The organism is Tsukamurella spumae, assembly GCF_012396015.1.
GTDB classification, from domain to species: domain Bacteria; phylum Actinomycetota; class Actinomycetes; order Mycobacteriales; family Mycobacteriaceae; genus Tsukamurella; species Tsukamurella spumae.
Map to the genome: position 1 here is coordinate 57672 of NZ_JAAXOQ010000014.1, position 53015 is coordinate 110686.

49 protein-coding genes, 1 tRNA gene and 1 pseudogene (1 of these 51 only partly in view) are annotated in these 53015 nt (G+C 71.3%); 25 read left to right on the forward strand and 26 right to left on the reverse strand.

From position 1 onward, the window contains the following. The 3 genes in view from HF999_RS12000 to HF999_RS12010 are tightly spaced (at most 39 nt apart) and all read left to right on the forward strand, a layout consistent with a single transcriptional unit that may run on beyond the window. A protein-coding gene (locus HF999_RS12000; protein ID WP_168546099.1) for an S-(hydroxymethyl)mycothiol dehydrogenase crosses the window boundary here: on the forward strand, window positions 1–13 show its 3' end. 1073 nt of this gene lie to the left of the window's left edge; the window shows 13 of its 1086 coding nt (coding positions 1074–1086); its start codon lies off the left edge, out of view; it ends in the stop codon at window positions 11–13. Then, window positions 10–636 carry an MBL fold metallo-hydrolase gene (locus HF999_RS12005; protein ID WP_168546100.1) on the forward strand — a complete coding sequence of 209 codons (627 nt, stop codon included), beginning with the start codon at window positions 10–12 and terminating at the stop codon, window positions 634–636. Before HF999_RS12000 ends, HF999_RS12005 begins: the two co-directional genes overlap by 4 nt. 39 nt (window positions 637–675) lie before the next feature. Continuing rightward, on the forward strand, window positions 676–1431 hold the full coding sequence (locus HF999_RS12010; protein ID WP_168546101.1) for a hypothetical protein: 756 nt from the start codon (window positions 676–678) through the stop codon (window positions 1429–1431). Window positions 1432–1451: 20 nt separating this feature from the next. On the opposite strand, the gene HF999_RS12015 is transcribed toward HF999_RS12010, so the two are convergent. Beyond that, window positions 1452–2633, reverse strand: a complete 1182-nt coding sequence (locus tag HF999_RS12015; RefSeq protein WP_312854119.1) for a condensation domain-containing protein — start codon at window positions 2631–2633, stop codon at window positions 1452–1454. Here HF999_RS12015 and HF999_RS23000 point away from each other — a divergent pair. Then, on the forward strand, window positions 2595–2753 hold the full coding sequence (locus HF999_RS23000; protein ID WP_312854121.1) for a hypothetical protein: 159 nt from the start codon (window positions 2595–2597) through the stop codon (window positions 2751–2753). The two genes, HF999_RS12015 and HF999_RS23000, sit on opposite strands and share 39 nt — an antisense overlap. A gap of 309 nt (window positions 2754–3062) precedes the next feature. Here HF999_RS23000 and HF999_RS12020 read toward each other — a convergent pair whose 3' ends face one another. Next, entirely contained in the window at window positions 3063–4769 is a 1707-nt protein-coding gene (locus HF999_RS12020; RefSeq protein ID WP_168546103.1) for an MmpA family trehalose lipid delivery protein, read from the reverse strand. Window positions 4770–4798: 29 nt separating this feature from the next. Here HF999_RS12020 and HF999_RS12025 point away from each other — a divergent pair, with 29 nt between their 5' ends. After that, a complete protein-coding gene (locus HF999_RS12025; RefSeq protein WP_168546104.1) occupies window positions 4799–6013 on the forward strand; it encodes a polysaccharide biosynthesis protein in 1215 nt (404 codons plus the stop codon). Here the strand turns inward: HF999_RS12025 and pgfA are convergent. Further along, window positions 5940–7310, reverse strand: coding sequence for a cell envelope lipid trafficking protein PgfA (pgfA, locus tag HF999_RS12030; RefSeq protein ID WP_168546105.1), 1371 nt, complete (start codon window positions 7308–7310; stop codon window positions 5940–5942). The two genes, HF999_RS12025 and pgfA, sit on opposite strands and share 74 nt — an antisense overlap. A 172-nt stretch (window positions 7311–7482) precedes the next feature. Between pgfA and HF999_RS12035 the strand changes: the two genes are divergently transcribed. After that, a complete protein-coding gene (locus HF999_RS12035; RefSeq protein ID WP_168546106.1) occupies window positions 7483–8688 on the forward strand; it encodes an acyltransferase family protein in 1206 nt (401 codons plus the stop codon). 112 nt (window positions 8689–8800) lie between these two features. On the opposite strand, the gene HF999_RS12040 is transcribed toward HF999_RS12035, so the two are convergent. The 4 genes from HF999_RS12040 to HF999_RS12055 form a co-directional block, all read right to left on the reverse strand. After that, window positions 8801–13072 carry an alpha-(1->3)-arabinofuranosyltransferase domain-containing protein gene (locus HF999_RS12040; protein ID WP_312854115.1) on the reverse strand — a complete coding sequence of 1424 codons (4272 nt, stop codon included), beginning with the start codon at window positions 13070–13072 and terminating at the stop codon, window positions 8801–8803. After that, window positions 13059–13259, reverse strand: a complete 201-nt coding sequence (locus HF999_RS12045; RefSeq protein ID WP_168546107.1) for a DUF2613 family protein — start codon at window positions 13257–13259, stop codon at window positions 13059–13061. The genes HF999_RS12040 and HF999_RS12045 overlap by 14 nt, the downstream gene beginning before the upstream one ends. Before the next feature lie 17 nt (window positions 13260–13276). Next, window positions 13277–13771: a universal stress protein gene (locus HF999_RS12050; protein ID WP_168546108.1), complete on the reverse strand. Its 495-nt coding sequence runs from the start codon at window positions 13769–13771 to the stop codon at window positions 13277–13279. Window positions 13772–13855: 84 nt separating this feature from the next. Then, a complete protein-coding gene (locus HF999_RS12055; protein ID WP_168546109.1) occupies window positions 13856–14782 on the reverse strand; it encodes a cytochrome c oxidase assembly protein in 927 nt (308 codons plus the stop codon). A gap of 76 nt (window positions 14783–14858) precedes the next feature. Between HF999_RS12055 and HF999_RS12060 the strand changes: the two genes are divergently transcribed. The 3 genes from HF999_RS12060 to HF999_RS12070 all read left to right on the forward strand — a co-directional run bounded on the left by HF999_RS12060 (window position 14859) and on the right by HF999_RS12070 (window position 17469). Further along, window positions 14859–15608, forward strand: coding sequence for a hypothetical protein (locus tag HF999_RS12060; protein WP_168546110.1), 750 nt, complete (start codon window positions 14859–14861; stop codon window positions 15606–15608). Window positions 15609–15633: 25 nt separating this feature from the next. Then, window positions 15634–16794 (forward strand): glycoside hydrolase family 3 N-terminal domain-containing protein, encoded by a 1161-nt coding sequence (locus HF999_RS12065; RefSeq protein ID WP_168546111.1) that lies wholly within the window; start codon window positions 15634–15636, stop codon window positions 16792–16794. Window positions 16795–16872: 78 nt separating this feature from the next. After that, window positions 16873–17469 (forward strand): TetR/AcrR family transcriptional regulator, encoded by a 597-nt coding sequence (locus HF999_RS12070; RefSeq protein WP_168546112.1) that lies wholly within the window; start codon window positions 16873–16875, stop codon window positions 17467–17469. A gap of 145 nt (window positions 17470–17614) precedes the next feature. Here the strand turns inward: HF999_RS12070 and HF999_RS12075 are convergent, their stop codons facing one another. Together HF999_RS12075 and HF999_RS12080 are read right to left on the reverse strand one after the other, a co-directional pair. Next, window positions 17615–18505: a MaoC family dehydratase gene (locus HF999_RS12075; protein WP_168546113.1), complete on the reverse strand. Its 891-nt coding sequence runs from the start codon at window positions 18503–18505 to the stop codon at window positions 17615–17617. Window position 18506: 1 nt separating this feature from the next. After that, window positions 18507–19865, reverse strand: a complete 1359-nt coding sequence (locus HF999_RS12080; protein WP_168546114.1) for a 3-oxoacyl-ACP reductase — start codon at window positions 19863–19865, stop codon at window positions 18507–18509. A gap of 105 nt (window positions 19866–19970) precedes the next feature. Between HF999_RS12080 and HF999_RS12085 the strand changes: the two genes are divergently transcribed. Genes HF999_RS12085 through HF999_RS12095 form a run of 3 tightly spaced genes read left to right on the forward strand, consistent with a single transcriptional unit; the run spans window position 19971 to window position 22207 of the window. After that, the gene (locus HF999_RS12085) at window positions 19971–21254 is read left to right on the forward strand and encodes an acetyl-CoA C-acetyltransferase (RefSeq protein ID WP_168546115.1); all 1284 of its coding nucleotides are present in this window, start codon (window positions 19971–19973) and stop codon (window positions 21252–21254) included. Between the two features lie 33 nt (window positions 21255–21287). Then, window positions 21288–21710 (forward strand): CoA-binding protein, encoded by a 423-nt coding sequence (locus HF999_RS12090; RefSeq protein WP_168546116.1) that lies wholly within the window; start codon window positions 21288–21290, stop codon window positions 21708–21710. After that, window positions 21707–22207 (forward strand): hypothetical protein, encoded by a 501-nt coding sequence (locus tag HF999_RS12095; RefSeq protein WP_168546117.1) that lies wholly within the window; start codon window positions 21707–21709, stop codon window positions 22205–22207. Before HF999_RS12090 ends, HF999_RS12095 begins: the two co-directional genes overlap by 4 nt. A 224-nt stretch (window positions 22208–22431) precedes the next feature. Here HF999_RS12095 and HF999_RS12100 read toward each other — a convergent pair whose 3' ends face one another. The 6 genes from HF999_RS12100 to HF999_RS12125 all read right to left on the reverse strand — a co-directional run bounded on the left by HF999_RS12100 (window position 22432) and on the right by HF999_RS12125 (window position 29647). Further along, window positions 22432–23526 (reverse strand): acyltransferase family protein, encoded by a 1095-nt coding sequence (locus tag HF999_RS12100; RefSeq protein ID WP_312854120.1) that lies wholly within the window; start codon window positions 23524–23526, stop codon window positions 22432–22434. A 7-nt stretch (window positions 23527–23533) separates the two neighbouring features. Beyond that, window positions 23534–25492 (reverse strand): YhgE/Pip domain-containing protein, encoded by a 1959-nt coding sequence (locus tag HF999_RS12105; protein ID WP_168546150.1) that lies wholly within the window; start codon window positions 25490–25492, stop codon window positions 23534–23536. A gap of 35 nt (window positions 25493–25527) precedes the next feature. Beyond that, window positions 25528–26196 (reverse strand): hypothetical protein, encoded by a 669-nt coding sequence (locus HF999_RS12110; protein ID WP_168546119.1) that lies wholly within the window; start codon window positions 26194–26196, stop codon window positions 25528–25530. A 136-nt stretch (window positions 26197–26332) separates the two neighbouring features. Next, the gene (locus HF999_RS12115; protein WP_168546120.1) at window positions 26333–28165 is read right to left on the reverse strand and encodes an acyl-CoA dehydrogenase; all 1833 of its coding nucleotides are present in this window, start codon (window positions 28163–28165) and stop codon (window positions 26333–26335) included. Between the two features lie 112 nt (window positions 28166–28277). Continuing rightward, on the reverse strand, window positions 28278–28880 hold the full coding sequence (locus tag HF999_RS12120; protein ID WP_168546121.1) for a class I SAM-dependent methyltransferase: 603 nt from the start codon (window positions 28878–28880) through the stop codon (window positions 28278–28280). After that, on the reverse strand, window positions 28877–29647 hold the full coding sequence (locus tag HF999_RS12125) for a deoxyribonuclease IV (RefSeq protein ID WP_168546122.1): 771 nt from the start codon (window positions 29645–29647) through the stop codon (window positions 28877–28879). The genes HF999_RS12120 and HF999_RS12125 overlap by 4 nt, the downstream gene beginning before the upstream one ends. 277 nt (window positions 29648–29924) lie before the next feature. Between HF999_RS12125 and HF999_RS12130 the strand changes: the two genes are divergently transcribed. Next, window positions 29925–31127: an alpha/beta hydrolase gene (locus HF999_RS12130; RefSeq protein ID WP_168546123.1), complete on the forward strand. Its 1203-nt coding sequence runs from the start codon at window positions 29925–29927 to the stop codon at window positions 31125–31127. Between the two features lie 204 nt (window positions 31128–31331). Here HF999_RS12130 and HF999_RS12135 read toward each other — a convergent pair whose 3' ends face one another. Beyond that, window positions 31332–32882 (reverse strand): MFS transporter, encoded by a 1551-nt coding sequence (locus HF999_RS12135; protein ID WP_168546124.1) that lies wholly within the window; start codon window positions 32880–32882, stop codon window positions 31332–31334. A gap of 89 nt (window positions 32883–32971) precedes the next feature. On the opposite strand from HF999_RS12135, the gene HF999_RS12140 reads away from it, so the two are divergent. The 4 genes from HF999_RS12140 (at window position 32972) to HF999_RS12155 (ending at window position 37796) form a co-directional block, all read left to right on the forward strand. Next, entirely contained in the window at window positions 32972–33529 is a 558-nt protein-coding gene (locus tag HF999_RS12140) for a TetR/AcrR family transcriptional regulator (protein ID WP_210733744.1), read from the forward strand. Window positions 33530–33583: 54 nt separating this feature from the next. Beyond that, the gene (locus HF999_RS12145; RefSeq protein WP_168546126.1) at window positions 33584–34354 is read left to right on the forward strand and encodes an SDR family oxidoreductase; all 771 of its coding nucleotides are present in this window, start codon (window positions 33584–33586) and stop codon (window positions 34352–34354) included. A gap of 44 nt (window positions 34355–34398) precedes the next feature. Beyond that, window positions 34399–36039 (forward strand): long-chain fatty acid--CoA ligase, encoded by a 1641-nt coding sequence (locus tag HF999_RS12150; protein ID WP_312854116.1) that lies wholly within the window; start codon window positions 34399–34401, stop codon window positions 36037–36039. Window positions 36040–36197: 158 nt separating this feature from the next. Further along, entirely contained in the window at window positions 36198–37796 is a 1599-nt protein-coding gene (locus HF999_RS12155) for a molybdopterin-dependent oxidoreductase (RefSeq protein WP_168546127.1), read from the forward strand. A 16-nt stretch (window positions 37797–37812) separates the two neighbouring features. Here HF999_RS12155 and glsA read toward each other — a convergent pair whose 3' ends face one another. Next, window positions 37813–39072, reverse strand: a complete 1260-nt coding sequence (gene glsA, locus HF999_RS12160; protein WP_168546128.1) for a glutaminase A — start codon at window positions 39070–39072, stop codon at window positions 37813–37815. A 169-nt stretch (window positions 39073–39241) separates the two neighbouring features. On the opposite strand from glsA, the gene HF999_RS12165 reads away from it, so the two are divergent. From HF999_RS12165 to HF999_RS12175, 3 genes are all read left to right on the forward strand, one after another. After that, window positions 39242–40627: an aspartate aminotransferase family protein gene (locus tag HF999_RS12165; RefSeq protein ID WP_168546129.1), complete on the forward strand. Its 1386-nt coding sequence runs from the start codon at window positions 39242–39244 to the stop codon at window positions 40625–40627. A gap of 29 nt (window positions 40628–40656) precedes the next feature. Next, the gene (locus HF999_RS12170; protein WP_168546130.1) at window positions 40657–41148 is read left to right on the forward strand and encodes an SRPBCC family protein; all 492 of its coding nucleotides are present in this window, start codon (window positions 40657–40659) and stop codon (window positions 41146–41148) included. A gap of 72 nt (window positions 41149–41220) precedes the next feature. Further along, window positions 41221–41547 (forward strand): SHOCT domain-containing protein, encoded by a 327-nt coding sequence (locus HF999_RS12175; RefSeq protein ID WP_168546131.1) that lies wholly within the window; start codon window positions 41221–41223, stop codon window positions 41545–41547. Between the two features lie 30 nt (window positions 41548–41577). Here HF999_RS12175 and HF999_RS12180 read toward each other — a convergent pair whose 3' ends face one another. After that, window positions 41578–42363 (reverse strand): S-methyl-5'-thioadenosine phosphorylase, encoded by a 786-nt coding sequence (locus HF999_RS12180; RefSeq protein ID WP_168546132.1) that lies wholly within the window; start codon window positions 42361–42363, stop codon window positions 41578–41580. Continuing rightward, window positions 42360–42683, reverse strand: coding sequence for a hypothetical protein (locus tag HF999_RS12185; protein WP_168546133.1), 324 nt, complete (start codon window positions 42681–42683; stop codon window positions 42360–42362). The genes HF999_RS12180 and HF999_RS12185 overlap by 4 nt, the downstream gene beginning before the upstream one ends. A 77-nt stretch (window positions 42684–42760) precedes the next feature. On the opposite strand from HF999_RS12185, the gene HF999_RS12190 reads away from it, so the two are divergent. The 3 genes from HF999_RS12190 to HF999_RS12200 all read left to right on the forward strand — a co-directional run bounded on the left by HF999_RS12190 (window position 42761) and on the right by HF999_RS12200 (window position 44712). Continuing rightward, a complete protein-coding gene (locus tag HF999_RS12190) occupies window positions 42761–43132 on the forward strand; it encodes a PLD nuclease N-terminal domain-containing protein (RefSeq protein WP_168546134.1) in 372 nt (123 codons plus the stop codon). A gap of 44 nt (window positions 43133–43176) precedes the next feature. Beyond that, the gene (locus HF999_RS12195) at window positions 43177–44025 is read left to right on the forward strand and encodes a hypothetical protein (RefSeq protein ID WP_168546135.1); all 849 of its coding nucleotides are present in this window, start codon (window positions 43177–43179) and stop codon (window positions 44023–44025) included. A 99-nt stretch (window positions 44026–44124) separates the two neighbouring features. After that, complete coding sequence (locus tag HF999_RS12200; protein ID WP_168546136.1) at window positions 44125–44712, forward strand: cysteine hydrolase family protein; 588 nt, start codon at window positions 44125–44127, stop codon at window positions 44710–44712. Here the strand turns inward: HF999_RS12200 and HF999_RS12205 are convergent. Together HF999_RS12205 and HF999_RS12210 are read right to left on the reverse strand one after the other, a co-directional pair. Beyond that, window positions 44701–44774, reverse strand: a tRNA-Gly gene (locus HF999_RS12205). The two genes, HF999_RS12200 and HF999_RS12205, sit on opposite strands and share 12 nt — an antisense overlap. Window positions 44775–44851: 77 nt before the next feature. Next, window positions 44852–46213 carry an amino acid permease gene (locus HF999_RS12210; protein WP_312854117.1) on the reverse strand — a complete coding sequence of 454 codons (1362 nt, stop codon included), beginning with the start codon at window positions 46211–46213 and terminating at the stop codon, window positions 44852–44854. Between the two features lie 67 nt (window positions 46214–46280). Between HF999_RS12210 and dcd the strand changes: the two genes are divergently transcribed. Beyond that, window positions 46281–46847, forward strand: a complete 567-nt coding sequence (gene dcd / locus HF999_RS12215; RefSeq protein WP_168546138.1) for a dCTP deaminase — start codon at window positions 46281–46283, stop codon at window positions 46845–46847. A 58-nt stretch (window positions 46848–46905) separates the two neighbouring features. Here the strand turns inward: dcd and HF999_RS22830 are convergent, their stop codons facing one another. Genes HF999_RS22830 through HF999_RS12230 form a run of 3 tightly spaced genes read right to left on the reverse strand, consistent with a single transcriptional unit; the run spans window position 46906 to window position 51030 of the window. After that, a complete protein-coding gene (locus tag HF999_RS22830) occupies window positions 46906–48753 on the reverse strand; it encodes a YibE/F family protein (RefSeq protein WP_312854118.1) in 1848 nt (615 codons plus the stop codon). Between the two features lie 9 nt (window positions 48754–48762). After that, window positions 48763–50019 (reverse strand): pyridoxal phosphate-dependent aminotransferase, encoded by a 1257-nt coding sequence (locus tag HF999_RS12225; protein WP_168546139.1) that lies wholly within the window; start codon window positions 50017–50019, stop codon window positions 48763–48765. A 3-nt stretch (window positions 50020–50022) separates the two neighbouring features. After that, a complete protein-coding gene (locus HF999_RS12230; RefSeq protein ID WP_168546140.1) occupies window positions 50023–51030 on the reverse strand; it encodes an ABC transporter permease in 1008 nt (335 codons plus the stop codon). 99 nt (window positions 51031–51129) lie between these two features. On the opposite strand from HF999_RS12230, the gene HF999_RS12235 reads away from it, so the two are divergent. Further along, on the forward strand, window positions 51130–51711 hold the full coding sequence (locus HF999_RS12235; RefSeq protein WP_168546141.1) for a TetR/AcrR family transcriptional regulator: 582 nt from the start codon (window positions 51130–51132) through the stop codon (window positions 51709–51711). Window positions 51712–51732: 21 nt separating this feature from the next. Here the strand turns inward: HF999_RS12235 and HF999_RS12240 are convergent, their stop codons facing one another. Next, window positions 51733–52383, reverse strand: a complete 651-nt coding sequence (locus tag HF999_RS12240; RefSeq protein WP_168546142.1) for a hypothetical protein — start codon at window positions 52381–52383, stop codon at window positions 51733–51735. A 46-nt stretch (window positions 52384–52429) separates the two neighbouring features. Continuing rightward, window positions 52430–53015 (reverse strand): annotated as a pseudogene (locus tag HF999_RS12245) (Fe-S oxidoreductase); the annotation flags it as partial.

Consider the following 53015-nt stretch of genomic DNA (forward strand, 5'->3'; position numbering starts at 1 on the left):
GGTGGTGCTGTGACGCTGCGGGTCGAACGCGTCGTCACCTCCGGAACGTTCAGCCTCGACGGCGGGAACTGGGACGTCGACAACAACGTGTGGCTCGTCGGCGACGACAGCGAGGTCGTGGTGATCGATGCCGCGCACTCGGCGGACCCGATCGTGGCCGCGGTCGGCGGCCGGACGGTGCGCGGGATCGTCTGCACGCATGGGCACAACGACCACGTGACCGTCGCGCCGGAGCTCTCGGAGCGGCTCGACGCGCCGATCCTGCTGCATCCCGGCGACGACGTGCTGTGGGACATGACCCACCCCGCCGTCGGACACGAGGACCTCGCGGACGATACCCGGATCGCGGTGGGCGGCGCCGAGATCCGGGTCATCCATGCGCCGGGGCACTCGCCCGGGTCGGTGTGCCTGTACCTGCCCGAGGCGGGGCAGCTGTTCAGCGGCGACACCCTGTTCGCGGGTGGCCCGGGTGCCACCGGGCGGTCCTTCAGCGACTTCTCGGTGATCATCGAGTCGATCCGCGACCGCCTGTTCGCGCTGCCGCCGGAGACGGTCGTGAACACCGGCCACGGCGACGGCACCACGCTGGGTGCCGAGTCCCCGCAGCTCGAGGAGTGGATCCGGCGCGGGCACTGATCCGCCGCCATAACCGAACCCGGGTTGTATCGTCTTTGCATGACCAGAGTGGTGATGGGCCCGCGGGCGAGCGGATGGTGGATCGCCTACCTGCTCGTCTTCGGCGCCGGCGTGCTCGGAGCGCTGTGGGTCCGCCGGTGGGACGCGGCGGCGCTCGCCCTGGCCATGGTGCTGGTCGGCCTCGTGACGATCGCGCGGTCGCTGCATCAACAACTCGCGATGCACCTCCTGGCCTGCGGTTTCGCCGGGGCGTCCACCGTGCTGGCGGCCACCGGCGGGCGACTGCTCCAGGCCTGCCTCGGCGCGCTCGTGGTGCTGGTCCTCGTGGCGATCGTCCCGTTCGCGCGCCGCGAGGGTTCGGGCGGGCGGATCCGGACCGAGGAGCTCGTCGGGCTGACGGTGCCGCAGGCCGAGCGGCTCCTCGGCTTCCCGCGGGGCCGTGAGCCGCGCGGCCTCGCCCTGCCCGTCGTCGTGCCCGTGCCCTTCGGTCCGCGTCCCGACGGTGCGGACCCCGCCTCCCGTGCACTCCTGGTGGTCACGTCCGTCGCCGTCGACCCCGCGGCCTCCTGGATCGCCTTCGGTGTCGCACCGCTCGGCGCGGTGCCGCCGCTCGACCGTCGCGGCCGGGCCGCGCTCCAGGCGGAGCTGGTCGCCCGCGTCGGGGGTTTCCCGGCCGACCTCCGACTGGACCGGCGGCCCGCCGAACTCGTCCAGTCGGGTGGTCCTGCCGAGCTCCTGCAGTCGGGGGGCCGTGCCGAACCGCTCTGGGTGCGGCCGGCCGCCACGCAGCGGTGAGGGCTACGCAGCGGTGAGCGCTACGCGGCGGTGAGGGCGGCGCCGCGCTCGGCGACCTCGACGATGCGGTCGCGGAGCAGCCGGAAGACCGTGTCGACGGAGCGGGCGGCCTGCATGGTGTCGGGGTACATCGCGTTGAAGTCGAGCCCCGACTCGTCCCGGTTGAGCCACAGGAACACCTCGCGCGAGGGCGTGGCATTGGCGAACACCGAGAAGTCGTGCCGCCGAGCCAGTTCCGCACCGGGGACCCGCGTGACATCGATGTAGGAGAGCATCGGCGAGCTGAAGCCGTGCTCCACGGGGAAGCCGGGGTCGTCGGCGAGCAGGTCGATGACGGGGAACACCGGCGTGCGCTCGAGCCTCTTGGCCACCGCGACCGCCTCGTGCGCGCTGCGGGCCACCTCGTCGAAGTCGCCGCGCGCCGAGAACTGCACGGGGACCAGGGTGACGTACCAGCCGACGGCCATCGCGTCGCCCGCTCCGGACCGGTCGGCGCGGGGGATGAGCATGGTGAACAGCTCGTCGCCGGTCAGATTGTGGTGCACCAGTCCGAGGGCCGCCAGCAGAGCGCTGCTCATGTTCGCGCCCGCGCGCTTGGCCGCCGCGGCGAACCGGGCGGTTCGATCGGCGTCGATGAACGAGCCGTGCGCGGCGAGCCGGCCCGGCGCCGCCTCGCCCTCCGCCAGCCCCAGGGGCAGTGGGAAGCGCGGCATCCCGCCGGCCCGGCGGAGCGTCTCGCGCCACTGCACGACGTCCGGATCGGCCGGCGTGAGAGCCGCCGCCGACGTGCGCTGCTCCCGCGTGAACTCGCTGTAGGGCCGCACGGGCGCCGCGGTGAACGGGAGCCCGCTACGGGCGGCGGTGTAGCGGGTGAGGAGTTCGAAGAAGCCCACGGCCTGGGAGACGCCGTCGGTGAACATGTGATCCGAGCAGACCACCACCTGGAAGCGCGGCGCGCGGGAGCTCGCGCGGGCCTGCTCGACGCCGGTCACGGCGAAGGCGAAGGCGGCCCAGTCGTGCAGCTCCGGTACGGAGGCGAGCAGATGATCCTTCACCGTGACGTCCGGATGGGAATTCGACGATGCGGTGATCGCGAGGTCGATCTGCTCCGGAGTCAGGGTGCGGCCCCGAGGATCGGGCTGTGTCGATACCGGAAAAGCGGTGTGGAAGACATCGTGGGCACGGACGAAATCCGTGAACACGGCGGCGATCAACTGTTCGTCGAATACATCGTGAATCGTGAATGTGGTGAACACGAGCCGGCGTGTGCAGGCCTCGCCGTCGATACCACTGCGGAGGTGGTCGGCCTGGATGAAGGATGAGCTCACGCCCAGCTCAGGGGCGGTTCTCATGGCCTCCTTGGTGGTCACGTCGGGAGCCCACACGGCCCACTCTCCCGCCGGGCATTGCCACTGTTCTGAGAAACCCGAGATCATGCGCACCATGATCCCGAAGTGGATAGCTGCACAAAAGACCCACGGACAGTGATATAGCCGACAGCGTTCCGGACTTCTCATTTCGCCCCGAATAACGCATCATGCGCTGCGCTAATTACGTGTTGAAATAACGGACGTGCGGCTACAACTGGTATCGCAAATTCACGAACGACGTACAGGAATGTCCGGGCGCGCTCAGTCGTCGCCATCCGAGGCGATGTGCGGGGGGCGGGCGGCGGACCGTCGGACCCGGACGGCCGCCGCGGCGCCGCCCAGCAGGACCGCGGCCCACAGCAGATGCGCGGCCCACGCTCCGGCGCGTTCCGCCGGCGACGCGCCCGCCGTCGCGATCTCGCCCGGCACGCGATAGAGGCGCAGCTCGGGCGTGTCGACGACGAGTGCCAGGCCCGGCAGGGGCACCGTCGGGAAGAGCGCTCCGCCGTCGCCGGACACCGCCTCCACGAGCACCCAGCCGACGCCCAGCTGCGCCAGCCGACCGGCGAGGGCGTCGCCGCCGGCGGCGAGCGCGTCCTCGGCGTCGGCCGCGACGCCCGGCACGCGGTCCACCGACCGGTTGCCCACCCGCAGTTCACCCGTCTGCAGCACGGGCGCGCGCAGCATCCGTGGCGCCGGGTCGAGCACCGGTGCGGCGGGCCCGTAGGTGTAGGTCCGGAACATCCGCGGCGGCAGCACCGTGACAGCCCCGCGGTCGGCCGGTACGGCGTCCGCGACGGTGCGCCACGACGCCGGGTAGGTCACCGGCGCGAGCGCCCCGCCGACCCCCCACGCGAGCCCCGGCAGGACCGCGACCGGCAGCGCGACGGCCACGACCGCCCCCGCGGCTCGGGCCGTGGCCGGCAGCGCGGACACCAGGGCCGCGGCGCAGGTCGCGAAGAGGGGCACCGCGAGCGCCACCCACTTCTGTCCGTCGCGCAGCAGCCCGCTGCCGGGGATCGCCCGCACCGCGGCCTCCAGCACGGACATTCCCGGCCCGGTCGCCGCGAGCGCGGGCAGGACCACCGCACACAGCGCGAGCAGGGCGATCCGGCCCAGCGGCGGCGAGAACAGCCGCGCGCGGAGCACGATCAGCCCGCCCACCAGCACCGCGAGGGCGAGGACGGTCCAGAGCCACGGCGCACCGTCGGGTACGGACTGGCGGTTCCAGATGCCCCCGAGCCCGAGCAGCGAGCCCAGCGTGCCCAGTCCGGGCTCGGCCCGTGCGGCGAAGACGGCGACGCTCGCGGGATCGGCACGGACGCCGTCGCCCGACACCAGCGAGGGGTACACCCACGGCGCCGCCGCGCACACGAACAGGCCCAGCTGCCACGCCCAGCGCCGCGGCGCCGTCACGAGGCCGGTGATCAGCGCGAGCACGGCGCCCGTCGGCGTGAGGCCGCCCGCGGCGAGGCAGGCGGCGAAGGCGCCGAGCTGGCGCCGGCCGGTCGGCTGCAGTCCGGCGACGACCATCCATCCGATCGCGGCGTACCCGGCCAACAGACTCCAGTGCCCCTGCAGCAGGCGCTCGGCGACGAACGGATTCCACAGGCCCACCGTCGCTCCGGCCAGGCCCGCACCGAGGCCGGCGTCGCGGCCCACGGCGCTCAACACCGCCAGCGCGCAGCGACCGAAGCCCCACCCCGCCGCGACGAGCGCGAGGAACAGCAGGGCCGTGACCAGGAGGCCACCGTCGACGACCTGCGAGCCGAGCGCCAGCAACCAGTCCTGCGGGGTCGCCCGGGCGGCGTTGCCGCCGAGGCCGAGCGCGGCATCGGTGAGGTACGAGCGCGGTGCGGAGACGGCGTCGCGGAGCAGGAGATACCGCCCGCCCAGGGCGAGCGGGCCCAGGATCACGAAGGCGAGCGCGGCCGACCAGGCGGCGAGGGCAGCGTCGCGCGATCTCATCTCCGCCACCCTACTGACAGAATGTGCGGGTGAGCGGTTTGGCGTGGGTGACGGTCGGGAGCATGCTGGCCAACCTGTGCTCGTACCTCGTCCACCTGCCCGCGAGCCGCTGGCTCGGGCCGGCGGGCTACGGCGAGTTCGCCGCGCTGCTGCAGCTCGTGCTCGTGCTCGCGGTGCCGGCGCTGGCCCTGCAGACGGTGGTCGCGCGCCAGGTGGTGCGCGGCGCGGGTGCCGCGCAGATGCGCCGACTCGGGTACGTGATCGCGGTCGGCGCGGCGCTGCTCGCCGTGGTCGCGGTGCCGCTCGCGGCGGCGGGCCTGCACACCCGGGCGATCACGGCCGCCGCCGCACTCGCCGCCGCGCCCGCGCTGGTGCTGCTCGCCGTCGAGCAGGGGCTGCTGCAGGGGGAGCGGCGATTCGGTCGGCTGGCCGTGCTGCTGGCCGTCGCGGGCTTGGGAAAACTGGCGTTCAGCATTCCGGGGCTGGTGGTCGGGCCGGGCCCCGCACTGCTCGGCACCACGGTGGGCGCCCTCGCCGCGGCCGCGCTCGGCCGGGTGCTCGCCGGCTCGCCGCCCGGGTCCGACGGTGCGCCGCCCCTCGATCCCGTCGCCGGGGTGCGGGCGGTGCTGGGCGCCAGCTCGGTACAGCTGGTGCTCGCGGTGTTCGCCTCGCTGGACCTGCTGCTGGCCCGGCCCGTGCTGGGGGCCGCCGCCGGCGGCACCTACGCGCTGGGCGCGGTGGCCGCGAAGGTCGCGTTCTGGCTGCCGCAGGCGGTCGGGGTCGTGTTCTTCCCGCAGCTCGCCACTCCCGAACGGGCCCGGGGCGCGCTGCGCACCCTGCTCGCCCTGCTGACCGGGCTCGGGCTGGTGTGCGTGGCGGGGGCCGCGGTCTGCGCGCCGCTCGCCACGCTGCTCGCCGGCGAGGAGTACCGGCCGGTGCAGGGGCTGCTGTGGCTGTTCGCCGCGCAGGGGGCGCTCAACGCGCTGCTGCAGGGGCTGCTGCTGTACGCGATCGCGATCGAGCGCACCCGCATGGCCGGCTACGCGTGGGTGGTGCTCGCGGTCGAAGCGGCCGTCCTGCTGACCTGGCCGCGCACGCCCGCGGAAATGATCACCGCCGCGGCGCTGTGTGCGCTCGCGGCGGTGATGGTGATCGGTGCTGTCGTGGCGATCAGCGCTGGTCGTCCCGGTTCCGGAAATCGATCGCCTCGGTCCGGGACTCGTCCGGCCGCGGCTGAGCGCTGAAGGCCTCCGTGGCGGGGTCCCCGTCGGAGCCCAGCGGCGTCGTCGGATCGTCGCCGCCGTACCGCGCGGTGGGATCGTCGTCGAGCGGGGCGCTCGGGGCGGCACCGTCGTAGCTCCCGCCGCGGGTGCGCCCGCCCGCCGCAGGAGCGGCACGCCGGCCCAGGAGCAACGCGAACGCGCCGAGCCCCAGGGCGATCACGCCGAGCACGCCGCCGGCGACCGGCACCACGTACTTCGCGATCGCGATCCGGTTCTGGGCCGACTTCGCGGCCTCCGCCTGCGAGCGGACCGTCGCATCGACCCAGCGCTGCTGGGCGTTGAAGACCTCGAGGTGGAAGTCGCGGACCGGCTTGGCGGTGTTCGGCGAGACCTGCGCCGGAGTGCGGAACTGCTGCGTGTAGTGCAGCGACTGGTCGACGATGATGCCCGACTTCGGGTCCACCCACAGGTCGACCGCGGTCTTGGCCCAGCGGTTGAGGGTGATGTCCTCCTTGGCGTCCACGCCCGGTCCCTCGATGCCCCACCAGCCGGCGGTCTTGGTGAGCACCGTGCCGAGGGTCGCGTCGCTGCTGTCGCGAATGGTGGAGAGGTCGACCCAGTCCTGGGTGCCCTGGAAGTGCAGCGTGTTGGTTCCGCTGACCTCCTTCTCCTCGACGAACTTGAGGCCGACGTTCTTGCGGGTGACGAGGTCGAAGAACGAGTACCCGCCGTCCTGCTTCGTGCCGGCCGGGAAGCGGTACTGCAGCCCCTCACGGCCGGTGATCTTGACCGCCGGGGCGCTCTCGCCGGGAGAGTACGTGGCCTCTGAGATCTTGTCGGTGGGCTTGCCCGTCTCACGGTCCAACGACACGCGGTCGAGCCACGCCTGCACCAGGCCGTCGTCGCAGGGGCGCTCGTTCTTGGCGGCGCCGGTCAGCTCGGGGTGCCGGGGCTCGCCCTTGGTCTTGATCGAGGGGACCACCATCGACATGCCGGACTGGACCGTCATCGTCGTCTTGTCCGACGGCGAGGTCACCAGGGTGCGGGTCTGCGTGGTCACCGAGACGTCGTTGACGACCGCCTTCGGCTTGTTGAACGAGCACAGGTCGAGCTGGCGCGCGGGGAACTGCGCGTCGGCCTGCGAGTCCGCGGGCTTCTCCGACCTCGCCACCGTGGTGATGTCGAGGTTCAGCGGGATCGTGGTCAGCTTGCCGGCCACGTAGACCGGTCCGGCGATCGCGGACGTGATCAGGAGTGCGCCCACGAAGATCAGGATCGGACCGATTACGCGCGCCAGCCTGCTACGGCCTACCGCCATCGAAGTGTCTCCTCACATCTTCTACGGGGCGCATGCGTTCTCGCACGCGCCGGTTCGCTACGTGGGCACGCACCGGCGCACCCGTCTACAAGTACCCGAGCCTACAGGTGCGTGCGGCGTGACACCGGTCGCGCGCGGGGCGGGCCGCGGTCGCGGGTAGATTCTGTGGACGATGAGCGCAGCCGGTACCAGCGATTTCGTGACTGCAAGGCCAGCAGGCGCGGCCGGCTTCGTGCCCGCGCTCGAAGGAATGCGGGCGGTTGCGGCGATCGCCGTCATGCTCACCCACACCGCCTTCCAGACCGGTCAGGTCGGGCATTCGGTGATGGGCCGGGTCTGGGGCCGGTTCGACATGGCGGTCGCGCTGTTCTTCGCGTTGTCGGGTTTCCTGCTGTGGCGGGCGCACGCGCGGGCCGCGTGGTCCGACGGTGCCGGGCCTGCGACGGGGCGGTACTACCGGTCGCGGATCGTGCGGATCATGCCGGCGTATCTGGTGGTCGCGGTGGTGGCGCTGGCACTCCTGCCGCGGGCGCACCCGCCGTCCGGCTCGACCTGGCTCGCGAACCTCTCGCTCACACAGGTCTTCGTGCCCTATGCGCTCACCGACGGGCTCACCCAGATGTGGTCGCTGTCGGTGGAGATGCTGTTCTACCTGCTGCTGCCGCTCGCCGCGCTGGCACTGGCGCGGGTGCGCGGGGCGCGGGCGCGGTGGCGCGTGCCGGCCCTGCTGGTCGCCGCCGCGGCGTCGCTGTCCTGGGTGTGGGTCGGTGCCGCACTGGCATTGCCCCCGGGGGTGAACCATCACAATTGGCTGCCCTCCTACGTGCCGTGGTTCGTCGCGGGCATGCTCCTCGCGGAGATGGTGTCGGCGCCCTCCGCCCGCTACGCCGGGGTGCGGCGGCTGGCGCGGCGCCGGATCTGTTGGCCCGCAGCCCTGGTCGTGTTCGTGGTGATCTGCACGCCGCTGGGCGGACCGGTGACGCTGGACAGCCCGGAGTCCTGGCAGTTCGCGGTCCGGATGGGTCTGGGCGGTGCGCTGGCCTTCCTGCTTCTGGCGCCGCTCGTGCTCGCGCCCGCGGGGGCGCCGTCGCGGTGGCTGGCGTCGGGGCCGATGCTGGCGCTGGGGCGCTGGTCGTACGGCATCTTCATCTGGCACCTCGTGGTGCTGACCGCGATCTTCCCGCTGTTCGCGATCATCCCGTTCAACGGGGCCTTCGTGAAGGTGACGGTGTTGACCCTGGTCTTCTCGGTGGCGGTGGCGGCGTTGAGTTACGCCTGGGTGGAGGAGCCGGCTCGGCGGTGGCTCGCGCGACACGAGGCCCGACGGTCCGCCGTCAGGGCCGGGTCCGAGGGTGCGGTCGAGTCCGCTGGGGTGTAGCTCCGGGCTCGGGCTCGGGCGCAGGCTCGGGGGCGGGGCCGGGGGCCGGGGCCGAGGGTGGTCGTCGCTCCGAAAGGGTATGCGCGCGGCGCATACCCTTTCCGAGCGATCACTACTCCTCGGCGGAGCGGGGCTCGACGGTCGACCACGCCATCAGCAGCACACCCACGAGCGCCAGGCCCTGAGGCCAGGGGCCGTGGCCGACGTAGCCGGCGTCGGCGTGCCAGGGGCCCGTCGCCAGCACCAACATTGCAGCGAGCACGAAACCCGCCGCGCCGAACACCCGCAGGGCGGCGCGGCGCTCGGCGGACACGTGCAGCGCGGAGAGGACCCAGGTCGCCGCGCCGGTCGCGACCCAGATCGCGAGCCCGGGCCAGCCGCTCAGCACGAACGCCGCCGCGCCCACACCGACCGCCGCGAGCAACCCCGGGCGCCAGGCGCGCACGGCGGCACGGGCACCGGGCCGCGAACCCGGCACCAGCGCCAGCGCGGCGAGGATCACGAGCAGGACCAACCCGCCGAACAGCCCGATCCGGTACGGCGCGTTCAGCGAGAACCGCAGTGTCACAGCGCCGTCGGTCCCCGCGGGAACCACCCACCCCTGCTGCCAACCGTTGACGGTCACGGCGCGCAGCGGCTTCCCGTCCGGTCCGGTCGCGGCCCAACCCGGGTTCCGGCTCTCGGGCACGACGAGGACCTGGTCGGCGGTCGCGCCGCTGACGGTCACGACGCGACGGTCGGGGGTCCAGCTCTGCACCTTCACACTCTCGTCCCGCTGCACGCGGCCGGAAGTGTCGTCCGCGGACACCGACGCGGGCGTGTCCAGGCTCAGCGTCTCCACGCTGAACGCGAGCCCGGGCGTCGCAACGATCTGCGTCCGCCCCGCGGGAAGGGGGAGTGGGGTGGAATCGCAGGCCACGGCTCGGACCGGCGCACCGTCGCGCAGTTCCCGCGCACTCGCCTCGAGCCGGAACCGGACCTCCCGGTCGCCGACCCGCACCGTCGGGCCCGTCTCGCACGGCACCGTGATCGGGCGGTCCGCGGGGGCGGGCTCGGATCCGGGCACGGGCGCACCGTCGGGCCCGACGGCCTGGACCTCGGCCAGTCCCGGCGCCATCTTCTCGGGGAAGCCGAGGGCGTTGATGTTGAGCCGTTCATCCCAGTCCAGCAGGGAGATTGAGATCGAATCGGTCACGGCGGGATCGACTTTCACCGTGACGGAATCGCCCGCCGGCACCTCGCGCACCTGCCGGCCGGTACCCAGGTCGATCCCCACCCGCGTGGGCCGGGCGGGCGCCTCGCCGCGGGGCATCGTCAGCGTCAGGCCTGCGACCAGCTGCGCCGCCGGCAGCCGCAGGCGCAGGATCGGCTTCGGCGAGGTGGGCTGCGTGACCGACTGCGGCGCGGTCCAGGAGGTGTTCGGGTCGCCGTCCGTCACCGCCGCGGAACTGCCCCGACCGTCGCCGACCGCCGACTCCGCATAGGCCGACGGCGCCGCCGGATTCGCGAGCAGCGTCGACAGCGCCTGGCCGGGCCGGGCGCGCACCGTCATCGCGGGCAGCACGGCCGGGGCGCCGGGACCGTCGACGGTGCGCCGCAGCGGGCCGGGCTCCTCGGATCCGATCGCGATGTCGGCGCACTGCACCGGGCCCGGCGCGCCCTTCTCCCCGGGCGTGACGACGCAACCCGAGCGGCCCATCGTGTCCTGCCCGAAGACCCAGCGCTCCGCAGGGCCGGACCGCGGCAGGACCACGTCGTGACGGGTGGGGATCGCGCGAGCGGTCCGGGCGTCGGTCAGTTGCGCCTCGGAGATCGCGAACTGGTTGCCCCAGGTGTGATCGGTGGTGTCGGCGGCGGTGATCCGTACCCAGCGCGTCGGCTCGGACGGCGCGACCAGCGTGATCGGGGTGTTCGCCGTGACCGGATCGGAGTAGACGGTGCCCGCCTCCGTCGAGATCAGCAGCCGGGTGACCGCGGGGCCCAGCGCCCGCCCGACGGTGACCGTCACCGAGAGATCGCCCCGCGCCTCGGGCAGCGTGAACTGCAACCACTGGCCGAGCGCGTGGTCGAGGCCCGACGACACCCACGAGGTGTTCTTGTCGCCGTCGACCGCCGCGGCCGGACCGGCACCGGGGAGCACCGTGCCGAGCTGCGTCGCGTCCGCCGCGGAGCTCGAGGCCGTGACGCTCGCGCCGTCGTCGGAGCCGGCTCCGGCGTTCCAGGCCCCGTCGACCGGGCCCGCGCCCGCGACGGGGTAGTCGGGCAATCGGTTGAGCGTGCGACGCGGATCGTCGGCGGTGCGGATCGCGGAGCTGTGGTCGTCGACCCGGCCGTAGTCGGTCTCGCGGTTCTTCGGCGTGTCCGTGACGGTCAGCGGACCGTCGGGCAGGCCGGCGGCGGCCGCGTCCGAGGCGAGCAGCGCCGAGCCCAGCTCCCTGCGGCCTGCGGCCGCGGCGTCGGCCTGCAGCGTGAGCAGCGACTCCGGGCCGCCGGCGATCCGCGGCATCGACGCCAGGTCGGTGACGTACGGGCCGGTGGGGGCGGCACCGTCGACCCGGTAGATCGTGATGGCCGGCAGGGGCGGCCGGAGCCCGGAGTCGACGACCACCTTCTCGACGGTCGGCGGCGCGACCTCGGGCCCGAACCGGGCGACCTCGCTGATCCCGGGCGAGCCCTCGATCGCGGCGCGGGCCAGCGCCGGGCGCGCCGAACGGGACGTGTCCGGGTCGAGGTCGGCCCGCAGCACGAGGTAGGAGATGCCCTGCCGGCGCAGCGTGGCCGCGAGACCCGCCGAGGGGGTTCCCGCGCTGAACAGGCGCTGTACCGAGTCGAGGGCCCGGATCGCGCCCGGCGGATTGAGCGGAATCGCGTCGCGCACGGCCCACGGGGTCTGGGCCAGGGGCTGGATCGGCTCGTCGCGGGTCAGTCCCCACAGCTGCGCGCCGAACGGGGCGCCCGGCACGACCAGGGCGCGTTCGGCGCGCGCCTGGCCCGGTGCGGTGCCCGCGGCGTGCGCCGACAGCCAGTCCGCCGCCTGTGACCAGTAGTCGGGGATCCGGTCGTAGGGACCGCGCGGCGCGAGCTTGCCGGTCCAGGCCATGCCGCCCGCCAGCGCCAGCACCACGACGACGGCGAGCGCGCCCGCGGCGAGCCGGTCCTGCTCGGGGTGCGCCAGGGCCCGCCGCACGCGCGCCGGTCCGACGGTGCCCGGCAGCGGCGCCCGCGCGAGCAGGTGCGCCAGGCCCAGGACGAGCGGCAATCGCAGGAGGGGCTCGAGCTTGTAGACATTGCGCAGCGGCGCGCCGACGCTGTCGAGGAAGACGCGCACCGGCTCGGCGAAGGGGGAGCCCAGCCCGCTCGCGTAGCCCGCGCCGATGCCGGCCAACCCGATCAGGAGCACCGTCGCCCAGACGCCGCGCGAGGGCATGCCGCGCATGGTGAGTCCGGCGATGCCGGCCGCGGCGAGCAGGCCCGTGACCACCACGGCGGCCGGCGCGGTGGTCAGCATCGCGCCGGCCGCGCGCTCGTCGGAGATGAAGGGGCTCCAGGACGTGGTGCCGCGGAGGACCTCGGGCAGCGACGCCCACTGCGTCGTTGCCCGGGAGGACTCGATGAACTCGAGGAACGGCGGGCTGACCCGGCCCATGATGAGCAGCGGCACGATCCACCAGGTGGTGGCGAGCGCGACGCACACCGCCCACCAGGCGCTGAAGGTCCAGAACCGTCGGGTGCCCCTGCCGATCCGGGCGTTCAGGAGCCACCACAGCGCGGCGACCGCGCAGGCGAAGCCGGTGGCCACGGCGTTGACCGCGCCCATCAGCGCGACCGCGAACGCGGAGCGGGCGGCCAGGTTCCGCAGCGGGACGTCGCTTCCCCGCAACATCTGGACCAGCGGCAACAGCACCCACGGCGCGAGCATCACCGGCGCGGTCTCGGAGCTGATCGCGCCGAGCGTGGTGAGCACCTGCGGCGCCAGTACGAACGCGGCCGCGGCGACGATCCGGCTGCCGCGCGACCCGGTGGCCAACGCCTCGGTGAGCCGGACGATCCCCCAGAACCCGGCGAACAGCAGCAGCGCCCACCACAACCGCTGCGTGATCCACGGCGGAAGGTGCAGGAGTTGGCCGAGGGCGAAGAAGGCGCCGTGCGGGAAGAAGTAGCCGTAGGCCTGGTTCTGCACCTGGCCCAGCGGCGACTGGCTGGACCAGATGTTCGCCGCCCGGGCGAGGAAGCCGATGGGGTTCGCGGTGAGGTCGAGCTTGGTGTCCGCGACGATCTTGCCCGGGGAACTGAGGAAGCTCAGCGCGAGCAGGGCGACGAACGCCCACGCGCCTGCGCGGCGGGTCAGGGGTTCGTCGGAGAGCTGGGGGCTACTTGTTGGCACCCGAGTCGTCGCGCTCGCCGTAGTTCGACGAGCCCTGCAGGAAGCCCTTGTCCTTCGACACGGTGTTGATATCGGTGGACGGCGTGGTCTGGCCGACGGCCGCGCCGCTCACCAGTGCGAGGGCCACGGCGACGACGATTCCGGCGAGCGCGGCCGTAGCGCCGGCGATGATCGAGGTGCGGTCCATGGCCGCGAGTCTACAGGCTAGAGGTCGGCGCAGCCCGAGGGCACGATCATCACGGGCCGCTGGCAGCCGCGCAGGACGTGCTCCGAGACGGACGAGTGCCACAGTGCCTTGATGCCGGAGATTCCGCGGCTGCCGGACACGATCACGTCGACGTCGTCGGTGTCCGACGCGGCGATCAGTGCGGCCCAGACCGTGGTGGACACCTCGACCAGCTCACCCCGGGCGGCGAACCCGGAGGCGGCCGCGAGATCGACGCCCTCCCGATTGGTCTTGATCGCCTCGTCGTGCACGATGTCGCTCTCGCGGGTCAGGGCGGTCTCGGCGGCTCCGGCCCCGGCGACGCCCGACATCGCGGACAGGCGGGCGGCCTGGTGGATCGTGGACTCCCAGGCGGTGACCACGATCGCCTCGGCGTCGCGCCCCTGGGCGAGCACCTTGCTGGCGTACTTCACGGCGCGCTGGGAGGACTCCGAGCCGTCGTACGCGATCAGAACCTTGACGGGGACACTCATGCGGATCACCTCGATGCTCGCGGTTATCTGATAGGTCCAGATTACGCCGAAACCGCCGAGTTGCAAGATGCAAGTACGGGCGTGTCAGCGGTGGTATCGGCGGGCCAGTTCGGGGTCGGACTCCCACCACAGGCCGTTCGACGGTGCGCCCCCACTCACCTGCTCGTCGTCGGCGCGCGCCGCGTCGCGGGCGTCCTCGGCCGCGTCCACCCGGACCTGCCGGGCGGCGTCCTCGCGGCGCAGCGCGAACATGAGGAGCACCAGGAAGGGCAGGCCGAACAGATCCGCGAGCAGCCACAGCATGCCCGCCCCGATCGTCTGCGACAGTCGCATGGAGTCCTCGCCGAAACCCAGCGCGGCGTAGTGCGCGGCGTACAGCAGCGGTCCGAGCCACACGACGATCCCGAGGACCCCGTCGGCCAGCGATTCGACCAGCGTGATCAGCAGCGACAGGCCCTGCGGATAGCGCCGCGGCACCGGATCGGCCTGGATGCGGGTGTAGAAGTACACGAAGCCGGCGAGGACGAGCAGGCAGCGCGTGAGCAGGTCGAGCGCGGGATTGCGCATCGCCGCGAGGTTCCAGCCGGAGAAGAGCAGCACCCACGGCGTCACCAGCAGCAGGCCGGAGCCCACGGCGGGGTGCCCGAGCACGCGGGCGAGGGGGCTGCGCAGCGCCCGGAGTGCGGCGGACCGTCGGGCTGCCGGCAGGCGGCTGCCGAAGACCGTGAGCGGCATCCCCGATGCCAGGCCCAGCGGCACCACATACAGCAGCAGCGTGATCTGCAGTGCCCGGACCCAGAACAGACGCGGCGCGTACTCCGTGATCGGGCCGCACGCGATCGCCGCGGCCGTCGCGCACCCGACGACGACGAACGCGACGCGGCGTGCGGTCGGCACCGAGCGTCCCCGCGCGGCCCACAGGTAGGCCGCCGCGAGCAGGATCGCCGCGACGCCGAGCCCGTCCGCTTGCCAGTCGCCCAGCCAGGCGGAAGCGGGGATTGCGATACTCACTGTCGAACCGTACGTCCTGGTCCGCAGTAGACGACAGGGTGCGAGCGGCGCAAACCGACCTGAACACGGAGAAACCATGACGAAGTACTTCCGCCCGACCGGCGTTGCCGCCGCCGCGGTGACCGCCGCCGCGCTCGTCGCCGGGTGCAATGGTGGGGGTTCTTCCACCACGACGATGGATCACAGCGGTCACTCCATGAGCATGACTACGACCGCGACGGCTGCGGCGGCGGCGAAGCCCGCGAAGGACCTCGCGCTCACCGCCGCCGAGCTGCCGCCGGGCATCACGGCCGTGCCCGTCGGGCAGACGCAGCTCCAGAAGTCCGTCGATCAGTTGTCGGGCGCCGCCGAAGGCGCCACCATCACCCCGGCCTCGTGCGGGTCCGGCACGACCATCGTCGATGCGGCGAAGAAGCTGGACGTCTCGCAGCTGGGCATGGCGGTCGGCACCGTCGGGACGGGCGTGGCGAGCGAGTCGGTCATCGCGCAGAAGCCCGATGTGCAGAAGCTGCGCGATTCGTACCGGGGTGCCTGCAAGTCGGTGACCGCGGACATCTCGGTGCAGGGTCAGAAGGTCCGTACGCAGACGGCGACGACCGTCGTCGCCGACGCGCCGAAGACCAAGGCGGACGACCTCGTCGTGATCGAGCAGACCGCCACCTCGGAGGTCGCGGGGCAGAGTACGAAGCAGAGGTCCCTCGTCGGCGTCGCCCGGGTCGGGTCCTACGCCGTCTCCGTGGTCGTGATGTCGATGGACGGCACCCCCGACCGCGCGCTGTTCGACAAGTTCCTCGTCGCCTCGATCGACAAGGTCGCGAAGGGCTGACGGCGAATCTGACACACTGATCCCGATGCGACATCACCGGAACCTCATGATCGTGGTGGTCGCCGCGGCCGCTGTGGCCGCGTGCGGCACCTCCACGCCCGACGCGCCGTCGACGACCACGACGGCCGCGCGGGCGGCGAGCTCGACGGCCTCCGCGGCACCGTCGGGCCCGGGACGCTCGGGGGCCTGCGGGACCGACTTCCTCGCGAAGTTGACGGTGCGCGAGAAGGTCGGGCAGTTGCTGATGGTTGGCGTGAAGGACGCCGCCGACGCCCGCCGCGCGGTGCAGCAGGGCGCGGGCGGGGTGTTCATCGGTAGTTGGACCGACAAGGGCGTGTTCTCCGGCGGCACCCTGCAGGCGGTGGCGAAGGCGGGCAAGGTGCCGGCGATGGTGTCGGTCGACGAGGAGGGTGGCCGCGTCTCCCGCGTGCCCGGCGCGAACCTCGTCTCGGCGCGGGAGTTGGCGCGCACGATGAGTGTGGACGAGGCGCGGGCCGAGGGGGCGCGGGTCGGCAAGCTCATGAAGTCGATGGGCATCACGGTGGATTTCGCGCCCGACGCCGATGTCTCCGCGCAGCCCGACGACTCCGTCATCGGCGACCGCTCGTACTCGAACGACCCCGCCGTGGTCACGAGGTACTCCCAGGCCTTCGCGGCGGGCCTGCGCGACGGTGGCGTGTACCCGGTGTTCAAGCACTTCCCGGGGCACGGCAGCTCGTCCGGCGACTCGCATCAGGGCGGCGTCAGCGTGCCGCCGTTGAGCAAGCTCAAGACCCGGGATCTCCTCCCGTTCCGCGCGGCCGCCGCGTCCGGCGACGCGGGCATCATGGTGGGCCACCTGACGGTGCCCGGGCTGACCGAACCGGGCCTGCCCACCAGTCTGAGTCCCGCGACCATGCACCTGCTGCGCACGGGATCCGGGTACGGCGCCAAGCCCTTCGACGGCCCGATCTTCACCGACGACCTGTCCGGCATGAAGGCGATCACCAACGAGTTCAGCGTGCCGCAGGCGGTGACCAAGGCGCTCGTCGCCGGGGCCGACGTCGCGCTGTGGATCTCGACCGACCAGTTGGGTGCCGCGATGGATGCGGTCGAGGCCGCGGTCACGTCGGGGCGGCTCACCCGCAAGCAGCTCGACGGCTCGGTGCTCCGCGTGGCCCGCGCCAAGCATGTCGTCACCTGCTGAGGGCGGCGGATTCTCCCGGAACTTACTTGCGGGTAACCCTGTGGGCTAATATCTGACTCAAGAGTAAGGAGGGCGTCGATGGCCGGTGGAACGAAGCGTCTGCCCCGCGCGGTGCGCGAGCAGCAGATGCTGGACGCTGCCATTAAGGTGTTCTCGCGCAACGGGTTCTACGAGACGTCCATGGACGCCGTGGCGCGTGAAGCGCAGATCAGCAAGCCGATGCTCTACCTGTACTACGGGTCCAAGGACGAGCTGTTCGGCGCCTGCGTCACTCGCGAGGCGGGCAAGTTCATGCGCAGCATCGAGTTCGACGCGAGCCCCACGCTCCCGCCGCTGCAGCGCCTGCGCTCGGTGATCGCCGGCTTTCTCAAATACGTCGACCAGAACCGTGACGCGTGGCGGGTGATGTACCGCGAGGCGACCGGTCAGGCCGCGTTCGCGGCGCTGTCGGAGACCAGTCGCGAGCGGGTGGTCGAGATGACGGCGGTGTTGCTCCGCGAGGCCGCGAAGTACGCCCCCGACGACACCGACTTCGAGCTCTACGCCGTGGCGCTGGTCGGCTCCGGTGAGGCGATCGCGGACCGTCTGGCCACCGGAAAGGTCGAGTTGGACCGCGCCGTCGAGATCATGACCTCGTTCCTCTGGGGCGGCATCCGCGGCGACCGTCCGGAGTAGTTCGCCGACGGTGCGCCCGGGTGCTCGACGCTCGGGCGCTGCGGAAGGCGCGCATACCCTCTCGGAACGACGCATGCCCTGTCGACCGGGGAGACAACGGTGCCCCGCCTGGTCGAAGCCGGGCGGGGCACCGTCGAACAGCGGGCTACAGCGGGGTGACGGTGGCCGTCACGTGCGGGAAGCCCTTCTTGAGGTCCTTCGCCACGATCTCGGTGCCGCCGGTGGCCTCGTCGCGCGAGACGTACAGGCCGATCCGTGCGGGCAGGATCACCGGCTTGCCGAAGCGCACGTGGTGCACCACCGCGTCGGGGACGTGCCCCTCGACCACGCGCAGCATCGCCGCCGCCGTCCAGGCGCCGTGCGCGATCGACGACGGGAAGCCGAAGGCCTTGCCGCCCAAGGGCGACATGTGGATCGGGTTCCGGTCGCCGCTGACTCCGGCGTACCGACGGATGAGCGAGCCGTTCACGGACAGCACCGCGTCGGGGGCGCCCGGGCGCCCCTCCTTGGGGGCCGGCCCGGACTTCTCTCCCGACAGCGACGTGCGCTGCTGGATGAGCATCGTCGACACCTCGGAGGCGACCGATGCGCCGGACGCATCGGTGAACTCCGTCGTGAAGTCGATGAGCATGCCCTTGCGGTGCTCGCGCAGGTTGCCCACGGACGTGCGCAGCGTGAGCGATTCGCCCGGCACCACGCGGCGACGCCGCGTGAGCGTGTTCTCCACGTGCACGGAACCCACTGCGGCGGCGGGGAAGTCGTCGGCCAGGAACAGGTCCATGATCAGCGGGAAGGACAGCACGTAGAGGTACATCACGGGCACCTCGCCGGTGTTCTTGAGCCCGACGACCTCGCAGTACTCGCCGACCCGCGCGGGATCGACGTCGACGGTGAGCTCGACGGTCCGGTCCGGCAGGACGGTCTCCGGCTTGAGCGGGCCCTGCTTGCCCACGACCGGCAGGATGCCGCGCAGTCCGCGGGTGAGCACCGACAGGCTCGACGGCGGTGCCTGCAGCACGGTCACGTTCTTGGCCATATCAGGCTCCCAGCAGGCTCTGACCGCAGACGCGCACGACGTTGCCGGTCACCGCGGCCGAGGACGGCGCCGCGAAGAAGGAGATGGTCTCCGCGACATCGACGGTCTGGCCGCCCTGCTGCAGCGAGTTCATCAGGCGGCCGGCCTGGCGCGTGGCCAGCGGGATCGCCGCGGTCATCGCGGTCTCGATGAAGCCGGGGGCCACAGCGTTGATGGTGATGTTCTTCTTCGCGAGCACCGGGGTGTACGCGTCGACGAGGCCGATGACGCCGGCCTTGGTCGCGCCGTAGTTGGTCTGGCCGCGGTTACCGGCGATGCCGGCGATCGAGGAGACGTCGACGACCGCGCCGCCCTCGTTCAGGGCGTCCTCCGCGAGCAGGGCGTCGACCAGCTGCTTCGGGGCCTTGAGGTTGACGGCCATGACCGAGTTCCAGCGGCCCTCGTCCATGTTCGCGAGCAGCTTGTCGCGGGTGATGCCGGCGTTGTTGACGATGATGTCGAGCCCGTTGTGACGCGACTTCACTAGCTCGGCGATCTTCTTGCCCGCGTCCTCGGCGGTCACGTCGAGCGGCAGCGCGGTGCCGCCGACCTTGTTCGCGACCGCGGACAGTGCCTCGCCGGCGGCGGGGATGTCGGCGGCGATCACGTGCGCACCGTCGCGAGAGAGGACCTCGGCGATGGTCGCTCCGATGCCGCGGGCGGCGCCGGTCACCAGCGCGACCTTGCCGGCGAGCGGCTTGTCCCAGTCAGCGGGGGCGGTCGCGTCCTTGTCCGTGATGCGGATGACCTGCGCGTCGACGTAGGCCGACTTGCCCGACAGGAGGAAGCGCAGCGTCGAGGCGAGACCGGAGGCGCCGGTCGCGGCGTCCGGGTGGACGTACACGAGCTGGGCCGTGGCACCGTCGCGCAGCTCCTTGGCCACCGAGCGGGTGAAGCCCTCGAGCGCGCGTGCGGCGATGTGCTCGTCCAGATCCTCGATCAGCTCCGGCGTGGTCCCGAGGACCACGAGGCGGGCGCTGTTGCCCAGCGAGCGCATCTGCGGGGCGAAGAACTCGTACAGGCCGACCAGCTCGTCGATCGAGGTGATGCCGGTGGCGTCGAAGACCGCGCCACCCAGCTTCTCGGCGCCGCGGGCGCCGCCGTTGTTGACGACGAGGTCGTAGTCGGCGAGCAGCTCGCGGACGGGCTCGACGAGGCGGCCCTTGCCGCCGAGGAGGACGGGGCCGGCGAGTGCCGGCTTGCCGGGCTGGTAGCGGCGCAGGACCGGCGGCTGGGGCAGGCCGAGTCGGCTGGCCAGGAAGGAGCCGGGGCCCGACTTCACGAAGGCCGCGTAGAAGTCCGTGCTGGGTGCATCAGGCATGTGAGGTACCTCATCCGTGTGGGGTTCCGATAGGCTATCGACAAGCAACTTACTCCAGAGTAAGAATACTCGGTAGTAGCAACCCTCGATCACAGGGAGAAACCCGTGGCAAACATCGCAACCCGCCCGGTCGCCATTCTCGGTGGCAACCGCATCCCGTTCGCCCGCTCGGACCGCGCGTACGCCAAGGCCAGCAATCAGGACATGTTCACCGCTGCGCTCAATGGTCTCGTGAGCCGGTTCAATCTGCAGGGCGAGCAGCTCGGCGCGGTGGTCGGCGGCGCGGTGCTCAAGCACAGCCGCGACTTCAACCTGATCCGCGAGTCGGTGCTCGGCAGCCCGCTGAGCCCGTACACCCCCGCGTTCGACGTCCAGCAGGCGTGCGCCACCGGCCTGCAGGCGATCAACGCCGCTGCTCAGGGCATCCAGCTCGGCCGCTACGAGGCGGCCATCGGCGGCGGCACCGACACCACCTCAGACGCGCCGATCGGCGTCTCCGAGGGCATGCGCAAGGTGATGCTCGAGCTCAACCGCGCGTCCAGCACCGTCGACCGGCTCAAGCTGCTCGGCAAGCTCCCGGCCAACCTGGGCATCGACATCCCGCGCAACGGCGAGCCGCGCACCGGCATGTCGATGGGCGAGCACGCCGCCATCACGGCCAAGGAGTTCGGTGTCTCGCGCGCCGAGCAGGACGAGCTGGCCTACCTCAGCCACACGAACATGGCCGCCGCGTACGACCGCGGCTTCTTCGAGGACCTGATCACCCCGTACCTCGGCCTCACCCGCGACGACAACCTGCGCCCCGGCAGCACCGTCGAGAAGCTGTCGACCCTCAAGCCCGTCTTCGGCGTCTCGCTGGGCGATGCGACGATGACGGCCGGCAACTCGACGCCGCTCACGGACGGCGCGTCGACGGTGCTGCTGTCCTCGGACGAGTGGGCGGCCGAGCGCGGTCTTCCGGTGCTCGCGTACCTCAAGGACGTCGAGTACTCGGCCGTGGACTACGTCGGCGGCAAGGACGGACTGCTCATGGCGCCGACCTACGCGGTCCCGAAGCTGTTGGCGCGCAACGGCCTGACGCTGCAGGACTTCGACTTCTACGAGATCCACGAGGCCTTCGCCTCCGTGGTGCTGGCGACGCTGCAGGCGTGGGAGTCGCCCGAGTACTGCAAGGACCGCCTGGGCCTGGACAAGCCGCTCGGCTCGATCGACCGGTCGAAGCTGAACGTGAACGGCTCGTCGCTGGCGGCCGGCCACCCGTTCGCCGCGACCGGCGGTCGTATCGTGGCCTCCGCCGCGAAGCAGATCAAGGAGAACGGCGGCGGCCGCGCGCTGATCTCGATCTGCGCCGCCGGCGGTCAGGGCATCACCGCGATCATCGAGGGCTGATGTAGCGGGCCCCGGCCGCCTACAGTGGTGGGCATGAGCACGACGGACGACGTGGTCGAGAAGATCCTTCGCGACCACGACACCATCACGGTGGTCGGGGCCAGCGCCGATCCGGCGAAGGCGGCGCACGACGTGCCCGCCTACATGCAGCACCGGGGCTGGCGCATCATCCCGGTGAACCCGCACGCCGAGGAGATCCTCGGCGAAAAGGTGTACCGCACACTGGCGGACATCCCGGAGCAGGTCGGGCTGGTCGATGTCTTCCGGCCCTCGGAGTTCACACCGGACATCGCCCGGCAGGCCGTGGCCGCGGGCGCGACCGCGCTGTGGCTGCAGTTGGGGATCCGCTCGGCGGAGGCCCGGGAGATCGCGGAATCCGCGGGGCTGCTGTACGTCGAGGACCGGTGTCTCATCATCGAGCAGCGGCGGACGCGGATCTCCCGGAGGACGGCGTGAGCATCGGCATCGTGATCGTCCTCGTGGTTGCGGTGGTCGCCGTGCTCACGCTGGTCGGCGTCCTCTGGTTCGTCCGCGACTCCAACAAGCGCATCAAGGATTTCGCACGGTCCTCCGACCTGATTCCCGGCCGGCCCGGGCGCGCGCCCGCGGAATGGGCCGATTCGACTGCGCCCGAAGCGCTGCTGCACCAGCGGGTCCGCTATGCGATCGCCGACGTGCATCGCGGCGCCGCCGCCCCCGCGGTCCCGCCGCCCGCGGACTCGGCCGTGCACGGACCCGACTCCGACCTCGCCGCGCTCGACGACGCCGTCTTCGGCCTCGACGACGAGATCATCGCCGCCGCGCGGCTGTCCGGCGAGGAGCGCACCGCGGCGCTGGGGGAGCTGGAGCCCAAGGTCGCGGCGCTGGAGTCGCTGACCGGGAAGCTCTGGGACGCGCCGTCCGCGCGCCGCCGCGAGCTCATCGACGCGACCGCCACGGCCCTGCGCCGCTGAGGACCGCGGCCCCCGCCCCTGGATTCCCGCGCCCGCCGGATGGCTCTCGCGTCGTGATGACTCACGATGTCGGGTTCCGGTGAGGGAGAGGGGTCACCACGCGCCCGTGATCGCGGACTACCCGAAATCCTGAGCGGGTTGCCGGTCGGAGTCGACCGCGAAGCACTGCCGCGCAGCGTGGAAGGGCGGGGTATGCATCGGCGGTGACCTGTCCTCCCGACGACCTACCGCGCTGATACTCGGGACCGCATTCTCTCCACCGCGCGGCTGAGCACCCAGGCCAGGGGCACGGTCACCAGGGAGGTCACGGCGACGATCGTCCACGTCGAGCCCTGGAACAGCGAGTAGTGCAGCACGTTGAGCACGACGACGTCCATCGCCATCACGTGGATCAGGAAGTACTCGTAGCTGATCGACCCCAGCCACACCATCGGTCGGGAGCCCAGTACGCCCGGCCGGCCGACGGCGAAGGCGGCCACCAGCAGACCGCCGATCAGCGCCTCGAGCAGGTACTTCGTCACGCCCTGCGGGGCGGTCGGCAGGCGCAGGTCGAGCGGACCGGCGGCGGGGGTCAGCAGCACCGCGAAGGCCGCCGCCGCGACGAGCAGCGATGCCGGACGTGCCCACCGCACCCACGCCGCTGCCCGCACCCGGTCGATCACCAGCGCGACGACGATCCCGGCGGCGAAGGCCGCGGCGTAGGCCGGCGGCCAGGTGCGGGTGGTCTTGCCGAACACGGTCGTCTCGATGACCAGCACCAGCCACCCGGCGGACAGTGCCACCATCGCCGCGGGCACGATCCACGCCCGCGGCCCGCACCGGACGATCGCCAGCCCCAACAGCGGCAGTACCAGGTAGAACGCGATCTCGACGCACATGCTCCACATCTGCGAGAGCCCCGTGTGCACGTACCCGACCCCGTAGATCTGGGTGAAGGTCAGGTGCCGCAGGTACCCGACCCAGCCCCGGCCGTGGGTGGAACCGTCGGGCCGCCAGAGGTAGATCACATAGACGACGGTGACCACGGTCCAGTAGGCGGGCAGGACCCGCCATGCGCGGTGCGCCCAGTACCGCCGCAGGTCGGGCCCGCGGGCCCCCGTCGACCTCGCTGCTGTGACCCATGGCCGCACCAGCAGGAACCCGGAGAGGGCGAAGAACACCGGCACCGCGCCCTGCAGCCGGGAGTACGCGGCTCCCCAGACGTCGGGGGTGTAGTCGCCCGCCCAGAACGCCGCGTGGGTCACGCACACGGCGAACGCCGCGACCGCCCGCAGACCGGTGAGGGCGGGAAACTGTTGGGAGCGCTGAGCGGTGTCGATATGCGGTTCAGATCTTGATCGCGGGCATGAGCCGGTCGAGGTTCCACAGTCGGTTGCGCCGCGCGGACAGACACGAGACGGCGATCGATACGACCCAGATGAACATCATCACCCCGATCGCCATCCAGAGCCGGTGGTCGATGCCGCCGAGCACGAGTTGCCGGAGACCGTTGACGCCGTAGGTCATCGGGTCGTACTTGTGCAGCACCTGGAAGGGCCTGGCGGTGGTCTCCACCGGATACATGCCGCCGGAGCTCACCAGCTGCAGCATGAGCAGCGCCATGATGAGCACGCGCCCGACCGCCGGACCGACGAGCGCGTTCACCGCCTGGGTGAACGCGATGAAGGCGAGCGAGACGCCCATCATGAAGAACACCATCGCGATCGGGTGCGCGACTTGCAGGCCCAGCGCGAACCGCACCACGCAGTACAGGATCACCGCCTGGCACAGGCCGATGGCGGCGGCCGGGAGGTAGCTGGCCATCACCACCCGGATCGCCAGCACCTCGGCTGCGATGGCGCGGTTCTGCAAGGGGCGGAACACCATCCACAGCACCAGCGCACCGAAGAACAGCGCGAGCGTGAGGAAGAAGGGCGCCATGCCCGAGCCGAAGTTCGGTGCCCGGTTCTCGTGCGACGCGTCCAGCTGGACCGGCCCGCCGATCGTCGCGGCGACCTGGGAGGCCTGCTCCTGCGACCACTTCGGCACCGCACCGGCACCCTCGTGCAGCTTGGTCGCGAGTTCGCGACTGCCGGTGCGCAATTGCCCCGTGCCGACCGAGAGTTTGCCGGCACCGTCGGACAGTTGGGTGATGCCGTCGTCGAGCGTGGCGTTCCCGGCGGCGAGCTGCGCCGCGCCGGAGCGCAGCTGCGAGATCTTCGCGGTGAGGTCGGTGCCGGTGGTGCCCACCTGGCCGAGCATCGTCGCCAGGGGGCTGCCGGGGGTGCGGAGCTGCTCGGTGAGCGTGGCGGCGGCGGACGATGCGGCGACGACCTGCTGCTTCGCGGCGGCGGGTACCGAGGCCTGGGCGAGCTGGGCCCGCACGGCCCGTAGGCCCTCCGCGGCCTGCCGGGCGGCGGGGTCGGGGCTGGCGGTGAGCTGCTTGATCGCGGCGTCGATGCCGGCGAGCGCGGCATCCTGCGTCTGGATGAACAGTCCGGCCTTGTCGGCGGCGTCGGCGAGTGCGGCGGCGCTCTGCTGGAGCTGCGCGGTGTTCCCGCCCAGCCCGGACAATGCCCTCGTGACGGCGAGGAGGGGGTCGGTGGCCTGGTTGATGCCGTCGGAGAGCTGCTGCGACCCGGCCCGCAGCTGCGCGGAGCCGGTCTTCGCGGTGGACAGGCCCGTGGCGAGTTGTTTGGCACCGTCGTCGGCGGTGTCCAGACCGTCCGCGAGCTTGCCGGCCCCGTCGGCGGCCTGTTCGATACCCGCGCCGGCGGTGATGACCATCGACAGGACCTGGTTGACGGCCTGCCCGGAGATCCGGGTGGACACCGCGTTCAGGACCTGGGCCATCGCCGACTGGCCGATGGTCGAGCTGACGTAGTTGTTGGCGTCGTTGTAGACCGCGCGCAGCTGTGCCTTCTCCGGAGTGCCGGACAGGGGCGAGGCGATCGCGGAGGAGAAGTTCTCCGGCAGTTCGAGCATGAAGTAGTAGGTGCCGTCCTTGACGCCCTTGGCGGCCTCCGCCGGGGAGACGATGTGCCAGTCGAGGCTCTTGTCGTCCGCGAGCGATTTCTCCACCTCGGCACCGGCATTGATCTTCTGGCCCTTGACCTCGGTGCCCTTGTCGGCATTGACCAACGCCACCGGCATCTTGTTGACGTGGCCGAAGGGATCCCAGAACGCCCACAGGTACAGCGCGCCGTACACGAGCGGGAGCAGCATGATCACGACGATCGCGGCGCGCGTGAGCCGGCTGCGGCCGAAGCGCTTGATCTCGGAACCGAAGGCCAGTCCGGCGGCGATGGGGATGAGGCGGCTCTTCTTCTCGGACAAGGGAATCAGTCCTTCCGGGTCAGGGCGCGTCGGTCGTGCAGGGTGTGCTGGGGTGCCGTGCCGCCGAGGGGATTGGTCACCCCGACGATCACGGTGTACTCCTCGGCGATCGCGCCGAGCCGCTGTACGGCGTCGGCGCGGCCGGGGTTGTCGCGAACCTGTTCGAGATCGCCCACGATCAGGATCGGGTGATTGCTGAGCAGGGCCAGGGTGATCCGGAGCAGGAACAGCTGCAGGTCCGTCAGTTCGACGATGCGGGTCCGGGATCCGGGCCGGTCGAGGTCGCCGAACACGCGGTCCAGTTCGAGCCGCCCGGCGCTGAGCGGCACCATCGAGTACCAGGGAGCGAGCCAGCGCCGCTGTTCGGCCAGAACGGTTTCGACGGTGACCGACTCGTCCAGGTCGTCGATGCCCTCGAAGGCCGCGATCGCGCACCGCTTGCGGATCGCGGCGGGGCTCCTGGCTCCCAGGGCGTCGACGGTGCCGTGCGTGGGCCGCAGGCGCCCGGCGAGGGTCAGGAGCAGTGCGTTCTGGTCCGGCCCGGCCGGCATCTGCACGGCGTGCAGGCCGCGGTCGAACTCCAGGTCGATCCCGCGGAAGAGCGGGCCGTGCTCGCCGTCGACGCCGAGGTCGACCGCTCGCAGTTGTACATCGTTCGGCTGGGATTCGCCCATGGATGCTCTCCGCTGGTCCTGGAACTGGTGAGGCGCAGGTCGGTTCTCGATCCTACGGGTGGGGAACGGGCGAGGGCGCCCCGACTGCTGGTCGGAGCGCCCTCGTGAAGTGCGCGTAGCCGTTACGGCGCGACGATCAGAACGCGGCCTCGTCGAGGTCCATCGCCTGGTTGTCGACGGCCGCGACGACCTCCTTGACGGAGGTCAGCAGCGGCAGCATGTTGGCGGCGAAGAACTTCGCGACGCCGACCTTGCCCTCGTAGAAGGACTTGTCGGCGCCGGTGGCGCCGCCGTCGATCGCGGCCTGCGCGATGACGGCCTGGTGCAGCAGGCGCCAGCCGACCATCAGGTCGCCGAAGGCCATGAGGAAGCGCACCGAGCCGAGGCCCACCTTGTACAGCTCCTTGGGCTCCTGCTGCGAGGCGAGTGCGAAACCGGTGAGCGTGGCGGCCATCGCCTGCACGTCCTCGGCGGCGGTCTTCAGCAGCGCGACGTCGGCGGCGAAGGCGCCACCGGCGTTGGCCTCGATGAACGCGGTGATCTGGCCGGCGACGTGGCCGAGCGCGGCGCCACGGTCGCGGAGGATCTTGCGGAAGAAGAAGTCCTGCGCCTGGATGGCGGTGGTGCCCTCGTAGAGCGAGTCGATCTTCGAGTCGCGGACGTACTGCTCGATCGGGTAGTCCTGCAGGAAGCCGGACCCGCCGAAGGTCTGCAGCGACTCGGTGCCGAGCAGCGTGAAGGCACGCTCGGAGCCGACGCCCTTGACGATCGGCAGCAGCAGGTCGTTGACCTTGAACGCCATCTCCTCGTCGGCCCCCGACACGGGGGTCGCGGTGCGCACGTCCTGGTGGGCGGCGGTGTAGAGGTACACGGCGCGCAGGCCCTCGGCGTAGGCCTTCTGCGTGAGCAGCGAGCGACGCACGTCCGGGTGGTGCGTGATGGTCACGCGCGGCGCGGTCTTGTCGGCCATCTGGGTCAGGTCGGCGCCCTGGACGCGCTGCTTGGCGTAGTCGAGCGCGTTGAGGTAGCCGGTCGAGAGGGTGCCGATGGCCTTGGTGCCGACCATCATGCGGGCGTGCTCGATGACCTTGAACATCTGCGCGATGCCCTTGATCTCCTCGCCCACGAGCCAGCCCTTGGCGGGCTTGCCGTGGCCGCCGAAGGTGACCTCACAGGTGGTGGAGGTCTTGATGCCCATCTTGTGCTCGACGCCGGTGACGTAGACGCCGTTCTCCTCGCCGAGGTTGCCCTGCTCGTCGAAGTGGTGCTTCGGCACGAAGTACAGGCCCAGGCCCTTGGTGCCGGGGGCGCCGCCCTCGGGGCGGGCGAGCACGAGGTGGAAGGTCGACTCGAACATGCCGTCCATGACCGCCGAGGTGATGAAGCGCTTGACGCCCTCGATGTGCCAGGAGCCGTCCTCCTGCTTGATTGCCTTGGTGCGGCCGGCGCCCACGTCCGAGCCGGCGTCCGGCTCGGTGAGCACCATGGTGGCGTTCCAGTTGCGCTCGGCGGCGATCTTCGCCCACTTCTTCTGCTCGTCGGTGCCCTCGTCGTGCAGGATCTGCGCGAAGCCGGGGCCGGCGGCGAACATGAAGACGGGCGGGTTGGCGCCGAGGAACATCTCGCCGATGCCCCAGTACAGCGAGCGGGGCACATCGGTGCCGCCGAGCTCGTCGTCCAGGCCGAGGTAGGCCCAGCCGCCGTCGGCGAACAGCGCCTGCGACTTCTTGAAGGCCTCGTTGATCTTCACCTCGTGGGTGGCCGGGTCGAAGACCGGCGGGTTGCGGTCCGCCTCGGCGAAGGACTCGGCGATGGGGCCCTCGGCCTGCCGGGCCGCCTCGCGCAGCATCTCCTTGGCGGTGTCCTCGTCGAGGTCGCCGTACGCACCGGAAGCCAGCACCTCGCCGACGCCGAGATCCTCGAAGAGGTTGAACTCGATGTCGCGGACGTTGCTCTTGTAATGGCCCATGGGGCTGTTCCACCTTCTCAGATCAGGCTGTCGGACTGTTACCTGTCGGTAAGTTACCGCTCGGTAATATCTACACAATAACGCGCAAGCCGCGTGCGAACAAGTGCAAGCACTACGCGGGCTCGATCGCGTCGGCGCGCCGTCGTCGCGCACGAACGGCCAGGTCAGTGCCGGTACCGTGGTACGGATCACTCTCCCGCCATTCCACGTGCTCGACCACCATGTCCTCAGGCAGCGCCGCGGAGACCTCGGCGGCACCGAAGACGGGCAGGCCGGGGTGCGAATCCGCCTTCTCGTGCGCGAGCAGCAGGAGCAGTCCTCCGGGCGCGAGGGCCTCCGCGGCCCGGGCGATCGCCGCCGCCCGGCGCTCGGGGTCCGGGTGCACGTACGCCCAGACCACGAGGTCGTAGGGCCGGTCGGGGATCTCGTCGGCGGTGATGTCGAGCGGGGTCCAGTGCAGCCGCGCGCGGACGGTGCGCGGGGCCCGGGCCGCCACGGTGGCCGCCTTGTCCAGGCCGACGCGCGAGTAGTCGATCGCCGTGACGTCCCAGGCGCGCGTCGCGAGCCACAGCGCGTGCCGTCCCTCGCCGGTGCCGACGTCCAGGGCGCGGCCGGGCGGCAGGATCGTGACCTGCTCGACGATCCACGGGTCCGGCGGTGCGCCCCAGACCAATTCGCTGGAGCGGTAGCGGTCGTCCCAGTCGGAGGCGTTCACGCGAGTGCCTCCTTGAGGTAGGCCACGTCCTCGGCGAGGCCGTCCGCCGGGGTCTCGAGGATGATCGGAGCGCCCGCGGCGCGGGCCACGTCGGCGAGCAGGTCGGGGTCGATGGTGCCGTCCTGCAGGTTCGCGTGCCGGTCCCGCGCGGAGTCGAACTCGTCGCGGGAGTTGTTGAGGTGCACCAGGTCGATGCGGCCCGTGATCGCCATGACCCGTTCGACGATGCCCAACAGGTCCTCGCCGCCGGCCCAGGCGTGGCAGGTGTCGAGGCAGAAGCCCGCGCCCTGGTCGCCGACCGCGTCCCACAGCCGGTCGATGGCCTCGAGCTGGCGTGCGATGGCGCCCTCGCCGCCCGCGGTGTTCTCGATGAGGATCGGCACGCCGAAGCCGCCCTTCTCCGCCTGGCGGGTGAAGAGCTTGCGCCAGTTCTCGATCCCCTCGTCGAGCGCCTCGCCCTCGCGGAGGTGGCCGCCGTGCACGACGAGGCCGAACGCGCCGAGGTCCGCCGCCGCCTGCGCCTGCAGGGCGACGGCGTTGCGGCTGGGCATGCGCAGCCGGTTGTTGAGGCTGGCGACGTTGATCCGGTACGCCGAGTGCACGACGATCTCCAGCGGCGACGCCTTCAGCGCCTCCGTCTGCGGGTGCGGCTGCGGTTTGTCGAAGGACTGCGGATCCTGCACGAACATCTGGATCACGTCCACGCCGAGCTTCTCGGCCGTCTCGACGGGGTGGGTGTCACTGCGGACATGGGCACCGATTCGCATACGGTCAGCCTAGTTGTTGCGCGGCGGTGCCGTTCGGTGCGGGCGGTGTTGATCTACACGGGTATGCGCGCCGCGCATACCCGGTGTCTTCGCAGGTGGGCGCGGTTTCGTCGAGGGAGGGCAATGCGTCCGGCGCATTCCTCGGGCCTTGTCCCGGTGCGTGCCCGCCGCCGCTGGACCCGGCCCACCTGTGGAGGACCGCGGTCCTGTGGATGACGGGCCGGTTCGGGTGCCCGCGCGCGGCGACCGGGTCCGACGGTGCGCCTAGCGTGACGCCATGGTGGCGATCGGGGGGACGGCGTGGCGGGGGACGACCGCTGAGGCCTACGCGGGGTGGGCGGCGCGCGAGGACGGGGCGCTCCGCGAACTGGCGGCTGCGGTCGAACTCGCCGAGCGGGAGATCCTCGCCGGCGGAGGCGGACTCGCGGAGCGGCTCGCCGCGATCGACCTGCCGGCGGCGGTGCCGATCGCCGGGGTGCCGATCGACGGTCTCCGGTTCGACGGTGCCGGGCCGGGGACCGGCGCACCGTCGCTGCCCGTGCCGCGACCGGGCCGTCCGATCTCCGCCGCGCGGCGTGACGCCGAGAACCGGGCGCGGCTCGCGGCCGATCTCCGGACCCTCCGCGGGAAGCGGCGCAGCCGCGCTGAGCGGGACGAGCTCGCGATGCTCGAGCGCATGTCCGCGCGGCTCGCGGAGCTGGATCGGTCGGGGCGGACCGTGCAGCTCTTCGACTACGACCCCACGGCATTCGCCGGGGACGGCCTTGCGGTCGTCGCCATCGGGGACCTCGACACGGCGCAGAACGTGGGGGTCGTGGTCCCGGGGATGGGAACCACGGCGGCGTCGATCGGGGACGTGAGCGCGAACGCGGTGCGCCTGTACGACGCGGCGGCCCGCGCGGACCCGGCCCGGCCGACGGCGACGGTGGCCTGGATCGGGTACGACGCCCCGTCGGGGAGGGCGACGGCCGGGCAGGTGCGCAGCCGCATCGCGGCGGGGGAGGGCGCGGCGCTGTTGCAGGACGGCCTCGCCGAGATCGCGGCCCTGCGGGAGGGCGAGGAACAACGGCTCGTGGTGTTCGGGCACAGCTACGGCTCCACGACGGTCGCCATGGCGGGCGCGGGCGGGGCACTGGTCGGCACCGTCGATGCGATGGTCCTGCTCGGCTCGCCGGGTGCCGGAGTGGTGCGATCCGCCGCCGAGTTGGGCGTGCCGGTGTTCGTGGCCCGGCATCCGGACGACCCGGTGCCGCTCGTGGGCCGCGCGGAGCCGGGGCTGGTCGTGGTGCGCCGCCTCCTCGGGATCGGGCTCGGGCTCGGCGTGGACCCGTCGGCGCCCTCCTTCGGCGCGACGCCGCTGCCGGTCGACGGTGCGCGGGGGTTCGGCCTGGCGGCGCACTCCGGCTACTTCGCCGAGGGATCGCGGTCGCTCGATGCCTTCGCGGCGGTGCTGACCGGGGGAGGCGATCGTGCCCGGTGAGATCGATTCGGACGCTGTGGATCTCGAGGTGTTGGGCCGCGCCGCGGCACGCTGGGAGGAGGAGGCGGACGGGCTCCGCGCGGCCGCCCGCGCGTGGGCCACGCTGGCCGGGCCGCCGGGTGTCGCGGAGTTCGCCGCGCGCGCGGCCGCGACGCTCGCCGGCCATGCGGAGGCGGCGAGCGCCGCGGCAGAGCGGCTCCGGGCCTACTGCGCCGCGGTGCGCTCGACCGACGAGGAGGGCTCGCGCAGCGTGCGGTGCGCGATCCAGGCCGCCACCAGCATGAGCGCGACACCGATCGCGGACGTCACCGTGACGCCGGCGTCGAACGCATGACCGGCCGAGTCGATCAGCGCCGCAGCGGTATCCGAGGGCAGCTGGGCGGCCGTGTGGTGCGCTCCGGCCAGTGTCTCGGCGGCATCGGCCGCCTGCGCGCCGGTCAACCCGGCGGGGAGCACGAGGTTGGCGGCGTACGCACCGGCCAGGATCGAGCCGAGCACCGCGGTGCCCAGCACGGAGCCCAGCTCGTAGGCCGTCTCGGACACCGCCGACGCCGCGCCGGCCTTCTCCGCGGGGACCGACGAGACGATCATGTCGTTCGAGAGCGTCTCCGCGGCACCGATTCCCACGCCGAGCATCGCGAACGCGATGAGCACGGCGAGCGTGGACTCCGGCGAGGCGAAGGCGGCGACCACGGCGTACGCCGCGGCGGAGGCGAGCATGCCCCAGACCACGACGGTGGACGGCGCGATCCATCGCACGGCGCGCACCACGTACAGCCCGGCGACCATCATGGTCAGCAGGCCCGGGACCAGCGCCCAGCCGGCATCCATCGGGCTCATCCCGACCACCAGCTGCAGGTGTTGCGAGACGAAGAACATGAAGCCGACCAGCGAGAACACGCTGAGCAGGTTCACGGCGACGGCGCCCGAGAAGCGGCGGTTGGTGAACAGCCGGACATCGAGCATGGGGTCCGGACGATGGAGCTGGCGGCGGATGAACAGCACGGTCGCGACCACGCCCACGGTGAGCGGCAGGAGGACCGACAGCGCGTCGCCGCCCTTGGCGAGGCTCTTGACGGCGTACACGATCGGCGTGAGCGCGAGCAGCGAGAGCGAGATCGACACGGGGTCGATGCGACCCGGGTTCGGGTCGCGCGACTCGGGCACGAAGACGGGGGCCAGCACGAGCAGCGGGATCAGCACCGGTACGGCCATGAGGAAGACCGAGCCCCACCAGAAGTGCTCGAGGAGGAAGCCGCCCACGATCGGGCCGAGCGCCGCGCCGGCGGCGAAGAAGGACGCCCACACCGCGATGGCGAGGCGCCGCTGCTGCGGGTCGACGAAGATGTTGCGCAGCAACGAGAGCGTCGACGGCATGAGCATGGCACCGAAGAAGCCGAGACCGGCGCGGGCGGCGATGAGGGCCAGTGCGGTCGGGGAGTACGCGGCCACCACCGACATCGCGGCGAAGCCCGTCGCACCGACGAGTAGCAGCCGACGGCGTCCGAACCGGTCGCCGAGGCTGCCCATCGAGACGAGCAGACCGGCCAGCACGAGCGGGTAGATGTCGATGATCCACAACTGCTGGGCCGCGGTGGGGCCGAGCGTGGCGGCGATCGAGGGCAGCGCGAAACCGAGAACGGTGCCGTCGACGGACACCAGAAGCACCGGAAGCATGAGGACGGCGAGCGCGCCCCAATCACGCACTGTGGCGCGCGGGGACGCGTTCGAGGCGGTGGGGACGACGGCGGTCATGGGGCACTTCCTGGAAGTCGAGGTCGATGGATCATTGTTACTGTACCAGCTGGACGGTATAGAAACGGGAGACGTCGATCACCCTTACGATGCGAGGTGTGCCGCCCCCTCCCGCCGCCCGTGCCAAGCTGCTCGACGCCTTCGTGAAGATCCTCATCGAGCACGGCGAACGCGCCGCCACCCTGGAGGCCGTCGCGGCGGAGGCGGGGGTCAGCAAGGGCGGCCTGCTCTACCACTTCGGCTCCAAGGACGCGCTGGTCGAGGGGCTGGTCGCCCGGCTCGATCAGCTGGTCGCGCAGGACGTCGAGCTCATGGCGGCGGCGCCGGAGGGCGCCGTCGAGTACTACGTGCGCACGTCCGTGTTCGCCGACACCCCGCTCGACCGGGCGATCGTCGCCGTCTTCCGTCTCAGCCAGGGGGCCAACGCCCGCGCCCAGCAGGCGGCGCGGGGTATGCAGGAGCAGTGGCTGCGCACGCTCCGCGCGCAGGTCCCCGACGAGGACACCGCCCGCGCGGTGCTCCTCCTCGGTGACGGTCTCTACTACAACGCCGCCCTCACCGGCGGCCATGCGACGGTCACCGACGCCCAACTCGACGCCCTCGTCGAGCGCGTCCGGCACATGGTCGCCGGCCACGCGGGCAATTGAGTGAAGCTCAGTAGGGCCTTTACCCTCGCCTGACCAGCGGGTAGGTTTGGGGTCATGCCTTCGATCTTCATCTCCGGTGGCGCTGCGGGCATCGGCCGCGCGACCGCCCTGCGATTCCTGTCCGAGGGGTGGACGGTGGGCGTCTACGACGTCAACGAGGTCGCCCTCGCCGAGCTGAGATCGGCGCATCCGAAGATCGTGACCGGCACGCTCGATGTCACCGACTACGGCCAGTGGGAGGCCGCGCTCGCGGACTTCACGCAGCACACCGGCGGCGGCCTGACCGTGCTCGACAACAACGCGGGCGTCCTGTTCAGCGGCGATCTCGATGAGATCACGCCGCAGCAGATCAAGCTGCAGATCGATATCGATGCGCTCGGCGTCACCTACGGCGCCCGGGCCGCGCTGCCCTACCTGAAGGGCCAGCCGGGTGCGCACCTGGTGAACATCAGCTCGGCGTCGGCGATCTACGGCCAGCCGGGCATCGCGACCTACAGTGCCGCCAAGTTCTACGTCGCCGGGTTCACCGAGGCGCTGGAGTTGGAGTGGGAGAAGCACGGTATCCGGGTCGTCGCGATCTGGCCGCTGTGGGCGAAGACCGCGCTCGCCGAGACCGATGCCAAGAGCACCAGGACCCTCGGTGTGAACATCACCCCGGAGGAGGTGGCCGAGCAGGTGTGGCACTCCGTGCATCCGTCGATCCGGGTGCCCTTCCTGCCGCGGGTGCACTATTCCGTCGGAACCTTGACCACATTGCTGTCCAATTCGAGTAAATTCGCACCCAGGTCGGTCGTACGACTGATCAACCAGATCACCAGTCAGTAGTGCTGCCGGCTGTATTTCCCATCCGAGAAGGAGTCTCCACCACCGTGATTCAGACGACGATGCAGGACGGCGAGCTGACGATCGCTCGTCTCGTCGAGTACAGCCGCCGCGTGTTCCCCGAGGCCAGGATCACCACCTGGACCGGTGAGGGGCTGCGCGACATCTCCTTCGCCGAGGTCGGAGACAAGGCCTCGCAGCTCGCGCACGCGTTGACCAAGCTGGGCGTGCAGCGCGGCGACCGGGTCGCCACGTTCATGTGGAACAACAACGAGCACCAGGTGGCCTACGCCGCCGTGCCCGCGATGGGGGCCGTGCTCCACACCCTGAACCTGCGCCTCTCGCCGGAGCAGGCGGTGTTCATCATCAACCAGGCCGACGACAAGGTCATCCTCGTCGACGCCTCGGTCGCGCCGCTGCTCGGCAAGTACCTGGCCGGCACCCCGAACGTGCAGCACATCATCGTCGCGAACGGCCCGAAGGAGGCGCTCGAGGCGCCCGCGGGCATCACCGTGCACAGCTTCGACGAGCTCATCGCGGGTGAGGCCACGACCTTCGACTGGCCCGAGATCGCGGAGCGCGACGCCGCCGTCCTCTGCTACACCTCCGGCACCACGGGTGATCCCAAGGGCGTCGTCTACAGCCACCGGAGCATCTGGCTGCACTCCATGCAGGTGAACTCCTCGTCGGGCATGGCACTCGGCAACGCCGATTCCGTGCTCGCGATCGTGCCGATGTTCCACGTCATGAGCTGGGGCCTGCCCTACGCCGCGATGATGGGCGGCATCACGCTGATCATGCCCGATCGCTTCCTGCAGCCCGAGCCCCTGCTGCAGATCCTCGACGCCACCAAGGCCACTTTCGCCGCCGCCGTGCCCACCATCTGGGCCGGCGTCGCCGCGCAGCTCGCGGTCAAGCCGCAGGACATCTCGCACCTGCGCGAGGTCGTCGTCGGTGGTGCGGCCGTGCCGCCGTCCATGATCCGGGCGTTCGATCAGTTCGGGACTCGCATCGTGCACGCCTGGGGCATGACGGAGACCTCGCCGCTCGGCTCGGTCTCGCGCCCGCCCTTCGGTGTCTCGGAGGAGGACGAGTTCGCCTACCGCGTTACGCAGGGCCGCTTCCCGGCATCCGTTCAGGCCCGGCTCATCGACGATGAGGGCAACGAACAGCCCTGGGACGGTGAGGCTTCCGGCGAGCTCGAGGTGCGCGGCCCGTGGATCACCGGCGCGTACTACGCGCCCGAGGGCAATGTCTCCGACCCGTCGAAGTTCCACGACGGCTGGCTCCGCACGGGCGATGTGGCATCGATCAGCCCCGACGGTTTCATGACCATCCGCGACCGCACCAAGGACATGATCAAGACCGGTGGCGAGTGGATCAGCTCCGTCGAGCTGGAGAACACGGTCATGAGCAACCCGACCATCGCCGAGGCCGCCGTCGTCGGCGTTCCCGACGAGAAGTGGGACGAGCGCCCGTTCGTGCTGGCCGTCGTCAAGGACGCGGCCGACGCGGACGTCGCCGCGCAGCGCGCCTTTCTCGAGGACAAGCTGCCCAAGTGGCAGATCCCCGAGCGCTGGGCGTTCGTCACCGAGGTCCCGAAGACCTCGGTCGGCAAGTTCGACAAGAAGCTCATCCGGGCCGAGTACGCCGACGGCACCTACCCGGTGGTCGACGCGCGCGCCTGACGCACCTCTCGAGTACGACAGGGCCGTCGCAGCCGGTGGGCTGCGACGGCCCCGTCGTCGTCTCGGACATCCGACGTCGTTCGCCGCGAATCTGACGAAACGGTGAGCTGTTCGGGTGGACGGCCCGATCGCGGCCGTGGCCGTGCCACGCTGGATGCGTGATCGATACCGGGACCCCGGCGCAGCAACAGGCTCCGCCGCAACACCGCCCGCCGGCGTGGGCCGCCGCGCTGGCGGGCCTGCTGGCCGGCGCCCTCGGGCTGGCGGTGGCGGAACTCGTGGCGGCGGTCATCGCACCGGGAGCGAGCACGGTCTTCGCGGGCGGGGCCGCGGTCATCGACGCGGCGCCGCCGTGGCTCAAGGACTTCGCCGTCGACTGGTTCGGCACCGCGGACAAGGCGGTGCTGCTCGGGACGATGGGGGTGGTGCTCGCCGCGGGCGCCGCGAGCGCGGGTCTGCTCGAACACCGGCGCCCACCCTGGGGCGCGGCCCTGTTCGCGGTCGTCGGGCTCGTCGGCACGGTGGCGGCGGTGCTCCGTCCCGATGCGACGGCCCTGTGGGCGGTGCCGAGCATCGTCGGGATCGGTGCGTCGCTGCTCGTGCTGCGACTCGCGGTGCGGCGGCTCGGGCCCGCCCTTCCCGCGGGCCGGGCCCACGACGATGCCCACGGCGGGCCCGTCGACGGGCCGGCGGTGGACCGGCGCGGATTCCTCGTCGTTGCCGGTGCGGCAGCCGGTACGACGGTGCTCGCCCTCGTGGGTGCGCGGCTCCTGTCGGCCGGGGCGAAGGCGGTCACGGCGGCGCGGGAGACGCTGCGCCTGCCCGTGCCGCGCACTCCCACGCCGGCGGTTCCCGCGGGCGCCGATCTGCGGATCCGCGGCCTCACGGCGTACATCACGCCGGCGGCTGACTTCTACCGCATCGACACCGCCCTCCGCGTGCCGCAGATCGACCCGGCGCACTGGTCGCTCGAGGTGCACGGCCTGGTGGACGAGCCCTTCTCGCTCAGCTGGGAGGAGCTGCTCGCGCTGCCCCTCGAGGAGCACCACGCGACCCTCGCCTGCGTCAGCAACGAGGTGGGCGGCGACCTCATCGGCAACGCGTTGTGGCTGGGCTACCCGCTCGGCGCGCTCCTGGAGCGGGCGAAACCGCGGGCCGGGGCCGATATGGTGCTCTCGCGCAGCCACGACGGCTTCACCGCGGGAACGCCGCTCGAGGTGCTCCGCGACCCCGCCCGCACATCGCTGCTCGCGATCGGCATGAACGGCGAACCCCTCCCGGTGGCGCACGGCTTCCCCGCTCGGCTCGTCGTCCCCGGCCTCTACGGATACGTCTCCGCGACCAAATGGGTGACCTCGCTCAAGGTCACGACCTTCGCCGCCGACGAGGGCTACTGGACGCCGCGCGGCTGGTCGGCGATGGGACCGGTCAAGGTGCAGTCGCGCATCGACGTCCCGCGGGGATCGGTGTCCGCGGGATCGGTCACGGTGGCGGGCGTCGCGTGGGCGCAGCACACCGGGATCGGCGGGGTCGAGGTCCGCGCGGATTCCGGCCAGTGGGTGCGGGCCGAGCTCGCGGACACCGTCGGGCCCGATACGTGGCGCCAGTGGCACGTCTCCCTCCCGCTGGCCCGCGGCGAGCACGTCCTCGAGGTGCGCGCCACCGACGCGCTCGGGGCGATGCAAACCGATACGCCCGCGCCGCCCGCTCCCGACGGTGCCACCGGATGGCACCGGGTCGTCGTCACGGCGGGCTGAGAGGTGCCGGGGAGCCTCAGTCGCCCAAGGGATTCACCGCGCACAGGCTGGAGGGGTCCTCCATCACCACGCGGACGCCGTACCCCACATCGGAGGCGAGCTGCGTGATCAGGTAGGACGCCACGGTCGAGATGCGGGTGACGTCGGTGAGGTCGAGGACGACGGTGGTGCCGCTCTGCGCGCGACCCAGGCGCAACGCCTCGTGCACCACCTCCTCGACCGCCGCGAAGTCCACCTCGCCGCGCAGCCGCAGCACCAGGCGGCCGGTGGCGGGATCGGTGGTGACGGAGGCGACGGCACTCACCGGGGTGATCGACCGGTTCAGCAGGTGCAGGCCGAATTCGCTGCTCATCCGCTGCAGCACCGCGACGCCGCGGCTGGAGTTCCCGGCCTCGTCGAGCGGCGGGCTGAACACGCAGATCCCGTACTCGCCCGGCGTCGCAGCGACGATGCCGCCGCCGACCCCGGACTTCGCGGGGATGCCGACGGACACCATCCAGGCCCCGGACCTGTCGTACATGCCGCACCCCGTCATCACCGAGAGGGTGTGTCGCGCGACCGTCGCGCTCACCACGCGCTCGCCGGTGACCGGGTTGACGCCGCCGTTGGCGAGGGTCCCGCCCATGACCGCGACATCGTGCGCGTCCACCAGCAGTGAGCACTGCCGGAAGTACGGGTCGAGCGCGTCCTCGATCGGGACGCGCAGCGCGTCCGTCGACCTCGCGAGCGCGGCGAGCGCGAGGTTGCGGAAACCGGTCTCCGACTCCGAGCGGTAGACCTCCGCGTCCAGCTCGAGATCGCGACCGGCGAAGCGGGACAAGCCGTCCCGGATGGCGGCGAACCGCTCCGCACCGTCGGCCCCCGGGATCAGCGAGGTCGCGACGATCGCTCCCGCGTTGATGAGCGGGTTCTCCGGCCGGCCCGACGGATCGAAACTGATGCCGTTGAAGGCCTCGCCGCTCGGCTCGACCCCGATCCGTTCACACACCGCCGCCACTCCCAGGGCCTGAAGCGCCAGTGCGTAGACGAAGGGCTTCGACACGGACTGGATGGTGAAGGGCGTGCGGCGATCGCCGGCTCCGTAGTGGTGGCCGTGGACGGACACCATGGCGACGCCGAAGGCCTCCGGGTCCGCCGTCGCCAACTGCGGAATGTAGTCGGCGACGGCACCCGGGTGCGCCTCGTGGCGAACATCGTCGAGTACGCGGGCCATCGCCGCGTTCACGGGGTTGTCCGTGAAGCCGACGGAAGTGCTGGGGCCGGTGCCGGTGCTCATACCAGCCAAGCTATCCGACGGTGACCGCTCCTCGACCCGTCCTCCACCCGAGGGGGCAGGATCCGGCGAGTATCGTTGCAGTCACCGTGACATGAACAGGTTGAGCAGCGCATACCCGCGGATATCGCCAGCCCGCATTGCCGCAGACAACTTTCTTGGAGATTTAGCTATGACGAACACGCTGCCCGACGGTCGGACCCTCGACGACGCCATCGCCGCGGGGACCCGGGCCTACGAGCTCGACCGCGCCCACGTCTTCCACTCGTGGTCGGCGCAGGCCCAGATCAATCCCATGACGATCCTCGCCTCGCAGGGCTCGTACGTGTGGGACGGCGAGGGGCGCAAGCTCCTCGACTTCAGCTCGCAGATGGTCAACACCAACATCGGCCACCAGCACCCGAAGGTCGTCGCGGCGATCGCGGAGCAGGCCGCGCGGATCTGCACCATCGCGCCGCAGCACGTCAACGAATCCCGCAGCGAGGCCGCGCGGCTCATCGCCGAGCGCACCCCGGGCGATCTGAACAAGGTGTTCTTCACCAACGGCGGCGCCGACGCCGTCGAGCACGCGATCCGGATGGCGCGCGTGCACACCGGCCGGCGCAAGGTGCTCAGCCGCTACCGCAGCTACCACGGCGGTACCGAGCTGGCGATCAACGTCACCGGCGACACCCGTCGCTTCGCGAGCGACTTCGGCGGCGAGTCCGTCGCGCACTTCGACGGCCCCTTCCTCTACCGCTCGTCCTTCTACGCGACCACCGAGGAGGAGGAGAGCCAGCGCGCGCTCGAGCACCTGGAGCGCACGATCGTGCTCGAGGGCCCGAACACGATCGCCGCGATCATCCTCGAGGCGATTCCCGGCACCCCCGGCATCATGGTCCCGCCGCCCGGCTACATGGCCGGCGTCCGCGAGCTGTGCACGAAGTACGGGATCGTCATGATCGCCGACGAGGTGATGTCCGGCTTCGGTCGCGCCGGGAAGTGGTTCGCCATCGAGCACGCCACCACCGCCGCCGGGCCCGTGGTGCCCGACCTGCTGACCTTCGCCAAGGGCTCGAACAGCGGCTACGTGCCGCTGGGCGGCGTCGCGATCAGCGGGGAGATCGCCGCCACCTTCGCCGATACGCCCTACCCGGGTGGCCTCACCTACTCCGGCCACCCGCTGGCCACGGCCGCGGCGGTCGCGACGATCAATGCGATGGCCGAGGAGGGCATGGTCGAGAACGCCGCGAAGATCGGCGAGGAGATCATCCGGCCCACGCTGGAGGGGTTCAAGGCCAAGCACCCGTCCGTCGGCGACGTGCGTGGCGAGGGTGTCTTCTTCGCCATCGAGCTGGTGCGCGACAAGGAGACCCGCGAGCCCCTGGCGCCCTACGGCGGCAGCAGCCCGGCGATGAACGAGACCGTCGGCGCGCTCAAGAAGGGCGGCCTCCTGCCCTTCGCCAACTACAACCGGATCCACGTCGTCCCGCCGTGCAATGTCTCCGCCGAGGAGGCCCGCGAGGGACTCGCGATCATCGACGAGGCGCTCAACGTCGCGGACGCGCACACCGTCTGACCCCGTCACCACGAGGCCCAGGAGGCCCCATGCCAGCACTCAAGCCCGTCCTGCCCGCCGAACTGCAGTCCGGACGTCCCGGCGTGTACGAGTTCTCCGTGCGCTCGGCGCGCCCCGTCGACTGGGTGTGGGGCGAACTGACCTCGGACCGGCCGTTGCACTGGTGCAAGGGGATCCGCAAGATCGAGTGGACCAGTCCGCGGCCCTTCGCGGTCGGCTCCACCCGTCGCGTGCACCTCGGCCCGGGCGTCAGCGCCGACGAGATCTTCTACTCGTGGGAGGAGTCCGAGACGCTGTGCGAGAAGGCCTTCTACGTGCAGTCCGCCACTGCGCCCGGCCTGGCCCGCCTGGCGGAGAAGTACCGCGTCGAGGCGCACCCCGACGGCGGCTCCGTGTTCACGTGGACGTTGCTCATCGAGCCCGTCGGCGGCGACCGGGTGATCGGCCTCAGCGCATTCCCGGCCGGCCTGATCGTGAAGTGGCTGCAGCGCGATACCGAGAAGTACCTGGGCTCCGCATAACCTCCCGCACCACAGAATCCGCATGACCGAATACGGTCATGCGGATTCTGCATTCCGCGCTAGTATTCGCGCATGTACCCCAACGCTCCCGAGCCCCCGTCGTCATTCGGGGACGACCTTTTTCCGCTGTTCTTCGGGGCTATCGTGGTCATCGCGGTAGTCAGCCTCGTAGTGCGGGGAGCGATCTGGCTGAGCAACTACAACGCCGCGGCGAAGCGCGGCGAGGACTACTTCACGCTCGAGACCGACCTGCAGGTGCAGGCGCTCCAGAGCCGCGCACTCGGCACGGAGCGTTCGATCGAGGAACGGCTCGCGGAGATCGACGATCTCGCCGCACGCGGCGTGATCGACGCCGACGAACGCGCGGCGGCCCGGGCGAAGATCCTCGCCGCGGGCTGAGCGCGGCACCGTCGGACCGGGGAGGTTGCGTCAGATCCAGACCGGACCGGCGTCGAGGCCGTCGGGGAGGTCGTGGTCGCCGCGGGCGCACTCGCACGGGGCGGCCGGATCGACGGCGGCGATGGTCCGGGTGAGCGCGTCCGTGAGGCGCGGAAGGTTCGCGCGGAACTGGGCGAGCACGTCCTCGGCGTGCACGCCCGTGCCGGCCTCGATTCCCGCGTCCAGGTCGGTGACCAGCGCGATCGAGGCGTAGCAGAGCTTGAGCTCCCGGGCCAGGGCCGCCTCGGGCAGCCCCGTCATGTTCACCAGGTCCCAACCCTGCGCCGCGTACCAGCGGCTCTCCGCGCGCGTCGAGAACCGCGGGCCCTCGATCACCACCATGGTCCCCGAGGTGCGGTCGGCTCCCGGCGCGGCGGCGGCCCGAAGGACGGGGCAGTACGGATCGGCGAAGCTCACGTGCACGCCGTGTCCGTCGAAGAAGGTCGACGTCCGTCCGGACGTACGATCCACGAGCTGGTCCGGGACGGTGATCGTCCCGGGCCCGGCCGCCGGGTCGAGACTGCCGACGGCGCACGGCGCGAGCACCTTCGTGGCCCCGAGCCGGCGCAGTGCCCACAGGTTCGCCCGGTACGGCACGGTGTGCGGCGAGTACTCGTGGCCCAGGCCGTGCCGCGGCAGGAAGGCCACCTCGCGCCCGGCGATCTCGCCCAGGGTCACCGGGGCGCTCGTCGGCCCGTACGGGGTGTCGACGGTGACCTGCTCCGTCGCGCCGGACAGGAAGCTGTAGAGCCCCGTGCCCCCGATGACGGCGATCATGCGCGGCCTCCGAGCCGGCTGCGGACGGCCTCCGCCACCTCGTCCGGTCTGCCGACGTCGAAGAACTGCTCCGATCCATCGCCGAGGGTCACGCACAGTCGCTGCCGCGTCCGCTTGAACAGGCCGACCACGTCCTCGACGATGCCGGCACCGACGATGTGCCGGAACTGGACGGCGAAGGGCGTCCCGTCGATCTTCGAGGCGAGCCCGGCCGGGCGGAACCGCAGGTGCGTCTGCGTCAACTCCAGGTGCCCGCGGACGGCGCCGGAACGCTTCCCGATACTGAGCAGACGGGTCGCGGGCCAGCTGAGATCAGTCACGGTGACACAATATGCCGAGACCGCGTGGGGTTCGCGGTAGCATCAGTTATCCGTTTTCCTATGGGTGGGAGTTCAAGATGACGTACTTCGGTGCGATCGTGATGGTGCTGTGGGTGGCGGCACTCATCGACGTGATCGCCTCGGACGAATTCCGGGTGCGTCACCTGCCCAAGGTCGGTTGGCTGATCATCGTGATCATCATCCCCTTCGCGGGCTCGCTGATCTGGTTCCTCATGGGCCGGCCCGTGGGTGGCGGCGGCCGGAGCGGCGCATCGTCGCGCACCCCGGGGTTCCCCGAGTACGAACGTCCGGGACGCCACATCGCCCAGTACGCCGACGATGACGACGAGTTCCTCCGGCAGTGCCGCGAGCGGGCCGAACAGCAGCGTCGCCGCGCGAAGGAGCTGGACGCGCGCAACCCGTCCGAAGCGCCCGAGGACAAGGACTGAACGCCGCCCGGCCCCGCCGACTGGGGGAGATCTACCGATCCGCAGTGGGGGTCATCCGCGCGAATCCCCGGCCCACGCTGGGGTTGGCCGCGGTGTCGATCGGCTCCATCGCCCTCCTCGGTGTGCTCGCGCGGCTGCCGCTCGTCGGCGCCGAACAGGTCGTCCCGGACGCGGACCGCGATACCAGGCAGGTCCTCGTGGTGCTCGGCGTCTACCCCGCGAGCGCGATGCTGGTGACCCTGGTGTGGATCCTCGCCAGTGTCGTCGTCACCGCGGTCGGGTCCGTGGTGGCCCACCGGTATCTCACGGACCGCACGACCTCCCTGCGTCGCGCCTGGACCGAAGCGCGCCCGCGGCTGGTCGCCGCATTCGGGCTCGGCGTGCTGGACGTCGTCGTCGTGCTCACGCCGATCGGGCTGGCGGTCGCGGCCTCGATCGGCCTCGCGGTCCGGGCGGGACCGGACCTCGTGCGGGTCACGACGACGGTGCTGCTCGTGCTCGCGGCGCTCGCCGTGCTCGCGGTGCTCCCGACGCTGGTGATCGCGGGGCCGATGCTCGTCATCGAGAAGTTGCGGCCCGTCGACGCGCTGTGGCGTGCCGCTGCCCTGCAGCGCACGGGGTTCTGGCGGCTGCTGCGCCGGGTGATCTGCACGTATCTGGTGGTCACCGCGGTCTCGGCCCTGATCGGTCTGCCGTTCTCCCTCGCCGCGTACGCGACCCGCCCGCCGGGCGGCGACGTGGCCGCGCAGAGCCTCGCGAGCCTGCTGTTCGTGAACGCGGGGTGGGTGCTCGGCCAGATCGCGGTCGTGCCCTTCCTCATCGCCACGAACGCCCTGCTGTACAGCGATCAGCGGGCGCGGGCCGAGTCCGCCGCCCCGACCGGGGGTGCGTAGACGGGACTTGAGTCGCGTCCTGTTGTATGGCGGCGGCCGACGATTCGGGCGTAGGGCGTAGGCCCGTCCCTGACGCGTTCGACGACTCATACTGACGACATGCAGGCTGAACCGTGGTTGGTCGTGATCGACTTTCAGGAGATCTTCGCTCGGCCGGACAGTGGATGGTTCGTGCCGCGGTACGCCGACGCCGCTGCCGCGACTGTCGAGCTGTTGCCGCGCTTCGGTGACCGTGTGGTGTTCACTCGCTTCGTCGCGCCGAGCACGCCGACCGGAGCGTGGATCGACTACTACGAGAAGTGGCCGTTCGCACTCGTTTCCGAAGCCGACCCGCTCTACGACCTGAGCGCGGAGTTCGCGTCGAACCGACATGCGGTGGTGAGCCTGACCACGCTCGGCAAGTGGGGTCCCGAGTTGGAGGCCGCAGTGCACGGCAGTCGCGACGTGGTCCTCGTCGGCGTCTCGACCGACTGTTGCGTGCTCTCGACGGCACTCGCCGCGGCCGACGCGGGGGTTCGTGTGCGCGTCGTCGCGGACGCCTGCGCGGGTGTCAGCGATGAGGATCACCGGCGAGCGCTGGACGTGATGAGGCTGTACGCACCGCTGATCGACATCACCAGTGGTGCTGAGTTGACCGGCGTGGCGACCGAGGCCACGGACACCGCAGTTCGTTCGTGGAGCCGATGACGGGAATCGAACCCGCGCTACCTGCTTGGGAAGCAGGAGTTCTACCATTGAACTACATCGGCAGTCGCGGCACCGTCGTCCGACGGGGCCGCGCGTACCGGCAACACTAGCACGGCGCACCGTCGGACCAGGGGACCGGTCAGGGCTTCACGGACGTGCGCGGGGCCACCCACAGGCGGTACGTGACGAGCAGCGCCGCGAGCCACGCGAAGCCCACCACGAGCGCGACGAGGGTGTCGTGCTCGAAGGCCATGAGCACGGTCACGAACAGTAGGAATCCGATGGCGAACAGCTGCCCGTAGGGCCACAGCGGCACGGGGAACCGCAGCTGCGCGACCTCCTCGGCGGGGAGCGAGACCCGCTGGCGGTACTGGGAGGCGAGGATCATCAGCCACACGAAGACCGTCGCGAAGGTGGCGATCGAGGCGATCACCACGAAGACGTCCTCGGGGATCAGATAGTTGAGCAGGACACCCACGAGCAGCGCGCCGGTCATGATCACCACGGTCATCCAGGGCACGCCGTTCGCGGTCGTGCGCCGCATGATCGCGGGCGCCTGCCCCTGCTGGGCCATGCCGAACATCATCCGGCCGGCACCGAAGATGTCGCTGTTGATCGCCGACAGTGCCGCCGTGATCACCACGACGTTGAGCACGTGCGCCGCGGGCGCGACGCCGAGGGCCTGGAAGATCTGCACGAACGGGCTGGACTCGCTGCTGATCCGCGTCCACGGGATGACGGCCATGATCACCGCGAGCGCTAGGACGTAGAACAACCCGATCCGTACCGGCACGGTGTTGATCGCCTTCGGGATCGTGCGCTCCGGATCCTCCGCCTCCGCCGCGGTCAGGCCGATGATCTCCGACCCTCCGAACGCGAACACGACCAGCACGAAGCAGCTCAGGAAGCCGCCGAAGCCGGTCGCGAAGAAGCCGCCGTGCGCGTACAGGTTGCTCAGTCCCTGATCGGTGTCGTGCATGCCGAAGCCGAAGATCAGCACAGCGACGCCGCCGGCGATCATGGCGACGATCGCCGCGATCTTCACCAGTGTCAGCCAGAACTCGACCTCGCCGAACACGCGCACCCGCATCAGGTTCAACGCGGCGATGAAGAAGATCACCGCGAGTACCCAGATCCACTTCGGCACATGGGGGAACCACGTTCCCATGTAGACGGCGAACGCCGTGACATCCGCGATGCACACGAAGACCATCTCGAAGACGTACATCCAGCCGGTGAGGAATCCCGCCCGCGGGCCGAGTGCGGACGAGGCGTAGTCGCCGAACGAGCCCTGTGGCCGCCGCACCGCCATCTCGCCGAGTGCCCGCAGCACGAGGTAGATCACCACGCCGCCGATCAGGTAGGCGAGCAGGACGGCAGGGCCGGCCGCCTGGATCGCGGCCGCCGAGCCGTAGAACAGGCCCGTCCCGATCGCCGAGCCGAGCGCGATGAACCGGATGTGCCGCGCGGTGAGGCCGCGGCGGAGGGGAGTGTCGGTCACGAAGAGGCAGTATCCCCGATCCGGGGTGCACTCTCGCGCACCGCCGCCCTGCCCTACGCTGAACCCCGTGCTGCTCTCCGATCGTGACATCCGCGCCCATGTGGAATCCGGCCGCCTGGGGATCGATCCGTTCGACCCGCAGATGGTGCAGCCGTCCAGCGTGGACGTGCGGCTCGACGGCCTGTTCCGCGTGTTCAACAACACGCGCTACACCCACATCGACCCCAAGCAGCGGCAGGACGAGCTGACCACGCTGGTCGAGCCCGCACCGGGGGAGCCCTTCGTGCTGCACCCCGGCGAGTTCGTGCTCGGTTCCACGCTCGAGGTGTGCTCGCTGCCCGACGACCTGGCCGGCCGCCTCGAGGGCAAGTCCTCACTCGGCCGGCTGGGCCTGCTTACCCACTCGACCGCCGGATTCATCGACCCGGGCTTCTCCGGTCACATCACGCTGGAGCTGTCCAACGTCGCGAACCTGCCGATCACGTTGTGGCCGGGCATGAAGATCGGCCAGCTGTGCCTGTTCCGCCTCACCAGTCCGGCGGAGAACCCCTACGGCAGTTCGGCCGTGGGCTCGAAGTACCAGGGGCAGCGCGGCCCGACCCCGTCGAAGGCGTACCTGAACTTCCAGAGCTGATTCCGCGGTCGGTTTCCCACGGAAACCGCAGGAAACCGACCGCAGTCGCGAGCCTCGTTCAGTCGGCGGAGTGCCTACCCCGACGGCGGGGCTCCTGCGGCGCGCGCTGGGGCGGGTCGGGCACGATCGGAGCGCGCTGGGGCGGGTCCGGCAGGATCGGTGCGCGCGGCTGCGGGTCCGGTGCGCGCTGGGGCGGGTCCGGCAGGACCGGAGGACGCGGCTGCGGGCGCGGCGGAGCGGGAATCGGCTCGTCCGGCAGCCGCCGCCGCCCGGGCTGCTGCGTCTCGGGCAGTGAGGTCTCCGATTCCTGCCGGGCGGGAGCCGGACTCTGCGAGGGCGCGCGTCGGGCCGGGGACTGCGCCGGACTCTGCTGCGCGACGGGCGCGACGGGCGCGACGGGCGCGACGGGCGCGACGGAGTCCGGTCCGGCACCGTCGGCGATCTCCGGGGCGGCCGGCGCCGTGGCGCGGGCGGCGGCGCGACGCTCCCGCACCCGGATCTCGGAGGGGTCGGTGTCGGGGTGGCTCTCCGCGTACCGCTTGGCGGCCTCCGCACTGACGGCGGCCCGTTTCGGCTTCGCCAGCAGCACCGCGATCGCGGTGGTCAGCGGCACGGACAGCGCCAGGCCGATGCCGCCGACGAACGCGCGGACCAGCTCGATCGCCACGGAATCGGACGTGAGTACCTGACCCAGCGGCCGGCCCGCGATCGAGAACAGCAGCAGCAGCGGCAGCGCGGTGCCGACGTACGCGAAGACCAGCGTGTACACCGTCGAGGCGATGTGATCGCGGCCGACGCGCATGGCCGCGAGGAAGGTCCGGCGCCGCGAGGACTTGGGCGAGAGCTTCGCCAGCTCGAAGGTCGCCGAGGCCTGGGTGATGGTCACGTCGTTGAGCACGCCCAGGGCGCCGATGATGAATCCGGCCAGCAGGACACCGGAGATCGACACGGTGGTCGCGTAGGCCTGCAGGTTCGTCGAGTCCTCATTGCTCAAGCCCGTGACCTGTGTGGTCAGCGTGGCGAGCCACGCGAGCACGCCGCACACGGCCAGCGCGCACAGTGTGCCCAGTAGGGCCGCCGAGGTTCTCAGCGACACCCCGTGCGCGAGGTAGAGCACGACGTACAGGATCACCGCGGAGGCCACCATCGCGACCCACACGGCGGAATTGCCGTCCAGGATCGAGGGCAGGGCGAACAGCACGATCACCGCGCCCGACAGTGCGAGCCCGATGAGTGCGCGCAGGCCGCGCCACTGCGCGACCGCGATGACGACCGCCGCGAACACCAGGCCCCACACCCACAGCGACACGCCGCGCGAGTAGTCGTAGAAGGCGTAGTTCGAGGGCGAGCCCGCCACGCCGCCGCCGTTGGCGCTGATCAGGATCTTGGTGCCGGGCGACAGGTCGGGCTGTCCGGTGCCCGGGGTGGCCGGGCGCGACAGGTCGATCCCGGAGGGCTGCGCCGAGGTGCTCTGTCCCGGCACGGCGGAGACGTTGGTGCGCTGAGTGCCGATCGAGAACATCGTCCACTTGCCCGAGTCCGGGCCGCTGGTGATCTGCACCGAGCTGTTGAGGCAGCCACCGTCGGCGTTGAGGAGCGGATGCGGCTGCGTGTCGCTGACCTGGCCGTTCCCGGTCGGCGTGAAGTCGCAGTCGCCGACCATCTGCTCCGCGACGACGCCCTTCGACAGGTTCGGCGTCTGCGGGCCGCCGGGCACGCTGACCCGCAGGTGCGACGGCCACAGCACGATCAGCCCCGCGAGGACGGCGACGCCGATGACCGCGAGCAGGCCGACCACGATGCGCGAGGCCCATTTGCCCAGCGAGATGTTGGCCAGCGAATGGTTGTGCACGTGCGCGGCGGCGGCGTGCACGTCGTCGTGGTCGTGGTCGTGGTCGGCTGTCACGCCGCCACCCTACTTCTGCTTGTACGAACTGAGGAAGTTGCCGAACCGATCGAGAGCTTCGGCCAGGTCACGGGCCCACGGGAGCGTCACAACGCGCAGGTGGTCCGGCGTCGGCCAGTTGAATCCGGTGCCCTGGACCAGCAGGATCTTCTCCTGATTGAGCAGGTCGAGGACCATCTGCTCGTCGTCGCGGATCTCGTGCACGTTCGGGTCCAGCTTCGGGAAGGCGTAGAGCGCGCCCTGCGGCTTCACGCAGCTGACACCGTCGATCGCGTTGAGCTTCTGGTGGGCGACGTCGCGCTGTTCCAGTAGCCGCCCGCCGGGCAGGATCAGGTCGTTGATCGATTGGTATCCGCCGAGCGCCACCTGGATCGCGTGCTGGGCGGGGACGTTGGGGCACAGTCGCGTCGACGCGAGCAGCGTCAGCCCCTCGATGAAGCCCGACGCGTGCTCCTTGGGGCCGGTCAGCACCATCCAGCCGGCGCGGTAGCCGCATACCCGGTACGCCTTGGACAGGCCGTTGAACGTGCACACCAGCAGGTCCGGGGCGAGCTCGGCGATGGAGATGTGCTGCGCACCGTCGTAGAGGATCCGGTCGTAGATCTCGTCGGCGAGGACGAGGAGCGAGTGCTTGCGCGCCACCTCGACGATCTGCTGCAGCGTCTCGCGGGAGTAGACGGCGCCGGTGGGGTTGTTCGGATTGATCACGACGATCGCCTTGGTGCGCGGCGTGATCCTCGCCTCGATGTCCTCGACGGACGGGTTCCAGCCGTTCTCCTCGTCGCACAGGTAGTGGACGGGGGTACCGCCGGCCAGCGAGGTCATGGCCGTCCAGAGCGGGTAGTCGGGGGCGGGGATGAGCACCTCGTCGCCGTTGTTGAGCAGCGCCTGCAGGGTCATCGTGATGAGCTCGGAGACCCCGTTGCCGAGGTAGACATCGCCGATGTCGAAGTACGGGAAGTCCTGGACCTCCTCGTAGCGCGTGACCACGGCCCGCCGCGCGGAGGCGATGCCCTGCGATTCGCTGTAGCCCTGCGAGACGGGCAGCGCGTGGATCATGTCGCGGACGATGGAGTCCGGTGCCTCGAAGCCGAAGGTCGCCGGGTTGCCGATGTTCAGCTTGAGGATGCGGTGCCCCTGCGCCTCGAGCCGAGCCGCCTGTGCCACCACGGGTCCACGGATCTCGTACAGCACGTTCTGCAGCTTGGCGGACTGCTCGAGCGGCTTGAGTTCGGTGCGGATGTGGGGCACATGCGGTCGGCTCATGGGCTATATCGTCGCAGGTTCCAGCAAATCCTTTTCCGACGGTGCGCCGCCCTGCGCCCGGCGCCTCGCCGCGCCGATCACGAGCAGCGCGTACCCCACCGCGATCCAGGCGGCGAGCACCACGTACGCGGCACCGGCTCCCGCGCCGACCAGGCCACCGTCGGCGAAGTAAGCCGCGCTGCGCAGGGCCGTGCCCGTGGCGCCGATGGGCAGGATCTGGCCGAGGACGCCCCAGATGTGCGGCAGGAACTCCGGCGGCATCGCGATCCCGGCCATCGGCATCCCGATCAGCATGAACAGCAGTGCCGCGGGGGTGATGCCCTTGTTGCCGAACAGGGAGACCAGCCCCGCCACCACCGCCCCGATCGCGAGCATGCCCGCGCTCATGGCCAGCCACTGGCCCCAGAAGCCGCCGGGCAGCACGCCGATCCCCATGGCGGCCCCCACGGCCGCCGCGCCGATGATCGCCGCGCCGATGGGCAGCGCCACCGCCACGACCTTCGGGTGGCCGGCGATCAGCACCGTCACCATGGCCAGTGCCATCCCGGAGAGGAAGACGGGCAGCACGATGGCACCGAAGCCGGCGCCGCGGGGGTCGTCGGCGGACAACGGCGCGACGTCGACGGTCCGGACGTCCTGGCCCTGGGTCAGCCCGGTGGCCATCTGGGTGATCATGGGCGCGACGGCGGGCGAGGCGCCGGTCGCGATGACGGCCCGCGTCGGGGTGCCCGGCGATCCGGGCGCGATGCCGCCGTAGACCTTGCGGTCCTTCGCGGCCTGGATCAGCTCCGCCTCGGTGGCGTACGAGTGCACCTCGAAGCCGCCGGGCTGCTGGGCGTCGAGCCGCTGCTCGACCTGCTGCGCGATCGCGGCGGGGCCGACCACTCCGATCGGGAGGTCGTGCGGCTTGCCGTGCGAGGCGGGCCCGGTGAACAGCAGGACGATCAGGGGAATGGCGATGGCCAGCCCGGCGAACACCGCGGCCAGCTTCGCGTGGGACTTGCTGCTCATGGTGGAGCACCTCCGAGTAACTCAACGTTCGATGAAACGAAGACTACGACCGCGGACCGCAGAAGTCAACGGGCGTTGAAATACTGCTAGGCTGACGGTATGGCCACGGGCAGACGGGCGGGCACGAGCACCGCCAAGGCGGACATCCTCGAGGCGGCGCGGGAGCTCTTCGCCGAGATGGGCTACGACCGCACCACGATCCGCGCCATCGCGACGCGCGCCGGTGTCGACGTCGCGCTGGTCTCGTACTACTACGGCAACAAGAAGGGGCTGTTCCGGGGCGTGATGAGCATGCCCGTCGATCCGGAGGAGATCTTCACCGCGGCGCTCGTCGGCCCGCGGGACGGCGTGGGGGAGCGGCTGGTCCGGGCCGCGCTCTCGATCTGGGAGGGGCGGGAGACCACCGACGCCTTCCGCGCCCTGTTGCGCGGCGCGATCAGCGCGGACGAGGGCGCGGTCAACACCTTCGGCGAGTTCCTGTCCTCGGTGATGATCCCCACGCTGACGACGCACGCGGGGATCGACATCACGACGGCGCGCGTGGTGGCCAGCACGATGTTCGGGCTGGCCTTCCTCCGCTACCTGATCGCCGCGCCGCTGTTCCAGGCGCCGACGGCTGACGAGCTGGTGACCGCCTACGGTGCCGCGATCCAGAACATCATCGACGGCGCCGCCGGCTGACCGTTCGGCGGATCGGCCCGGCTACTGCTCGCGGGAGGTCGCCGGCGCGGGGAGGATCTCGGTGGGTTCGACCACCTCGGCTTCGGGTGCGGAGGCCGCCGGGGCCTCCTCGTCGCCGAGATTGTGGAAGGCACGACCGAGTTCCTCGGAGACGTTGATGATGCGCGCCTGCTTGACCGCGGGCTTGTCGATCTCCTCGGCCACGTACTGCGCGATGAACCGCCGGATCTCCGCGTCCACGCTGGCCACGACGCGCACGATCGAGCCGCGGATCGTCCGCGACTCGACGTCGACCCACACGTCCTTGGGCTTGGGCGGGTCGACCTCGATGCGCAGTTCCAGCGGCGCGGCGGCCCGCACGGTGAGCGGCAGCGTGATCAGGCCGGCCACGTCGTAGCGGATCCGGTCGACCCTGAGGTCGATGAGCAGGCCGATGCGCAGCGGGATCTTCACCGTGAAGGTGATGAGCTCGCCCACCTGGCGGGTGAGCTGCGGCTCGTCGATCTCCACCTGCGCCCACACCTTGGCCATTCCGCCGGGGCCCGACGGGATCGGGCCCACGGTGAAATCGCCCCCGGCGATATCGGAGAACGCGGAGCCGACGCGCTCCTCGTTCACGGCGATCTCGAAGAAGCGCCGCCCGAACTCCTCGTAACTCACGTACTCAGGCACGAGACCATCCTGCCCTATCCGCTGATAGCGATTCGCTGGGAGTCGATCACTTCCGTCCGCCGGGGCGCTTCGCGCCCGCCGCGATCCCGAAGCCCTTGGCCTTCGACGCGCCCTCCGTCGTGAGCGTACGGTCGTCGCCGCCCGACGGTGCCGGGCTTGCGGGGGCGTCGTCGACCGCGGTGTCCGGGGCCGACGGTGCGCTGTCCGCGGGCGCGTCCTCGACGGGGGCCGGGGCCGCGGGGGCTTCCGGTGCCGGTGCCGGGGCCTGCGGTGCGGCGGCCTGCGGTGCGGGTGCCGGCTCGGCCGGGGCAGCTGCGGCGGCGCGCGGTGCGCCGGGCTTCTTGGCGCCCGGTCGCTTGGCGCCGGCGGCGATCCCGAACCCTGCGGCCTTGGACTCCCCGGTCGTGGCGAGCGTGCGGTCCGCAGCGGGAGCAGCCGCTGCCGGCGCCTCGGGCGCCGGAGCTGCGGGCGCCTCGGCCGCGGGGGCCTCCGCCGGCGTGGCTGCAGGAGCGGCGGCCGCGGGGGCCTCCGCCGCTGCGGCTGCGGGCTTGGGCGCGCCGGGCTTCTTCGCGCCGGGGCGCTTCGCCCCGCCGGCCATGCCGAGGCCGACTGTGGGCTTGGCGGGTGCCGCC

Coding starts and splice junctions, on each gene's coding strand:
- HF999_RS12180 (WP_168546132.1), bottom strand. CDS start 42,363: ATGATCGCCGTCATCGGGGGCACGGGGCTCTACAGCTTCCTGTCCGGC.
- HF999_RS12075 (WP_168546113.1), bottom strand. CDS start 18,505: ATGGCCAAGAACGTGACCGTGCTGCAGGCACCGCCGTCGAGCCTGTCG.
- HF999_RS12175 (WP_168546131.1), top strand. CDS start 41,221: ATGTACCCCAACGCTCCCGAGCCCCCGTCGTCATTCGGGGACGACCTT.
- HF999_RS12235 (WP_168546141.1), top strand. CDS start 51,130: ATGGCCACGGGCAGACGGGCGGGCACGAGCACCGCCAAGGCGGACATC.
- glsA (WP_168546128.1), bottom strand. CDS start 39,072: ATGAGCACCGGCACCGGCCCCAGCACTTCCGTCGGCTTCACGGACAAC.
- HF999_RS12190 (WP_168546134.1), top strand. CDS start 42,761: ATGACGTACTTCGGTGCGATCGTGATGGTGCTGTGGGTGGCGGCACTC.
- HF999_RS12010 (WP_168546101.1), top strand. CDS start 676: ATGACCAGAGTGGTGATGGGCCCGCGGGCGAGCGGATGGTGGATCGCC.
- HF999_RS12060 (WP_168546110.1), top strand. CDS start 14,859: ATGACGAAGTACTTCCGCCCGACCGGCGTTGCCGCCGCCGCGGTGACC.
- HF999_RS12035 (WP_168546106.1), top strand. CDS start 7,483: ATGAGCGCAGCCGGTACCAGCGATTTCGTGACTGCAAGGCCAGCAGGC.
- HF999_RS12125 (WP_168546122.1), bottom strand. CDS start 29,647: ATGCGAATCGGTGCCCATGTCCGCAGTGACACCCACCCCGTCGAGACG.
- HF999_RS12140 (WP_210733744.1), top strand. CDS start 32,972: ATGCGAGGTGTGCCGCCCCCTCCCGCCGCCCGTGCCAAGCTGCTCGAC.
- HF999_RS12080 (WP_168546114.1), bottom strand. CDS start 19,865: ATGCCTGATGCACCCAGCACGGACTTCTACGCGGCCTTCGTGAAGTCG.
- HF999_RS12230 (WP_168546140.1), bottom strand. CDS start 51,030: ATGAGCAGCAAGTCCCACGCGAAGCTGGCCGCGGTGTTCGCCGGGCTG.
- HF999_RS12050 (WP_168546108.1), bottom strand. CDS start 13,771: ATGAGTGTCCCCGTCAAGGTTCTGATCGCGTACGACGGCTCGGAGTCC.
- HF999_RS12225 (WP_168546139.1), bottom strand. CDS start 50,019: ATGAGCCGACCGCATGTGCCCCACATCCGCACCGAACTCAAGCCGCTC.
- HF999_RS12115 (WP_168546120.1), bottom strand. CDS start 28,165: ATGGGCCATTACAAGAGCAACGTCCGCGACATCGAGTTCAACCTCTTC.
- HF999_RS12045 (WP_168546107.1), bottom strand. CDS start 13,259: ATGGACCGCACCTCGATCATCGCCGGCGCTACGGCCGCGCTCGCCGGA.
- HF999_RS12145 (WP_168546126.1), top strand. CDS start 33,584: ATGCCTTCGATCTTCATCTCCGGTGGCGCTGCGGGCATCGGCCGCGCG.
- HF999_RS12170 (WP_168546130.1), top strand. CDS start 40,657: ATGCCAGCACTCAAGCCCGTCCTGCCCGCCGAACTGCAGTCCGGACGT.
- HF999_RS12200 (WP_168546136.1), top strand. CDS start 44,125: ATGCAGGCTGAACCGTGGTTGGTCGTGATCGACTTTCAGGAGATCTTC.
- HF999_RS12135 (WP_168546124.1), bottom strand. CDS start 32,882: ATGACCGCCGTCGTCCCCACCGCCTCGAACGCGTCCCCGCGCGCCACA.
- HF999_RS12130 (WP_168546123.1), top strand. CDS start 29,925: ATGGTGGCGATCGGGGGGACGGCGTGGCGGGGGACGACCGCTGAGGCC.
- HF999_RS12110 (WP_168546119.1), bottom strand. CDS start 26,196: ATGGGCGAATCCCAGCCGAACGATGTACAACTGCGAGCGGTCGACCTC.
- HF999_RS12070 (WP_168546112.1), top strand. CDS start 16,873: ATGGCCGGTGGAACGAAGCGTCTGCCCCGCGCGGTGCGCGAGCAGCAG.
- HF999_RS12020 (WP_168546103.1), bottom strand. CDS start 4,769: ATGAGATCGCGCGACGCTGCCCTCGCCGCCTGGTCGGCCGCGCTCGCC.
- HF999_RS12090 (WP_168546116.1), top strand. CDS start 21,288: ATGAGCACGACGGACGACGTGGTCGAGAAGATCCTTCGCGACCACGAC.
- HF999_RS12165 (WP_168546129.1), top strand. CDS start 39,242: ATGACGAACACGCTGCCCGACGGTCGGACCCTCGACGACGCCATCGCC.
- HF999_RS12065 (WP_168546111.1), top strand. CDS start 15,634: ATGCGACATCACCGGAACCTCATGATCGTGGTGGTCGCCGCGGCCGCT.
- pgfA (WP_168546105.1), bottom strand. CDS start 7,310: ATGGCGGTAGGCCGTAGCAGGCTGGCGCGCGTAATCGGTCCGATCCTG.